This window comes from Leptolyngbya sp. DQ-M1 (genome assembly GCF_039962505.1).
GTDB lineage: Bacteria > Cyanobacteriota > Cyanobacteriia > Leptolyngbyales > Leptolyngbyaceae > Leptolyngbya.
In genome coordinates this window covers 1-42427 of sequence record NZ_JAMPLJ010000015.1, presented here as the reverse complement: position 1 = coordinate 42427, position 42427 = coordinate 1, and the positions used below count along the sequence as shown (strand labels likewise).

At 48.1% G+C, this 42427-nt stretch carries 40 protein-coding genes and 2 pseudogenes; 19 read left to right on the top strand and 23 right to left on the bottom strand.

The window, feature by feature from the left end; all coding sequences use genetic code 11:
* The first annotated feature begins 46 nt into the window (after nucleotides 1-46).
* From NC981_RS23540 to NC981_RS23530, 3 genes are all read left to right on the top strand, one after another.
* Nucleotides 47-4384 carry a PAS domain S-box protein gene (locus NC981_RS23540; protein WP_348245245.1) on the top strand — a complete coding sequence of 1446 codons (4338 nt, stop codon included), beginning with the start codon at nucleotides 47-49 and terminating at the stop codon, nucleotides 4382-4384.
* A gap of 440 nt (nucleotides 4385-4824) precedes the next feature.
* Nucleotides 4825-5112 (top strand): helix-turn-helix transcriptional regulator, encoded by a 288-nt coding sequence (locus NC981_RS23535; RefSeq protein WP_348245243.1) that lies wholly within the window; start codon nucleotides 4825-4827, stop codon nucleotides 5110-5112.
* A 25-nt stretch (nucleotides 5113-5137) separates the two neighbouring features.
* Nucleotides 5138-9799: an ATP-binding protein gene (locus NC981_RS23530; protein WP_348245253.1), complete on the top strand. Its 4662-nt coding sequence runs from the start codon at nucleotides 5138-5140 to the stop codon at nucleotides 9797-9799.
* 240 nt (nucleotides 9800-10039) lie between these two features.
* On the opposite strand, the gene NC981_RS23525 is transcribed toward NC981_RS23530, so the two are convergent.
* Nucleotides 10040-10522, bottom strand: a complete 483-nt coding sequence (locus NC981_RS23525) for a response regulator (RefSeq protein ID WP_348245241.1) — start codon at nucleotides 10520-10522, stop codon at nucleotides 10040-10042.
* A 508-nt stretch (nucleotides 10523-11030) separates the two neighbouring features.
* Between NC981_RS23525 and NC981_RS23520 the strand changes: the two genes are divergently transcribed.
* The 6 genes from NC981_RS23520 to NC981_RS23495 all read left to right on the top strand — a co-directional run bounded on the left by NC981_RS23520 (nucleotide 11031) and on the right by NC981_RS23495 (nucleotide 16376).
* Nucleotides 11031-11579: a methanogen output domain 1-containing protein gene (locus NC981_RS23520; protein ID WP_348245239.1), complete on the top strand. Its 549-nt coding sequence runs from the start codon at nucleotides 11031-11033 to the stop codon at nucleotides 11577-11579.
* Nucleotides 11576-13231, top strand: a complete 1656-nt coding sequence (locus tag NC981_RS23515) for an ATP-binding protein (RefSeq protein WP_348245237.1) — start codon at nucleotides 11576-11578, stop codon at nucleotides 13229-13231. Before NC981_RS23520 ends, NC981_RS23515 begins: the two co-directional genes overlap by 4 nt.
* Nucleotides 13232-13350: 119 nt before the next feature.
* Complete coding sequence (locus NC981_RS23510) at nucleotides 13351-13659, top strand: hypothetical protein (protein ID WP_348245235.1); 309 nt, start codon at nucleotides 13351-13353, stop codon at nucleotides 13657-13659.
* A gap of 104 nt (nucleotides 13660-13763) precedes the next feature.
* Nucleotides 13764-14909, top strand: a complete 1146-nt coding sequence (locus NC981_RS23505; protein WP_348245251.1) for an IS701 family transposase — start codon at nucleotides 13764-13766, stop codon at nucleotides 14907-14909.
* Nucleotides 14910-15080: 171 nt separating this feature from the next.
* On the top strand, nucleotides 15081-15848 hold the full coding sequence (locus NC981_RS23500; protein ID WP_348245249.1) for a reverse transcriptase domain-containing protein: 768 nt from the start codon (nucleotides 15081-15083) through the stop codon (nucleotides 15846-15848).
* 33 nt (nucleotides 15849-15881) lie between these two features.
* Nucleotides 15882-16376 carry an IS6 family transposase gene (locus NC981_RS23495; protein WP_348245233.1) on the top strand — a complete coding sequence of 165 codons (495 nt, stop codon included), beginning with the start codon at nucleotides 15882-15884 and terminating at the stop codon, nucleotides 16374-16376.
* A 92-nt stretch (nucleotides 16377-16468) separates the two neighbouring features.
* Here the strand turns inward: NC981_RS23495 and NC981_RS23490 are convergent, their stop codons facing one another.
* The 5 genes from NC981_RS23490 to NC981_RS23470 all read right to left on the bottom strand — a co-directional run bounded on the left by NC981_RS23490 (nucleotide 16469) and on the right by NC981_RS23470 (nucleotide 20305).
* Nucleotides 16469-17257, bottom strand: coding sequence for a poly-gamma-glutamate hydrolase family protein (locus tag NC981_RS23490; protein ID WP_348245231.1), 789 nt, complete (start codon nucleotides 17255-17257; stop codon nucleotides 16469-16471).
* A gap of 8 nt (nucleotides 17258-17265) precedes the next feature.
* The gene (locus NC981_RS23485) at nucleotides 17266-17919 is read right to left on the bottom strand and encodes a hypothetical protein (RefSeq protein ID WP_348245229.1); all 654 of its coding nucleotides are present in this window, start codon (nucleotides 17917-17919) and stop codon (nucleotides 17266-17268) included.
* Nucleotides 17920-18099: 180 nt separating this feature from the next.
* On the bottom strand, nucleotides 18100-18789 hold the full coding sequence (locus tag NC981_RS23480) for a hypothetical protein (protein WP_348245227.1): 690 nt from the start codon (nucleotides 18787-18789) through the stop codon (nucleotides 18100-18102).
* A gap of 95 nt (nucleotides 18790-18884) precedes the next feature.
* Nucleotides 18885-19673 (bottom strand): peptidoglycan recognition family protein, encoded by a 789-nt coding sequence (locus NC981_RS23475; RefSeq protein ID WP_348245225.1) that lies wholly within the window; start codon nucleotides 19671-19673, stop codon nucleotides 18885-18887.
* A gap of 119 nt (nucleotides 19674-19792) precedes the next feature.
* Complete coding sequence (locus NC981_RS23470) at nucleotides 19793-20305, bottom strand: hypothetical protein (protein WP_348245223.1); 513 nt, start codon at nucleotides 20303-20305, stop codon at nucleotides 19793-19795.
* A 212-nt stretch (nucleotides 20306-20517) separates the two neighbouring features.
* On the opposite strand from NC981_RS23470, the gene NC981_RS23465 reads away from it, so the two are divergent.
* Nucleotides 20518-21324 (top strand): IS5 family transposase, encoded by an 807-nt coding sequence (locus NC981_RS23465; RefSeq protein ID WP_348245221.1) that lies wholly within the window; start codon nucleotides 20518-20520, stop codon nucleotides 21322-21324.
* Nucleotides 21325-21435: 111 nt separating this feature from the next.
* On the opposite strand, the gene NC981_RS23460 is transcribed toward NC981_RS23465, so the two are convergent.
* Both NC981_RS23460 and NC981_RS23455 read right to left on the bottom strand, forming a co-directional pair.
* Nucleotides 21436-21762, bottom strand: coding sequence for a hypothetical protein (locus NC981_RS23460; RefSeq protein ID WP_348245219.1), 327 nt, complete (start codon nucleotides 21760-21762; stop codon nucleotides 21436-21438).
* A 47-nt stretch (nucleotides 21763-21809) separates the two neighbouring features.
* Nucleotides 21810-21998: a hypothetical protein gene (locus NC981_RS23455; RefSeq protein ID WP_348245217.1), complete on the bottom strand. Its 189-nt coding sequence runs from the start codon at nucleotides 21996-21998 to the stop codon at nucleotides 21810-21812.
* A gap of 268 nt (nucleotides 21999-22266) precedes the next feature.
* Between NC981_RS23455 and NC981_RS23450 the strand changes: the two genes are divergently transcribed.
* A complete protein-coding gene (locus NC981_RS23450; RefSeq protein ID WP_348245215.1) occupies nucleotides 22267-22407 on the top strand; it encodes a hypothetical protein in 141 nt (46 codons plus the stop codon).
* 279 nt (nucleotides 22408-22686) lie between these two features.
* Nucleotides 22687-23103, top strand: a complete 417-nt coding sequence (locus NC981_RS23445; protein ID WP_348245247.1) for a transposase DNA-binding-containing protein — start codon at nucleotides 22687-22689, stop codon at nucleotides 23101-23103.
* Here the strand turns inward: NC981_RS23445 and NC981_RS23440 are convergent.
* From NC981_RS23440 to NC981_RS23415, 6 genes and pseudogenes are all read right to left on the bottom strand, one after another.
* Nucleotides 23084-24409 (bottom strand): annotated as a pseudogene (locus tag NC981_RS23440) (IS701 family transposase). The gene NC981_RS23445 and the pseudogene NC981_RS23440 overlap by 20 nt on opposite strands.
* Before the next feature lie 105 nt (nucleotides 24410-24514).
* Nucleotides 24515-25324, bottom strand: a complete 810-nt coding sequence (locus tag NC981_RS23435) for a hypothetical protein (RefSeq protein ID WP_348245213.1) — start codon at nucleotides 25322-25324, stop codon at nucleotides 24515-24517.
* Nucleotides 25325-25566: 242 nt separating this feature from the next.
* Nucleotides 25567-25845, bottom strand: a complete 279-nt coding sequence (locus tag NC981_RS23430; protein ID WP_348245211.1) for a hypothetical protein — start codon at nucleotides 25843-25845, stop codon at nucleotides 25567-25569.
* 318 nt (nucleotides 25846-26163) lie between these two features.
* Nucleotides 26164-26967, bottom strand: coding sequence for a hypothetical protein (locus NC981_RS23425; protein ID WP_348245209.1), 804 nt, complete (start codon nucleotides 26965-26967; stop codon nucleotides 26164-26166).
* The gene (locus NC981_RS23420) at nucleotides 26928-27464 is read right to left on the bottom strand and encodes a hypothetical protein (protein WP_348245207.1); all 537 of its coding nucleotides are present in this window, start codon (nucleotides 27462-27464) and stop codon (nucleotides 26928-26930) included. Before NC981_RS23420 ends, NC981_RS23425 begins: the two co-directional genes overlap by 40 nt.
* A gap of 22 nt (nucleotides 27465-27486) precedes the next feature.
* The gene (locus NC981_RS23415; protein WP_348245205.1) at nucleotides 27487-28080 is read right to left on the bottom strand and encodes a Uma2 family endonuclease; all 594 of its coding nucleotides are present in this window, start codon (nucleotides 28078-28080) and stop codon (nucleotides 27487-27489) included.
* Nucleotides 28081-28409: 329 nt separating this feature from the next.
* On the opposite strand from NC981_RS23415, the gene NC981_RS23410 reads away from it, so the two are divergent.
* The 3 genes from NC981_RS23410 to NC981_RS23400 all read left to right on the top strand — a co-directional run bounded on the left by NC981_RS23410 (nucleotide 28410) and on the right by NC981_RS23400 (nucleotide 30826).
* On the top strand, nucleotides 28410-29027 hold the full coding sequence (locus tag NC981_RS23410) for a hypothetical protein (protein ID WP_348245203.1): 618 nt from the start codon (nucleotides 28410-28412) through the stop codon (nucleotides 29025-29027).
* 24 nt (nucleotides 29028-29051) lie between these two features.
* Nucleotides 29052-29732: a DUF4058 family protein gene (locus NC981_RS23405; protein ID WP_348245201.1), complete on the top strand. Its 681-nt coding sequence runs from the start codon at nucleotides 29052-29054 to the stop codon at nucleotides 29730-29732.
* Between the two features lie 128 nt (nucleotides 29733-29860).
* On the top strand, nucleotides 29861-30826 hold the full coding sequence (locus NC981_RS23400) for a tyrosine-type recombinase/integrase (RefSeq protein ID WP_348245199.1): 966 nt from the start codon (nucleotides 29861-29863) through the stop codon (nucleotides 30824-30826).
* Between the two features lie 101 nt (nucleotides 30827-30927).
* Here the strand turns inward: NC981_RS23400 and NC981_RS23395 are convergent, their stop codons facing one another.
* On the bottom strand, nucleotides 30928-32268 hold the full coding sequence (locus tag NC981_RS23395; protein WP_348245197.1) for an IS200/IS605 family accessory protein TnpB-related protein: 1341 nt from the start codon (nucleotides 32266-32268) through the stop codon (nucleotides 30928-30930).
* Nucleotides 32269-32300: 32 nt separating this feature from the next.
* On the opposite strand from NC981_RS23395, the gene tnpA reads away from it, so the two are divergent.
* Nucleotides 32301-32720 (top strand): IS200/IS605 family transposase, encoded by a 420-nt coding sequence (gene tnpA, locus NC981_RS23390; RefSeq protein WP_348245195.1) that lies wholly within the window; start codon nucleotides 32301-32303, stop codon nucleotides 32718-32720.
* 373 nt (nucleotides 32721-33093) lie between these two features.
* On the opposite strand, the gene NC981_RS23385 is transcribed toward tnpA, so the two are convergent.
* Together NC981_RS23385 and NC981_RS23380 are read right to left on the bottom strand one after the other, a co-directional pair.
* Nucleotides 33094-33357: a helix-turn-helix transcriptional regulator gene (locus NC981_RS23385; RefSeq protein WP_348245193.1), complete on the bottom strand. Its 264-nt coding sequence runs from the start codon at nucleotides 33355-33357 to the stop codon at nucleotides 33094-33096.
* 335 nt (nucleotides 33358-33692) lie between these two features.
* Nucleotides 33693-33845: pseudogene (locus NC981_RS23380) on the bottom strand (IS982 family transposase); the annotation flags it as partial.
* A 69-nt stretch (nucleotides 33846-33914) separates the two neighbouring features.
* Here NC981_RS23380 and NC981_RS23375 point away from each other — a divergent pair.
* Together NC981_RS23375 and NC981_RS23370 are read left to right on the top strand one after the other, a co-directional pair.
* Nucleotides 33915-34274 carry a transposase gene (locus NC981_RS23375; RefSeq protein WP_348245191.1) on the top strand — a complete coding sequence of 120 codons (360 nt, stop codon included), beginning with the start codon at nucleotides 33915-33917 and terminating at the stop codon, nucleotides 34272-34274.
* A 25-nt stretch (nucleotides 34275-34299) separates the two neighbouring features.
* The gene (locus tag NC981_RS23370) at nucleotides 34300-34866 is read left to right on the top strand and encodes an IS630 family transposase (RefSeq protein WP_348245189.1); all 567 of its coding nucleotides are present in this window, start codon (nucleotides 34300-34302) and stop codon (nucleotides 34864-34866) included.
* Nucleotides 34867-35073: 207 nt separating this feature from the next.
* Here NC981_RS23370 and NC981_RS23365 read toward each other — a convergent pair whose 3' ends face one another.
* Nucleotides 35074-35229, bottom strand: a complete 156-nt coding sequence (locus NC981_RS23365) for a hypothetical protein (RefSeq protein ID WP_348245187.1) — start codon at nucleotides 35227-35229, stop codon at nucleotides 35074-35076.
* A 22-nt stretch (nucleotides 35230-35251) separates the two neighbouring features.
* On the opposite strand from NC981_RS23365, the gene NC981_RS23360 reads away from it, so the two are divergent.
* Nucleotides 35252-35422, top strand: coding sequence for a hypothetical protein (locus tag NC981_RS23360; protein WP_348245185.1), 171 nt, complete (start codon nucleotides 35252-35254; stop codon nucleotides 35420-35422).
* A 148-nt stretch (nucleotides 35423-35570) separates the two neighbouring features.
* On the opposite strand, the gene NC981_RS23355 is transcribed toward NC981_RS23360, so the two are convergent.
* From NC981_RS23355 to NC981_RS23335, 5 genes are all read right to left on the bottom strand, one after another.
* The gene (locus NC981_RS23355; protein WP_348245183.1) at nucleotides 35571-36734 is read right to left on the bottom strand and encodes a ParB N-terminal domain-containing protein; all 1164 of its coding nucleotides are present in this window, start codon (nucleotides 36732-36734) and stop codon (nucleotides 35571-35573) included.
* Between the two features lie 4 nt (nucleotides 36735-36738).
* On the bottom strand, nucleotides 36739-37596 hold the full coding sequence (locus tag NC981_RS23350) for a ParA family protein (RefSeq protein WP_348245181.1): 858 nt from the start codon (nucleotides 37594-37596) through the stop codon (nucleotides 36739-36741).
* A 153-nt stretch (nucleotides 37597-37749) separates the two neighbouring features.
* Nucleotides 37750-38967: a PDDEXK nuclease domain-containing protein gene (locus tag NC981_RS23345; RefSeq protein WP_348245179.1), complete on the bottom strand. Its 1218-nt coding sequence runs from the start codon at nucleotides 38965-38967 to the stop codon at nucleotides 37750-37752.
* 259 nt (nucleotides 38968-39226) lie between these two features.
* A complete protein-coding gene (locus NC981_RS23340) occupies nucleotides 39227-40177 on the bottom strand; it encodes a hypothetical protein (protein ID WP_348245177.1) in 951 nt (316 codons plus the stop codon).
* A 1578-nt stretch (nucleotides 40178-41755) separates the two neighbouring features.
* Nucleotides 41756-42427: helix-turn-helix transcriptional regulator (locus tag NC981_RS23335; RefSeq protein ID WP_348245175.1), on the bottom strand; the 672-nt coding region annotated here is incomplete at its 5' end.

Genomic DNA, 42427 nt, shown 5'->3' with positions numbered 1-42427 from the left:
GTTTTTTACCTATTTGTATCACCCACAGTTCCCGGTCGTGGAAGGATTGCTGATTCCTCTATGCATCAACGATCAAGCCCTGGGCACGCTTTGGATTGTGTCGCATCGCGAGGGGCGGCGTTTTGATCCCGAGGATCAGCGGCTGATGATGAGCCTGGGAGGCTTTGCGGCTTCTGCCCTGCATAGTATGCAACAGATGAGCCAGACGGCAGCAACCGTGTTGCGCCACGAGCAGTTCAATCAGCAGATCCTCGATAGTAGCGATGACTGCATCAAGGTGTTGGACTTAGAGGGGCGGCTTTTGTTCATGAGCCAGCCAGGGCAAGCATTGCTGGGCATTGAGAATATCACGTCCTTTCTCAACACGTCTTGGGCGGAGTTTTGGCAGGGAGCCGATCAACAAGCGGCAATCGAGGCGATCGCCAAGGCCAGAACAGGCGAAGTTTGCACCTTTCAAGGCTATCGTCCGACGCTGAGCGGTGAACCTAGATGGTGGGATAGCAAGGTAAGCCCCATTCGAGGAGCAGCGGGGCAAGTTGAACGGCTGCTGTGTGTTTCACGGGACATCACCGCCCGCAGGCAGAGCGAAGACAAACGCAAACAGGCGGAGGAGCGCTTGCGGAAGAGTGAGGAGCAGCTATTTGTGATCTTTTCACAAGCAGCGGTGGGGCTTTCTGAGATCTCGCTAGATGGATATTTTCAGCGGGTTAACGATGAGCTATGCCGGATCTTGGGGCGAACGCGAGAGGAAACATTAGCAGTAAGCATATCCAATGTCACGCATCCTGAAGATGTGCTCAAAAGCTTAAGAGCTTTCCAACAAGTGGTTAAGACGGGTAAACCAGTCTCGTTCGATAAGCGCTATCTGCGCTCGGATGGAACAACTATCTGGGCTAACAGCAATCTCACCCGCCTCGACGATGAGCAGGGATATCCGCGCACCGTGCTGGCGGTCACCGTTGATCTGAGCGATCGCAAACAGGCAGAAGAGAACTTACGGGAATCGGAAGAACGGTATCGAGCGATTGTCAACCAGGCAGTGACAGGTGTAGCGTACAGCGAGATTGGTGGCAACCTGACGCTCGTGAATCAGAAATATTGTGATATCACGGGTTATTCTGCCGTCGAACTAAGTCAGTTGCGAATGCATGACATTACCCATCCAGATGATTTGCCAGGTAATGCCGAACTCTACAAGCGCATGGTGACTGAAGGAACACCGTTTGAGATCGAAAAGCGTTACATTCGCAAGGATGGCTCGATCGTCTGGGTCAACACCCATGTCTCCCTGATCTGCGATGGCGAAGGAAAACCCCGATCGGTCGTGGCAGTCGTGCTAGATATCACTGAGCGCAAACAAGCAGAAGCAGCCCTACGCGAGTCTGAGCGAGAGAGCCGACGGCTGGAGGAGGAGCGTAACAAGCAGCTTGAGGTCTTCGACACGGTGCTCGCACGCGTTCAGGAATTTGTGTATCTCTTCGACTTGGAAGGGCGTTTCCGGTATGTGAACCAACCTCTCTTAGATCTGTGGGGGCTGACCCTAGATCAGGCGGTTGGCAAGAACTTCTTTGATCTGGGCTACCCAGACGAGCTTGTCAGGTTGCACGAGGCGCAGATCCGTCAAGTGATCGAGACGGCGCAGGTGGTAGAGGGCGAGTCTACTTACACCAACCCAGCAGGACAGATAGGACAGTACGAGTACACTTTCGTCCCCCTACTTGCTGCTGATGGCTCGGTTGAGGCAGTGGGTGGTCGAACGCAGGTTGTCACAGAGCGTAGGCAGGCTGAGGCGGCTCTGCGCGAATCGGAAGCAAAATATCGATCACTGTTCGAGTCGATGGACGAGGGCTTTTGCATCTTGCAGTTAATCTTCGATGAAGAGCAAAAGCCCATTGACTACCACTTTATTGAGGTTAACCCCGCTTTCGAGCAGCAAGCTGGGGTAAAGAACGCTCTTGGGAAAACCGTTCGCGAGCTTGCACCCAATATTGAGTCATTCTGGATTGACCTCTACGGCACTGTTGCCTTGACGGGTGAGCCGAGGCGCTTCACCGATTATTCTCAGGTCGTAGGTCGATGGTTTGACGTGAATGCCTTCTGCGTTGGCGAACCGCATGAGCACAAGGTCGCGCTTCTTTTCAATGACATTACAGAGCGAAAACAAGCAGAAGAAAGGTTGCGCCGTGCTGCCAAATTGGATGCTTTTCGCATCTCTCTTGCCGATGAGCTCCGCCCCCTTGCCGACCCGGTAGAGATTCAAGCAACTGCCACTCGTGTTCTGGGTGAATACCTCAATGCAAACCGTGTCGCATACTTTGAGGTTCGCGGTGCTGATTACGTGGTTGAACGCGATTATGTCAATGATGCCGTAGCACTCATTGGTGGCTACCCGATTGATTCGTTCGGCTCTAAACTGCTCGCGGAGTTCTGTGCGGGTCGTACCGTGTGTGTGTCGGATGTGTCAACAGATCCCTACCTGTCTCCGGATCAGCGATCGGCTTACACCGCCATTCAAATTGGTGCCCACATCAGCATCCCGCTAGTCAAGAACGGCGAGTTCGTCGCGGGTCTGGCAGTCCACACGTCTGAACCGCGCGCTTGGACAGAGGATGAAGTGGCTCTAGCCGAAGAAGTTGCCGAACGGACTTGGGCAGCAGTTGATCGCGCCCGTGCCGAAGCAATTGTCGCAGCAGACCTCCAAGATACGCAGCGACTCCGCGAACTGGGGGCAAGATTGGTGATTGAAGGCGATATTCAAACCCTGTACCAAGAGATTTTGTCTACGGCGATCGCGCTCATGCAGTCAGATGCTGGCACAGTGCAAATCTTCGACGTAGCGACGCAAGATCTGGCGCTGCTTGCCACGCACGGCTTTGAGCAAACGATGCACGAGGCCTTCTGCCGAGTGAATGCAAGTTCTAATACATCCTGCGGTATTGCCCTTAGAACGGGGATTCGGAGCTTCGTTGATTTCGATGTGCCAGAGAGTGAAGACCCCAGCGGTTCAATGCGACGGCATGTGGAGGCTGGGTTGCTCTCCGCGCAGTCCACTCCGTTAATCACCCGTGCAGGCAGACTGATCGGCATGGTTTCAACCCATTGGCGTAAACACTACCGACCTAGCGATCACCAGTTGCGTTTTCTGGATCTACTGGCTCGCCAAGCCGCTGACCTGATTGAACAGCGACAGACCGTTGCCGAACGGGAACAACTCCTAGCCCGTGAACAAGCCGCCCGCGTTGAAGCCGATCGTGCCAATCGGATCAAAGATGAGTTCCTAGCTGTACTCTCCCATGAATTGAGATCGCCGCTTAATCCGATTTTGGGCTGGGCAAAACTCTTGCAGAACGGCAATCTAGACGCAGCCAAGACCCAGCAGGCATTGCAGACAATCGAGCGCAATGCCAAATTGCAATCGGAATTGATTGAAGATCTGCTGGATGTCTCCCGGATTCTCCAAGGCAAGCTCAACCTGAACGTCAGTTCGATCAATCCGTCCTCCATCATTAGAGCCGCAATGGAAACAGTACGGCTAGCGGCAGAAGCCAAATCAATCCACATGGAAGCAAGCTTTGAACCAGATCCACCTCTGATTCAAGGCGACTCTACCCGGTTGCAGCAAGTCATTTGGAATCTGCTCTCTAATGCCGTCAAGTTCACGCCAGCAGGAGGACAGGTCAGCATTCGATTAGAGCGATTAGACTGTTTTGCCCAGATCACCGTTAGCGATACCGGACAAGGAATTGAGCCTGACTTTCTCCCCTATGTGTTTGACTACTTCCGTCAAGCCAATGCAACCACGACCCGAAAGTTTGGTGGACTGGGATTAGGACTGGCGATCGTGCGGCATTTAGTCGAACTGCATGGAGGGACGGTCGCCGTCGAAAGCGCCGGCGTAGGCAGGGGTGCAACCTTTACAGTTAGACTGCCACTCATGCCCATCCAGGCGATCGACGAGCACGATCAACGATCTTCAGAGTTATCTTCTGACTTGAATGGGATTCAAGTCTTGGTCGTAGATGATGAACCGGATTCACGAGAGTTCGTCGCGTTTGTGTTGGAGGAGGCGGGTGCAACCGTACTCACCGCGACGACCGCTAATGAAGCATTAACCATGCTCATTCGATCACAGCCAGATGTGCTGCTGAGTGACATCGGCATGCCAGATATGGATGGCTATATGCTGATGCAACAGGTAAGAGCACTGCCACCAGAGCAAGGTGGACAAGTTCAGGCGATCGCACTCACTGCCTACGCCGGAGACTTTAACCAGCAACAAGCCTTGCAAGCAGGATTTCAACAGCATCTCTCAAAACCAATCGAACCAGGGAGATTGATCCAAGTGATTTCTCACCTAACTAATTCTGCTGAGCGATCGCCTTGAAGCCCAGCGAGGTTCTACCTTCAACGTTTCCTTTGGTTACTGCTAAAACCTTGCTCTGAATTGGAGTGTCTTCTCATTCTTAAGATAAGGTTATTCAACAGTGCGACCTGATACAAAGAATCGAGTACTAGTCAAGCCCCGATACAACTCCTTAATGCGAAAGTCTGTAAGTCTGTAACTCTGTAAGTTACAGACTTACAGAGTGAGCAATAGCTAATCTGCTAGAAATTCTAAAGTCAAGTCCCCTGTAGAAGCCTAGCAAATTACCATTTTGCGAACCTTTTCTTTCATCTCTTCTATTGCGTAACACGGCATTTAGACTTGTATGCTCTCTTCTGCAAAGTCCTTTAATCGGGAGATGGTTTCTCACTTTCGACAGATTTGCAAAAGAGCCAGTTCTGCCGAGAGTAGTATATAGGACTATATAGCTGCTGGTTGAAATGCTCTCTAAATCGAAACAGCTTTGGATGCAGCAACCTGAGATTGGTCACTTGGTGCGGGACCTGCGCTGCTCCCTGCACCTCTCTCAGGAAAAGTTTGCTGACGAGTTAGGCATGACCTTTGCCACGATTAACCGTTGGGAAAATGGACATGCTACACCTTCGCCCTTAGCGCTTAAGCAAATTCATACGCTCCTAAATCAGTTAGGAGACGGGGGTGAGGTTCTACGGGTGAAGTATTCTCTAAGGGCAACAGAGGGAAGGAGATCCAATAGTGGCACCCCCTGAAGAGATTTTTGTCGGCGGTGGTGAGATGGGGGCACTCATGAGATCGCTTGACTGGTCGCAAACCCCCTTGGGTGCTGTGGAAACTTGGTCGCAAAGCTTGAGATCGACACTCAGTATTTGCCTCAACTCTCGATTTCCCATTGCCATTTACTGGGGAGCAGACTTTTTGCTGCTCTATAACGACGCTTGGCGACCGATTGTCGGAGACAAACACCCTTGGGCGATCGGTCGTCCAGCTCGCGAGGTTTGGTCAGAGATTTGGGATGACATTGGACCGGAGCTAGCAGGCGTTTTAGCGACGGGTGAGGGCACCTTCCATAACGACGAACTCTTATCAATGCATCGATTTGGTTACACCGAAGAGTGCTTTTTCGAGTACACCTTCAATCCCATTCAAGGACAGGGGGGTGTCGTTGATGGTGTATTTAACGTCGTTAGTGAAACGACTTACCGGGTGTTGAACGAGCGCCGCGCTCGACTCCTACGAGAAACAGCCGCAAAAACCGGAGTTGCAAAAACGACTGAAGAGGCATGTGCCCTGTTGGTAGAAGCGTTGAAATCTGATCCGCTTGATATTCCCTTTGCACTGCTTTACTTAGTTGACTCGAATGAAGGACAGGCTCGGTTGTGTGGCAGCACTGAGTTGCTTCAGGATAGTCGCATTAGCCCTGAGATTGTGAATTTAACTGCGGAAGTTCGCGACTTCTGGGAGATCGCCCGTGTCGTTTCTACTGCCCAACCCCAAGAGATTGATGACTTGGTTGATCGCTTCGGGAAAATTCCGGGTAGTCCCTGGTCAGAACCACCGCAGGAAGCAATGGTATTGCCGATCATTACCGCTGGTCAGGATAAAGTGACTGGGGTACTGGTGGCGGTCGCGAGTCCGCGCCGGAGGCTAGACGATAACTATCGCGACTTCTTTTATCAGATCGCAACGCAGATTGCAACCGCAATTATTAACGCCCAAGCATACGAGGCAGAACGTCAACGCGCTGAAGCGTTAGCAGAACTCGATCGCGCCAAAACCCTCTTCTTCAGCAACGTCTCTCATGAATTTCGCACCCCGTTAACCCTGATGTTGAGTCCATTAGAAGAACTCTCTAACAGTCTCAATGGACAATTACAACCGGAGCAGTGGGAACAACTACAACTAATTCAGCGCAACGGTTTGCGCCTGCAAAAGTTAGTCAATACCCTATTAGACTTCTCCCGAATTGAAGCCGGACGAGTCCAGGCATCCTATGAACCGACCGACTTAGCTGCCTACACCGCAGAATTGGCAAGTGTGTTTCGATCCCTGATTGAGCAAGCTGGGATGGCCCTTGTCATCGATTGCGCTGCTTTACCAGAACCCGTGTACGTCGATCGCGATATGTGGGAGAAGATTGTTCTAAATCTCATCTCGAATGCGTTTAAGTTTACGTTTACGGGAAGTATCACCGTTCGATTACACCCTGCTGGCAATTCCGTTGAGTTAAGCGTTACAGATACGGGAGTTGGCATCCCTGAAGCAGAATTACCCCGCTTGTTTGAACGCTTTCATCGCGTGAGTGGAACGCGATCTCGCACTTACGAAGGCTCAGGGATTGGACTGGCGCTCGTTCAAGAACTGGTTAAGCTGCATGGAGGAACGATTCATGTCACCAGTCAGGTGGATTGTGGCACAACCTTTACGATTTCCCTTCCTCTTGGCACACAGCATCTACCCCAAGATCGGATTGAAGCCCCACGCACCCTAACATCAACCGTATCAGGAATTGATCCTTACATTGAAGAGGCATCACGCTGGATTACAGAGCGTTCTCAGTCCTCAGTTTTGAGTTCTGAGTTAAGTCCTGAACTCAAACTTCAAACCTCGAAGTTCAAACCTCAAAGTTCTCAAACTGCCCATATTCTCCTGGCTGACGACAATGCCGATATGCGGAATTATGTGAAACGATTATTGAGTCAGGGTTACGAGGTGGAAACTGTCAGCGATGGTTTCGCAGCTCTAGAAGCCATGACCCAGCGGCTTCCTGATCTGGTACTCAGCGATGTCATGATGCCAAGGCTGGATGGATTTGGTCTACTGCGGGAACTGAGAGCAGATCCTCGCACAAAAGGAATTCCGATCATTCTGCTGTCGGCGCGAGCTGGAGAAGAGTCTCGCATTGAAGGACTGGAAGCGGGAGCCGATGATTACTTGGTCAAGCCCTTTTCCGCGCGTGAACTACTGGCGCGAGTAGAATCAACGCTGAAATTAGCCCAGATTCGCAAGCAAGCAGAAACCGCCATCCGCGAACGAGAAGAGCGACTAAAACTGGCAGTGGAAGCGGGCAGAATGATTGCCTGGGAGTGGAACCCGTTCACGGAGACGATCATCTCTACCAATCTCTCTGAAATTTATGGAATAGAGATGATTGACTCATCCCAACAAGGATTTACATTTGTCCACCCAGACGATCAAACACGGCATCAGACGATCGTTGAAAATGCAGTTGCGGCTGGCAGCCATTACCAATCTGAATTTCGCTTTATTCGCCCCGATAATGGCGCGCTCATATGGATGGAGGAACGAGGCAGACCGGTTTTGAACGATGATGGTATTCTGCAAAAGTTGGTTGGAGTAACCATCGATATCACCAATCGCAAACAGGCAGAAAACGCCATTCGTGAGGGAGAAGAGCGGCTGAAACTGGCGATGGAAGCCGGAAGAATGGTGGCCTGGGAGTGGAATCCATTCGACGATAGCTTGATTCTCTCTGCCAATTTTCCTGAGATTTACGGTACCACTGACATTCCCACGGTTGAACAGGAGATTACCCTACTGCACCCGGAGGATCAATCTCAGCATCGAGCAATCATTGAACAAGCAGTGGAAACTAGAAGCGAATATCGTTGTGAGTTTCGCGTCATTCGACCCGATACCGGAGCGATCATCTGGCTAGAAGAACGGGGTCAGCCAATTCTCAACGAGGATGGCACCCTGCAAAAGTTGATTGGCGTTTCGATCGACATCACTGATCGAAAACAAGCCGAAGCTTTGATACAAGGAACAAATGATCGGCTAAAACTACTCTCTGAGATGACCAGCGAGTTGTTGTTGAATGAGAATCCTCAATCGTTTCTCAACACCTTATTCCAAAAGCTATCTGCTCACCTGAACTTGGAGATTTACGTCAACTACCTGCTACAGGAAGATAGACAACGCTTACGGCTCGTCGCGTATAGTGGTATCTCTACTGAAGTTGCAGCAGCGGCTGAATTTTTAGAACTTGGGCAAGCGTTTTGCGGCTATGTGGTTCAACACCAAGAGGCTGCTGTCATTCAAAATGCGATGGAGTCAACAAGTTTCCTGGCTGTTCCATTGCAGGCACTTGGGATCAGGGCTTACGCGAGTTATCCATTAATGGTAAACAATCAAGCGATCGGGACACTCGGTTTTGGCACTCGCAATCGCGATTGCTTCTTGCCAGAGGAACTGGAACTGATGCAGACTGTATGCGATCAGGTGTCAACGGCTTTGCAGCGATCACAACTTGTCAAGGCACTCCAGCAAAGAGCGGAAGAACTTGCCCAAGCTAACCGCATTAAAGATGAATTTTTAGCAGTGTTATCTCACGAACTGAGATCGCCCCTGAATCCAATTCTTGGCTGGTCCAAGCTCCTCCAGAATGGCAAACTGGATGAGTCAAAAACGAAGCAAGCCTTAGCAACGATTGAACGGAACGCAAAACTGCAATCCGAATTAATTGAAGATTTGCTCGATGTCTCTCGGATTCTACAAGGTAAATTGAGTCTCACCATTAACCCGGTTAATTTAGCCTCAACGATTCAAGCCGCGATCGAAACGGTACGACTGGCAGCAGAAGCCAAGTCAATTGCGATAGAGACAAGCTTAGATCCCGAAATAGGACTGGTTTTAGGGGATTCAACTCGATTACAGCAAATCGTGTGGAACTTATTGTCGAATGCCGTTAAATTTACGCCGACCGGTGGACAGGTGACGGTGCAATTAGAGCAAGTTGAGGATCAAGCTCAAATCACCGTTTGTGATACTGGGAAAGGCATTTCTCCTGATTTCCTTCCTTATGTATTTGACCATTTCCGTCAAGCCGATAGCGCAACCACTCGTAAATTTGGTGGATTAGGGTTGGGGCTTGCAATCGTGCGGCATTTAGTAGAACTGCATGGTGGAACCATTCAAGCCGATAGTGCTGGAGAGGGGCTAGGAGCGACGTTCATCGTTAATCTTCCACTCATGCCGATTCAACCCACGATTGAGCAAAATTCTCAGGTATTGCAACAATCCCTTGATTTAACCGGTGTTCAAATTTTAGTTGTGGATGATGAAACGGATACACGGGATTTTGTGGCGTTTGCATTGGAACAAGCAGGGGCAACAGTCATCGCTGTAAGTTCTGCAATTGAAGCCATCGCAGTGTTAACAGATTTCAAACCAAATGTACTTGTGAGTGACATTGGTATGCCTGATATGGATGGCTATATGTTGATGCGCCAAATTAGAGCCTTACCACCGGAGCAGGGAGGGCAAGTCAAGGCAATCGCCCTCACTGCCTATGCTGGAGAGCTTGATCAGCGACGTGCCCTGTCAGTTGGCTTTCAGCAACATGTTTCTAAACCTGTAGAACCAGAAGCACTGATACGAACAATCGTAATTCTCTTAGATCAGGCTGCTCTAACCTAACTTGAGTCAAATGTCGCGTTCCCCGCTGTACAGTGACTTTTTATTTGTCGTGGAGACCCATTAGTGTCGTTCAAGAAACAGAGCTAGCCCTGGCTCACTTTTCTGCCTAAAGCCAACTTGGCACTCCTGGTGATCTAAGGCTAGGTCGTTGAACGAACATGTTCTGAAATCCTTTCGCCCATCTGGAAATCTAATGATGTACTTCCAGTCCTCAACTTCAGCGGTAGTTGAACGCAGCTCTTAAGCATTGCAGAATAGTCGGGTTATCGATGAGAAGGTTACCCAACATCGAGTTTGGATCAAGCGCTGAAGCTTGTGGTATGAATGCCGCACACGATTGTGTGTGGTGAAACGGACAACTTGGGTCATCAGATCGTCAAGATAGATCGGTTTCATCAACCAAGCATCAAATCCTCCTATCAGCGTAGAGTTTGAGCCGCTGTCACCGATCCACGCCGTTACAGCAATGACTCGCGTTCGTTGCTGAAAGAGCATGTCATGCGTGCGAATGTGCTGCAAGAGCGTATAGCCATTAATTTGAGGGAGAGCAATGTCACAGATCACAATATCTGGGGAGTGCAGAGCAAATTGTTGGATCGCGTCGGGTCCAGTTGCAGCACACTGCACCCTTGCTCCCTCGCTCTCAAACAAAGTTTCCAATAGTAGCCGTGTATCTTCGTGAGCATCGACGATTAAGAGACAGCAGTTCGATAATCGATTCATAGCTTCCCCGTGGTTGTAAAGGCCCAGAAGTTGTCACCTTGTAAAGGCGCAAGCCAAGCTTGGCGGCGAAAAGTATACCTTTCAGCAGATGAAGTTTTACTGACATTATCTAAGAAAGCGCAAGAATTTCTTGAAATTTCATATATAACTTTTCATTGAGTGCTGCGACTGCTCACACTGAGCAAATATTTCTTCATCATCAAAAGCAGCCATCACAATCCCACCCATTACTGAGGCTTTTCCGTAGGGATGCGATCATGAGCTCCATGAACTAACCATTCGTAGGATGTAGGCAGCCTTTATAACTGCCTTCGTTTTGGTCTTTCAGTGCTCCTTAAACCACTTTGCTGGCTCGAAAGGAACGCATTATCTGACTAACGTCAATGCTCAGCCTTAGCTATAATGTGTCCCTATACCTGAATGTGTCTCTATACCTAGCCGCACTCTGGAGATTGAGCAAGGGCGGCTCAACTTTATTGATCATTCAATCTATTGAAAAAATATTGTCATGAGTAGTTCTCTTAAACCCCAACCACCTATCCAGGATTTCAGCATTCCTTTAGAGCGGGATGTATTTCTGCGTACTTTAATCCGAGAGCTAGCGGGTACGTTACAAGATGTAGTCGGTTTAGAGGAAGCCTCAGGATTTATTAGTGTGGTTGGTCAAAATATGGGTCGGCAAATCGACCAGGACTATAAAGCAGCACTCCAGGTCTCCCATCTCACCCAAGAGCAGGTGGCTGCTGTGTTTGTGGATTTGAAACGACGCATTCAGGGAGACTTTTACATTCTCGAACAAACAGAGGAGAAGATTGTGCTCGGAAACCGAGCTTGCCCGTTTGCCGAAAAAGTTCTGGGTCGTCCCGCCATGTGTATGATGACCTCAAATGTCTTTGGATCCATTGCGGCTGATAACCTCGGATATGCCAAAGTCGAACTGCAAGAGACGATCGCGCTAGGTGCTCCCGGATGTCGAGTCGTCGTTTACCTAAAGCCCACACCAGAGGCAGAAGCAAGTCACGGACGAGAATACTTTAAGGGAGAGAACGAGGGGTGACACCCGAACAGTTTTTAGAATTTGCCAGACCACTACCCGAACCCATGCTCCTGGTGACCGGACAGGGACAGATTCTTGCTGCCAATCCAGCCTTCACCCGCCTGTTTGGGCTCGATCAGCAACCCCTGCAAGCAAAGACACTCTTTGAGATCGCCACTGACTCTGCTGAGAAGATTAAACAGTATCTCCGTGCCTGCTCTGGCAGCCGAGATCTAGTGCTGGGCTCACTAACCTTTAGCTTCCATCCTGAAAAGACTTGTGTTTATCGCTGTGAAGGAGCTGTGATTCGACCCTGGTCGCCCGAATCGCCGGCACTCATTTCCTTGCGTTTGAAACCCCAGGAGTCTGCCAGTCGCCGCTTCACCCTACTAAACCAGAAGATCAATGAATTGGCAAAAGAGATCCGGCAGCGGAAACGGGCGGAAGAAGAGCGAGCGCAACTTCTGATCCAGGAGCAGCAAGCCCGCGCAGAAGCCGAACGGCTCAATCGCTTGAAGGATGAATTTCTCTCGACCATTTCCCATGAATTGCGGACTCCGCTCAATGCCATTCTCGGTTGGGCACAGATCCTGCGGACGAGCAAGGTTGACGAAGTCAGGATGCATCGAGTCCTCGAGACGATCGAGCGGAATGCTCGGTCTCAAGCTCAATTAGTGGAGGACTTGCTCGATATTTCCCGGATTATTGCCGGAAAAATTCGTCTCAATGTGCAAACAATTGTGCCCGTGTCGATGATTGAGGCAGCGATAGAGACGGTACAACCCGCTGCCGATGCCAAGCACATCCGCTTGCAATCGGTGCTCGATCCAGCCGCTGGTCCTGTTTTAGGGGATTCAGAACGGTTACAGCAAATTGTCTGGAACTTGCTGAGTAATGCGATCAAGTTCACACCAAAAGGGGGACGAGTGCAGGTTTGCCTGCAACGCATTAACTCTCACATTGAGATTATTGTGTCTGATACCGGTCAAGGCATCAGCCCTGATTTTCTCCCCTACGTCTTTGATCGCTTTCGTCAGGCAGATGGTTCCATTACCCGTTCGTTTGGTGGACTTGGGTTAGGCTTAGCGATCGTTCGCCAACTGGTCGAACTGCATGGTGGAACTGTACATGCGGAAAGCCCTGGCGAGGGACAAGGCGCAACGTTTACGGTCAAGCTTCCTGTGATAGCGGTTGGAGCAACCAGCAGTGGAAGTGACTCCGATCGGGTGCATCCAGCAGTGGGCGGTACAGTGGAGTTTGGCAGCTCCCCACGGCTCGATGGTTTGCGGCTCCTGATTGTAGATGACGACGCGGATATGCGGGAGTTACTCGCCTACACACTCGAAGCTTGTGGCGCAGAAGTGATTGCGGCAGCGTCAGCCGCCGAGGCAATAGCAATTCTGACTGCATCTGCAGCCTCGATCCACCTATTAATCAGCGATATCGGAATGCCCGATGAAGACGGATATAGGTTATTGCGCCGCATCAGAGCCTTACCCACAGAGCAAGGCGGACGAATTCCTGCGGTTGCCCTGACCGCATATGCCAGAACTCAAGATCGGACTGCTGCGCTGTTAGCTGGCTTTCAGTCTCATCTTGCCAAACCAGTTGAACCGGCTGAATTAGTTGCCGTAGTTGCCAATTTGGCTGGACGAATTGAAGGGGCTTCCTAACCAATCTGACGCGAAAGCCATTAGCTAGAGTGTTTGAGTGGTTCCATTTAGTCAAGTGGTAACGACAGTCCCAGAGTGGATTCCATTGCTGTCTTAACGTCAGTTCGGCAGATTAAAAGATGGCAGAAGGGAGAGCAGGGAAGGGTATTGTGCAAATTACAGGCCGGAGAAACTATACCGACTGGACAAATAGATTGAGTATCGACTTGGTGAAGCATCCAGAGCAGACAACGATACCCAGGATTGCTGCCAAAATTCTAGTCATTGGTATGCAAAAAGGCACGTTTACTGGAGCAAGGCTAGGACAGTACATCGCAGGAGACAAGCAGGACTTTGAGGGTGCCCGCAATATCGTTAATCCAGGTGATAGACGTAAACCCATTGCAGAGATTGCGCGAATTTACTATAGTACGACAGTTGTAGATTAGAATTCGCTAAAATAGAGGCAGAACAAGCATTTCAAGATAACTTTCAGTTGAACTCGACAACTCATTCTTCCTATTTAGACTCACTACATCCCGCTGCTCAACATCTGGAAAACCTGACTCGACAAATTGCGCCTCGCTTCTTCAGAGTTGAGATCAAGCAACGGGCAACGGAGTATCTCAAAGCCCTGATTGCTCCTGTCGAGCGCAAGAACAGTTGGCAAATTGCTGAATCAGCGGGAGCCAGCGACCCCGTTGGATTTCAACATCTGCTTCATCGCGCTCGTTGGAATGCGGATGGGGTGCGCGATGACCTGAGGCAGTATGTGGTGAACAACTTAGGTCGTCCAGACGGTGTTCTCGTACTTGACGAAACGGGGTTTATCAAGAAAGGCGACAAATCGGCAGGGGTGCAACGGCAGTATTCGGGAACCGCGGGACGAGTCGAAAACTGCCAAGTGGGAGTATTTCTCGTCTATGCCAGTCCGATTGGAGCCACCTTCATTGACCAAGAACTGTATCTGCCGAAACGGTGGAGCGAGAACCGAGACCGTTGCCGCACAGCAAGCATTCCAGAGACGGTCGCATTTGCCACCAAACTCCAGCTTGCCCGACAGATGCTCAAACGAGCAATCGATGCTAAAGTACCCGCGGAATGGGTAACAGCAGATGCGCTGTATGGAGGTGACCATCACTTGCGACAGTTCATTCAATCCCAGGGGCTACACTATGTTTTAGCGGTCAGCAAAGACCAGTCATTCTGGATTGGCAAACAGGTGCATCGAGTGGATGCGTTGGTCTCACGGCAATTGAATGAGGACTGGCAAACGCTGAGGGCGGGTGCAGGATCGAAAGGGCAGCGATTGTACCAGTGGAGCTACTGTCGCTTTCAGCATCCAGAGCGTCCAGACCTTGAACGTGGGGTGTTCGCAAGAAGATCGCTACAAGACCCCTCTGACTTGGCATACTACCTAGTGAGTGCTCCGATGAATACCCCGCTTGAACAGCTGGTTCACGTTGCAGGAGTGCGCTGGACAATCGAAACCTGCTTCCACAGTGCAAAGGCGGAGGTTGGGTTAGATCACTACGAAGTTCGGTCTTGGCATGGGTGGTATCGCCATATTACGCTATGTCTGTTAGCTCATGCCTTTCTGACGGTGATGACAACCTTAGAGAGTGAGGTAAAAAAAGGGGAACTCAACACAGGCAGTTTGTTCGAGTTCAAGCGCAAACGCGGCCTCTACTACCTGTAAGTGTGCGAGAAATGCGCCGTTCTTTGGGACAATGGGTGTTCCAGATCAAGCAGAGTTTTGAACACTTTCTGCACTGGCAACAGTGGCGCAGGATTCATCGAAGCATCGCCCAGTACTATCACTACAAGCGGCGTGCAGTAAGACTTTCAGACGCTCTATAACTGTAGTACTATAGAGCGTTGGTTGAAGGCACCTCGACAAGAACCGGATGGTAGGCTAATAGAACGTAACCAAGGAACGCCTCAGGGCGGTGTTGTCAGTCCGATACTGGCAAATCTATTTCTGCACTACGCCTTTGATGCGTGGGTCAGACGGGAAATGCCACGAATTCCGTTTTGTCGTTATGCGGATGATGGATTACTGCATTGTCGCAGTCGTCATCAAGCCGAATACATGATGGCACGACTGATAGAGCGATTTCGAACGTGTGGTTTGGAGATCAATTCAGACAAGTCAAGAATCGTGTATTGCAAAGACAGGAATCGACGGGAAGAGCATGAAATTGTCAGCTTTGACTTTCTCGGCTTTACGTTTCGACCTCGACGCTGTGTAGACCGAGGTGACAACATCCATCCCAACTTTCTGCCTGCAATCAGTCAAGCCGCCAAGAAGGAAGTCAACCGGACGATCCGAAGTTGGCATCTCCAACTTCAGAATGACAAAACCCTGAAGGACCTTGCCAGAATGGTCAATCCTGTTCTGCAAGGTTGGCTCAACTACTATGGGCGCTTCTACCCCTCTGCGCTCCGTCAGATTTGGCGCAATGTAAATCAGTATCTTGTTCAGTGGGTGCGGAGAAAGTTCAAACGATTCTCCAGACATCAGCGACGGGCGAAGCAGTATTTAGACCGCCTAGCACGAGCGAATGCCCACCTTCTTATACCCTGGAGATTGGGAGTATTTCCGAGTGGTTTGAGTGATAGGAGCCGGATGAGCTGAGAGATTCACGTCCGGTTCTCAGAGGGACTGGGGGTGCAACTCCCCCGGTCTACTCAACCGTACATCAAAGTGAAAGGAGAGTGGAGATACCTTTACCGAGCGGTGGATTCGGAGGACAACACCTTGGACTTCATGCTCAGTGCGAAGCGGGATGGCAAGGCGGCAGCCCGCTTTTTTCGCAAAGTGTTAGGAGCCAAGCATACTCAAACTCCACGGGTGATTACCGTGGATAAAAATGCAGCGTATCCCGTGGCGATGAATGAATTGAAGCAAGAGAAACCATTGAAAGCCGAGACCGAATTGCGGCAGCGCAAATATTTGAATAACATTATTGAGCAAGACCACCGGAACATCAAACGAATTGTAAAACCGATGATGGGATTTCAATCCTTCAACACAGCAAGAAGAACATTGCGAGGGATAGAGGCAATGGCGATGCTTCGCAAAGGACAAGTGAAGGGAATCAATCGAGGGGACAGTGTATCTCAAGCAGTGTTCATCAACGAACTCTTTGGCGTAAGTGCTTAAAGCAATACGAATGAGACCAATTCGTTTGTTACTTTAAAGTCTTTGCGACACAACCTAACAGTTCGCTTGAAGCAAACCAAAGGCGCTTGGTGCTATTCATCATTGCTCATGGCAGTAGCAACGGCCCCGTAGACCACTTGTTGTAAAGCTTTCGCATCAGAAGTCTCTTTCACAAGATCCTCTCTCATCGTCTTGCTGAGTTCAAGCTGTAGACCTGCATGATTCGTGTTGCGATTAACGATATTACGGGGGGATGTTCCTTTAAGTGTTGCGGCACATTTTTCAGAGTCCTCACCTGGAACATTGATTGCTTCTATCGGATAAGGTGCTTTGTCACTATTACGCTTGACAAATTCGATAAAGGCGTTGATTTGCGCCTTGTTACGCCCACCCAAACAGATAGTTCCTTGTGGTAAACCTTTCGCTCCGTGAATCGCGATCGCTTTTGCATGACGATTGACCAAAGTAAGGGCATCAGGATCATCAAATTGTGTAGCTGTAATATGAAGGGTGTCAAAGTTACTGCGATTTTCTAAGCACTTCTTTGTTCCATGAGCTTTGAAATCATAGCGGCTCCACTTAAACTTGTCTGCAAGGCTCCAGCTAATTTCACTAGTTCGGGGTTCGATCGCGCCTCCGTGAATCGAAAGCACAACTACTTCAGCATCGCGGAGCTTTCTGTCAATTGAGTAGTCTCTGTTTCTTAAGCAGGTAGATGAACCTGAAAGAGACAGGCTGCATTCATTCGCATCAAAACAAGCAAAGTGATCATCGCCCCAAGCAAAATTAGGCGTGAAGCTGAAACTGATCAGAGTCAATGCGAGTGCGACTAGCCCGACTCTGATCAGGTGTTGAGCAATCTGGCTTTGATATAGCATCATCGTTAGCCTCAGAATAAACGTTTGACTGTTCTTTGAGCTTTTTCTTTGACACGGGGGTTGCTATCTTTCTCTGAAAGGTCTAGAAGTTCTCTCCTAAAGTGTTGGGCGAGTTTAGGGTTTTCCTCTAAAACCGTGAGGTAGCGATACCGCACATAAGAAATCGGATCACGAAGATTATAAGTGATGATTTCGATCAAGCGATCGTACTCTTGCTCTACTAGCGCTGGAGATGCGGCAAGCAATCCAGCAATTGCAGTACCCGCACTCGCCCGATGTCCCCAACGCCGGGATTCACGCGAATAAGGCTGGATATCATTTAGCGTGAGAGATTTAGCAACCTGTCGAATGACTCGATCTGCTTTGATTCGCTCTTCTTTGTTTGGTAATCGATCGAATTCGTCAGCAAGCTTGGTGAAATCGATTAATGCACGGCGTTGAGCATTAAAATCTTGTGCTTTTAGATCGTTCGGTGTTGTTTTAGCAACAGTAGCATCCTGTGTTTTTAGATCGCTCGGTGTCGCTTTAGAAGCTGCTTCAGGAGAATGGTTGCTAAACTGCTTCCAGAAAACCTCATTTGCGACTAATGAGGTTCCTATCGTACCGATAATACCGATCGTCGCGATCGCGATTTTTACCCAGGGTTTCTCTTCGTTTGCACTCATGGTTTACTTTTCCTTGCTGGTTTAGAGTGATTGACAATTGCTGTTATGCTCTTGTTTGAGGCGGTGACATTGTTTGTTAATTCTATCAAACAAGCAATGTCACCGAGTTCGAGTCTGAGAATGACTGAGATAACTTGACTTTGAGCAATTAGCCCAACTCTAAACGCTCCCAACGGGTATCTATAGCGAACCTAATCCCCAATCTACGATCGCAAGATGCGGAGCTAGAGTTCGGTCTTTAAACCAACTCGTAAATTTTCTCAGACTCTTCAGGCCTGCATCATTCACGATGCCAATACAGCCATCTGTGCCAGGGGCAAACGATGAATTATTATCTACGTGAATTCCAATGAATCGCCGCGCTGTCCAGGAGTGGCAATACAGACTGACCCAAACCGGGCCTAACCCATCTCCATTAGCAGGCCAATCTCGTGAGAAATCATCGAGTGTACTACTCGCAAATTCAATTAACTGAACTGGAACACCCGATCTTCTGCGGGGTCTGGGTTCAGGCTCACCTAAATCCCAGTAACCCTCTGGCAATGGCTCTCCTGATCCGGCTAGACTGTCCGCAGGTAAGCGAAATGCCTGACTTCCGGGCGCACCTGAAACAGCATTAACGCGATCGAGGACTTTGCTACCCTCCATTAATCGAACTTCCAGCAGAAATAAGCCACCTGCCCGTCTTGTACCCGTATTCACAATCCGGAGATGACGACGATCGAGAGATGGCGAAGCCGATGCTCTCTTCTTGATATCGTCTGTGGACTTTAAGGCAATGATCATCTGACCTGGACTCTCAGAACTGTTCAACCATTCCACAGGCAAATCCAGTTTGTATTGCGGAGGAGTTGCACGTTGTAGTTTCAAGTCTATCTTCTCCAGGTATTCACCTCCCTCCATAAGATGAAGTGCTTTTTGAGTTAGCTTAATGTAGCTCATTGCTGGTTTACTCCTAAATTCAACTACTGTGCAAGTCGTTGAGCAACTCGATCGCGTAATCGTGGTAGCTGCTGATAAAGCCAGTCACCCGGACAAGTCGTTGACACAAAATCTCTGTGTCCTTTGATGTTGGCAGGATCAATGTCGCAGGATGCACACAGGGCAGCACAAAGATCAACTAAGCTCTCCCACTGTTCGTTCGGCATGGTTTTGTTGACCGAGAAGTTACCTTCATTTGCCACACCCGGAGAACGATTGCCATTGTCTGTAGCTGCATGAGCGCCTCGAACTGAGTTACCTTTGATAGCCTCGGCTAAAGAGTCAGAGCGACCTTCCAGCAGAGTGCCTCCTATGGTATTGAGGAAGTTATAGCCAATGTCGCTCCATCTGCGCTCAGATCCCATGTGAAAGCCTTGAATACCTTTAGTGATGGTTTTTGCACCCTCTAGCGTTCCATTCGATGAATTGTTGGCATCATCGGTATGATGAATCACAATAAAATTAGGTCGATCGACAATCTCAAATCTGCTAGTCGGTGCTGCTGCTTGCCAATCTGCTCGCTTCACAACCTTTGAGAACACTGCTGCTGAATCAAAAGCTGTGTCAATGATTTTTTCAGGTTTTTCCGTAGAACCGACATCGATCACCATTGTTTTGGGAATGTCGCCGCGCTGGAACCACTTTCGAGGCACATCTAGAATCAGTTCTTCCTGTTCTGAGTTGTGGTCTCTCAGGTCAACCTTGTCGATGAAAAGATTGGTTCCGCCCTTCATCAGATAAAGGGCTTCTGAGGTGAGTTTGAGCCAAGCCATGTTACTGTCTCCACTTCAATGATGACAAAAACGAATCGTTACTTTCATGCTTTAGATAACGCATTGGAAGTATGGCTGGGATTAACCTCTAGAGGTTAATCCCAGCTTTCAGGAAAGCTCTAGAGCTTTCCTATAATGATGCGAACAAGATCACGACCAGAGACACAGACCTTACCACCGCCAACTTGTGGGGCTAGATTGAAACACAAACGAGAACCATCAAGCGTTTGATCGGGTTTTAGGGGATCAAACGTTGCCTCGATCGTATTGGTCACACTGTATACGGTCGTAGAACCACCCCAAGGTCTTCTCCAAACATGATGATGTCTGACCTTTGCTCGCAAGTACAGTCTCGTGCCGCGAGCCGCGAGTGCTTCAACCTCGGCATCTCTGCGGTTCCCACGAGCATAGTTATTTTTGAGAAACTCAGCGATCTCACGAGAAAGCGCATCTTTGACTCCTGGTAGTTTCCGCGCCCAGTCTGGTCCAACACTGATAAGCTGCTGTGACGAGAAGGCTGGATTGGTCAACGGTGCTGAAGATGTTGGCTCTGTATTGGACACGAATGCACGGGCGGGTGCAATGGTCATACTCAAAACGATCAAAGCAGTTGGAAGCAAAAATGTTTTCATCACATAAACTCCAGTAAAAGGGTGTGAGCAGAGTGAGGGAAATGCCTCGCTCTATGTCTTATGCAACCCTGGCATTACCTGAGTACAGAACCGAAAACGACTGAGTAACGACTGAGTTTCGTTTGAGTTTGAATTCAGTTCCTAGTATCGAATCTGATTCTGTGTACAGGATTAATCTAGAGGGTGTTATGCACTTTTGTTAGACTGGAGGCATGAGTAGAAAGCCTTATCCTACAGATATGAGCGACGAAGAATGGGCATTTGTCGCCCCGTACTTAACCTTGATGAGCGAGGATGCGCCGCAACGCGAACATAATCTGCGAGAAGTGTTTAACGGTTTACGATACGTTGCGAGAAGCGGGGGAGCGTGGCGACTGATGCCGCACGACTTGCCACCCTGGGCGGCAGTGTATCAACAAACGCAGCGGTGGATGAAGGCTGGCGTGTTTGAAGTGATGGTGCATGACCTGCGCGAGTTGTTACGGCTTCTCACTGGACGCAACGAGCAACCGAGCGCAGTCATTCTAGATAGTCGGACGTTGCAGTCTACGATTGAGAGTGGTCATCGTGCAGGTTATGACGGCGGGAAACGCAAAAAGGGCAGCAAAGTTCACATAGCAGTAGACACGCTAGGACAACTGTTAGCGCTTCACGTTACACCTGCAAACGAGCAAGACCGTCATCAAGTTGAAGTCTTGGTCAAGCAGGTGCAACAAGTCACCGGAGAAACGGTCGAAGTGGCGTTTGTAGACCAAGCCTATACCGGAGAATCGGCGGCAATTGCGGCAGCAGAACAGGGTGTTCAATTAGAAGTCGTGAAACTACCCGAAGCGAAGAAAGGCTTCGTGCTGCTGCCTCGGCGTTGGGTTGTAGAACGAAGTTTTGGTTGGATGTCGCGATTTCGCCGCCTGGTGAGAGATTACGAGCGCTTAGCTGAAACATTAGCGGGCTTTCACTTGGTTGCGTTTGCAATGCTGATGGTCAAACAGTTTGTCGAACTCCGCTTTCAAAGTGCATAACACCTTCTAGCCAGAGGCGCTTAAACTTCACAAGCAATGCTTGCGTATGAATAGGGTGTTGAGAAGAAACGATTACCTAACACAGTTGTTTCTTCTCAGCGTTCAATTACGTTAGAATTTGAACTTTCCTACGTCGAAAACACTAATCGGAACTGTGAACCGACCTAATGCAATGTGCTGGTCGCTCTCTGGTTTGTAATGCACCCAGAACGAAAGCGCGAACTTCGGTGGGAAAGGTCGAACGAGAATCACGCCAAAGCCTTCAAATCGATAATCAGGATTACCCACAATGCCGATCGCTGAAGTATCGCTCTCTTTGAGTGCAGGCGGTAGTTCTTTGGCAGTGCAGACGGCGTTGATTTCGTCGATCGTTTGGCGCGAGTTGGCTAATACGCTTAATAAGCTGTCTACGAGAGCGGTAGCGGTTGTAACGGTCATAAAGTTAGCTCCTGTAATTGGAAAGGGAATGAACGGTCACTTCGAGGTTAAGGAATCGGCCTTGATGGGCGCGGTGGATTGACGATGATGCTGTCTTGAGAAGATTCGTACTGAACGGGGCGAACTTCATTGCGTTGTGGAGGGGAGAGAGACAGAGCATAAACCGGAACGAGTGAAACGGCAGATGCCATCAAGGTTGTTACAAGAATGAAGTTGCGGGTAGATGTTGCGTTCATGCTCATTCTCCTGATTAGGTGGCTTGCCCTGGCATCGGGCTTGATACTTCCATCAAACCGATCGCGTCACTGAGTTCGTGCCTGAGAATGACTGACTTTTGTTCTGACTTTACTTCCGGTACAATTTGACTATTGCATGAGTTGAACAATGGCAAGATCACTCAGGGTTCATCCAAATTAAATTGAGCGGGTAAAGCTATCGGTGAGGCGGAATGGATATCTTACTCAACGATAGCTCTCTGAAACGTTAGGGTTAGCGCTCTCAACAGTGAGTAACTTTTTGACTGGAAAACCTGTCGATCGTGCCGTTTTTGTCGATCTTTGTGACCATCTCTCACTGGAATGGCAAGACATTGCTGAAATTGAAGCGTTTTCTGAGCCTGTCTATTCTTTAGTCGCGTTTTCTTAACAAATTTCAGAGCTTTAGCCACCATCTAGAAGTATTGCTGTACCGAGCTTACAGCCATTGCCCAATCTTTCACTTCTTGAGTTAACTAAAATTCGGAGAATTGTGAGTAGTTACGGTGCTGCAAGATTGGAAGCGGTATGAGCGTTGATCGTGAGAAATTGAGAATGAATAATTTTCAGATTAAAGAACGCTATGGAATCTAAAGAGATCCAGATTGAACATCAAATTCACGCTGCTGCCATTGCAAACTCAGGAGACGAAATCGGCAGGATAATGACTATGAGTTGGGTGACGGAAGAAGTGGGGGACGCGGATTTGGGCGATGCGCGGCGGAATCGGCGGTTGATCCAAATTGTGGAAGACTTAGCCGGAAGTCCAGAATCGAGCGTCCCGTTTGCGAGCCGAGACCGTGCAGCCCTACAAGGAATGTATGATTTTTGGAGTAATCCGCGCATTGCCGCATCAGATATTCTCGCTGCCCATGTTGCCAGTACCGCCCATTGGAGTGAATGCCATCAGTTAGTGCTTGCCATTCAAGACACGACCAAACTTGACTACAGCCACCATCCACACAAGCGGGGACTGGGATATTTGCGCGGAGCCAACACACGCGGTTTGCTGTTGCATAGTGTATTAGCCGTCATACCATTTCAATTAATAGCCCTTTTTCATCACTCTAGGCAGAAGAAAAGATAGAATTCATGCTTAGAGGAATACGATGCTGCCAACCAGAGAACTGATTGAGTATGCGAATCAAGTAGGTAAAACCTCGCTCCAATGCTGAAACCGCAAACACTGATAGCCAAGGCTTGAGTCAGCAGAAATATACATAGGGCTGAATGATCAGTCGTAAGTTGTGAAATCGACTCGTCCAACTGCTCGATGATTGCCAACAGGCATGAGTGCAAAATTTCTCAAGTAAGGGGTCTTCAGGGCAATCAGGTTGCGAATTCAGTCCACCAAACTGTAAGCTCACCATCAGATAAGCACTACTAACAATTTCCCACCATCGCTCAATCTGGGCATAGTGCGTCACGCGATAATCCGCCCATCCCAGCTTATCTTTGCATTGTTTGAAGCCATACTCTACCCAGGTTCTTAAGCCGTACAGATTGCCAATTTGGTCGAAGTGGTCTCGCTGCTCATTGAGGTGACTCATCACTGACCAAGTGCTATTGTCCGGCAGTGTTGCTGGATCATTGGTCAAAGTCCAATAGCGATGCTCAAACCTGCACCCAAAGATCACCTCATGGATATAGCGTTCCTCAGTCGTGCCATTCGAGAAGACGCGCTCAAAGCGGTGCCACTCGCTGGTGGTGACTTCAACCTCATTCGGCATCCACACGCCGTGATCCGAGCGAATTGCCAGAATCCAAGGTAGATTCAATCGGTCAAGATGACTGACGAATGCACTACTCTCGCCATAGAAGCTATCTGCTAGTACTAGCTCAATCTTGAAACCAAAGCTGACTAGCTCAGCAATGATACTTTGCGCCAACTGGAGCTTGGTTTGGTACACATCATCGGGCTTCAGTCGCTGTTTGGGCTTGAAGACTTTGAACAATAGGGGGAAGGTCAACTGCTCGACAATGCCATACGCATTCACGGACACAATGCCGTTCTCAATCTTGCCGATATTACCGATGTACTGTTGTGCCACATAGTCAGTCGTATTGCCTTTTTTACGGTCTCCGGTTTCATCAATCACAAGCGTTATCGCTCGTCCGTTTAACTGCTGCAAGATTAGTTCTAACCGCCGTTTTTGCAATGCAGCGACTGACCAAGGCGATTCAGTGAGACAATGATGCAGCACTTGATCACTCGACAATCCAACCGCACGAGCAATGGCAGGCAGTGACTTACGCGGCAAATCGCTAATCATGCCGAGATGCAGATATTTGAAGGCTTCAAAACCTCGCACGTCTATGAATAGGTCACGGTAGACTGCGCAATAGTTGTCGATGAAGCTGACGGTGTTGACGGGTGCGCGTGGCTCAACCATCGATTTGACAAGGAGTTCAAGAACTTGCTCTTACTTTATCCTGCCTAGAGTGATGAAAAAGGGATACGCTCGGTTTCTGCAATCCTGCACGGAGCGATCGCTGCTTCAGCAGGTGGGTGGCAAGTTTCGATTCATCCACAAGCAATTGCAGGAATATTTTGCTGAGCTTCGAGTCCCATAGCTTAGAGTTTTGTTCAATCTCATGCTCCAGCGTTTGGGCAACAAAATGATGGCGAACCTGTGGCATGAGCGAAGCGATCTTTTTGTCCTCTTTCCGATTTTGACGTTGCAATAAGTTCTTCTCTGTATTCTGGGAATGCTGAGAGGCTGCATAGTCATTCTTAAACGTTTGGGTTCTAAGATTCCGGCGATGAACGCGATCGCCATAGCCAATCCAAAAATAAATGAGAAGAATAATTGCGAGAACTCTATCCTAAAAGCAGTATCTCCGAAAATAATGTGATTTTGAGTAATACAAACCTGATGCAGCGATTGTTCCCCAACCAGGGGATGCTGTCCTCCTACAACAAGTTCCCATCGGCGTAAGTTGGGTTGCTCCGTGCTGAAGTCATAACAGACTAAGTCGGTAAACCCGCTGATTCGATTGCGCCATGTTCTTCCAGCATTTTGATAAAGCTTTCGGCTTAAGGAGTTCATAAGACGATCGAACGGCTTCCGGAACTTCCCTTTATAGGCGACGGAGTAGTTCAAGGAAAAGACTTGATCGATCGGATCTATCCCTTGTTGAGCCGGAATTTCACACACCGGATGAGCTGGGCTAGAAACCACAGGAAATATCGTTTTTTCCATTAACTCGGGAAAAATACTCAGCCATTCCTGTTTCCTACCCATCGGTGTTAGCAATTCCATGCTGTCTGGATCAATTTCCCAGGGGCGACCTGCATCAAACGTCACGAGAAGACGATCGTCCGGTGTTTTGAGAAAAGCGGTATTCAACTGATTCCGATTACCCAACTTAGCGCTAATCCGACTGGGTCCATTGTTACGGAAAGCATAGTCTCTGACAGGATAGGTTTGGGGGTCGTTCTCCACAATGAAGTCTGCATAGTAGCAGGGCGTTTTAGCAATTCGAGTTCGTATTTTGGCTTTTCCCTAGTGAAAGGTTAGGCGATAGATCATCCCATCCCCGTTGATGATTAATTGCCTTGTGCTCTTGATACCCGTTGATTGTGAATAGGCGTTTCACCAAAGGGCTGATAAGGAATCGCTCTGGGGGGAAGGGCTGCTGCAAAAAAATAGGCTCCTGTTACATCGATTGGTAGCTTGTCAGGCATCTGAGCATTTCGGTGAATTCTCTCAAGCCTTTTATCTTTTACCGTCCATGCTTGTACGACCAACCAGTCATCGCCAATTTCATCACGACGGGCTTCGACAACCGATGTAGGGATCTGAGGTTTTTGAAGAGGAAGAGACATGTTATGAAGCGGAACCCTTTAATATGAAGCGGAACCCTTTAATTGGACAAGTGGAGAGGAAAGTTAGTTCTGTCGCAAGGATTTTGAAGTGACAAATGAACTGGTCTCGTTTGTGTTGCTTTAAGCCATCACCCCGAAGAGTTCATTGATGAATCTTACTTGAGATACACTGTCCCCTTGATTGATACCTTTCACTTGAAGCAAGGCGAGGGAAGATTGAGCTTCCACACCTCACCGTTTTTGCGACACAATCAAGCAGCTTGATTCGAAGTAACCCAAGAACGATCGTTTCTCAAACAGGATAATTCCAGTCTTTCTTCAGACAACCTTAATGCCAACCATGCTATAAAAATCATGCGCTATACGGCAAAGATGATAAGAATGTTTACCTAGCAGAAAAGCCAGCCACAGGTCGATCAAACAGTCTTTGCGCTTTGACCGAGTTCGAGATGATTCTAAAGTGCAAACAAGGTCAAGCAATGAAATCGACTTGCGCTTACGGGTTTGCAGTTTCTCGATCGCTTCTACAAGTTCAGCGCTCCAATGGTCAAGCTCCTCGCCATGCGCTAAGTGTTTAACTGCATCAAGATCCATGGGTTGAGACGCTGCATTCCGGTCAGGCAATCCCTCTAGCAGCACCGCCGCATCGTCAATCATCGCCTCCTGAATCGCCTGCATCATCTCTGGTTCTGAAACACAACCCAAATCCAAAGCAGATGCAATTGCCCAGTCTCCCTCTAACTGAACGGGTAGTGGCAGTAAAGGAATTGGCTCGATATATTGGTCAAGGTTTACTAGCATTGACTGCCGCACATAGCGATCGAAGAAATCAATTGGCACGATTGGATCTCTCGATTGACTCGCTTGGACTTCTGCCTGGACTCCTTCGATTACACCCACATATTTTGCTTCGACGATCATAGCCAGTCGCAGAATCGCCTCGGACGCCACTTCTAAGACATGACGATCGTCGAGATTGGCAATCGCCGCATCAAATTCTCGCAACAGGTCGAGCAGTTGCGCGTCTTGAGGCGACGCGATCGCATCTTGGAGCGAGTCAAACAGGGGAATTTCGAGTTGGATCACGCGACCCCCACTAAATAGCACGGGCGAATCGGGCAACACTGCGGGTCTCGTCGAAGCTGGGCAGCGAACTTACGGATGCCATACTCTTTGTGCAAAACGCGCAGCATGGACGCAACGTAGGCATCGACGAGCGAAGGAGTCATGCCTTCACAATGAATTGGGGTAATCTCCACAATTTGTGCATTGCCCTTCCACACGGAGCCAGCGATCGCATGAACCGGAGAATCGTATCCAGCTTCGCGATAGACAATCAAAATCGCGTAAGCCAGGTCAGCGTAAGGAGAGTCAATGTTGAAGCGCTCAAGCAGTCGTTCCTGACGCTCGATAACCTGCTTCTGACGGTTGATTTCAGCATTTCGCAGACGTGACCGCTTCGGTGGGCAGACCTTGGGGTTATAGCAGCCGTCCGATGGAATATTGGGATCACGCACAAAATTCTGTGGGTCCGTCTTTGGAGAACCGTGAATTTGGTGCATTTGATCGATGTGGAGTGCTGCACATCGAAGACATTTTGGAGAAGCTTTTCTAGGCATCGCTCTAATTTCGTTGAAGTGCTTAATTAGATTGACCTGCACGTAAGACTTCCGCAGCGGTCAGCTGCAAATTCGGAAACTGTGGCGACAGAATCGGATCATCTCCCACAAAGGGATAGGATTGATACGCTCCGTTCACCAGTTCCAGCACGTTCACTACAGCACGACTCGGATCGATCTGCCAGAGTTCAGGAATCCCTCGCGCTGCATATTCACGAGGCTTTTGTACATAATCGCGCTGATAGTTCTTACTGCTTGGAGATCCGGGTGAAACGACTTCCACAACGAGTCGGGGAGCAGGCATCGAGAGCCGGATAATTTTTTCACCCGACATCAGCGCTCGAATTGATTCTGCGGTATGCACAATAAAGTCTGGTTGTCGTGCACTCACCTCAGAGGATTCCACTTCAATCTGATGTCCAATCACCAATCGAGAGTAAGGAACACCGAGACTTAAAAAAGTGGCAAACAACAGCGATGCAATCATCGGATTGATCGGATCTTCACTTGGCAATTCGACTAACTCCCCATTTACCAATTCGTAGCGCGTCTCCGTTCCGTCGTCGTAGTCGAGATACTCCTCGATCGTCTTAAAGCGTGGCTGGATCTGCGTCATACTGCCCTCCAAATGACGATCATGCGGTAATTCTATCGAATTTTGCCTTTTCGAGCAATCAAAATTTATGTGAAACTGAGTTAAGACTAGACTGATAGAGTTTAGATATCATCGAACTTTTAGCGTTCCTATTTTTATAAATTTTTGATTTCTGTTAAAAAACGCTTTATATAACAGAATAATAACGTAACTACAGATAATGGTTATTATCTGTAGTCTAAGGCGGTGATCGCTGGAATTTTGCTCAAATCCACAGGGTCAAAGGGCAAAAATGGCTAAAATGCTTGTATAGAAAGGGTTGTAGGTAAAAATGATTCAAAATACAGAAGATGAATAAGCCAAAAATTCTCACTGAGCCGTCCTACACCTTCAGCCAGTACGCGACTCTGCCTTACCGAACTGCAGACATTCTGGCTGATTTGGGTTATACGTTTGAGCGATCACGGCAACCGCTTCAAATTCCCCGAAGTTCAACGCCTCATGCAATTGATGAACTAAAGCGCATTCTTGACCGCAATTTGAGACGGATTTCAGCCGTGACCGAAACATCTAAACGAGAAGCGATTATTGCCCCGATTCTGGTGGAAGTTTGTGAAGCAGTGGATAGCTCGCTCGACATTGAATATCCCATTAACGCCGGTCCACTTCTGAAGGGAACACTTGACTATTTGATTGATAAGAACCGTCAGTTACTGGTCACTGAAGCGAAACAGGCTGATCTCGATAAAGGATTCACACAGCTTGCTGTTGAACTAATTGCACTGGACTTATGGCGTGAACCGGAAGGTGAATCGTTGTTTGGAGCTGTTACAACTGGCGAAAGCTGGCGATTTGGGAGATACGATCGCGCACTCAAGCGAGTGGTGCAAGATTCTGTCCTCTATCGGGTTCCAGAAGGATTGGAAACGCTTGTACAACTGTTAGTTGGAATTCTAGAAGCTGCATAAAAGACGTTCAAAGGATAATCAAAAATGCCACTCCTTGATCATTTCCGCCCACCCCTCAGCACCAGACGGCATTGGCATAGCTTCCATAACGCCTGGTCATCCACAATCAAGACCGAGTTAAATCGAATTCTGCCAGAGGGCTATTTTGCGGAAGCAAACGTCCAGTTTGGGATAGAAATTGATGTCGCAGTCCAGGAACAAATTCCTGCCGTGCGCTCGAATGGGACAGGGTCATGGATGCCGAAGGCTCCAACGCTCACCGTTCCATTTCAGCCTACAACTGACACGATCGAAGTTCTAGTCTTTAGCACTCGCGAAGGTCCGATTCTCGTGGGCGCGATCGAACTTGTCTCTCCTGCCAATAAAGATCGCTCAGCTTCAAAAGATGCGTTTGTAGCGAAGTGTGAAACCTATCTCAATCAAGGTATAGGGCTGGTGATTGTCGATGTGGTGACGACACTGAACGCGAATCTGCATGGGGAACTGATGCAGCGCATCGGAATGAAGACAACCCTCTCGTCACTTTATGCCACAGCCTATCGAGCCGTTGACCAAGACGGGAATTCGGTCTTAGAAATCTGGCAGGAAGAACTCTGCGTTGACGCTGACCTTCCCACCCTTCCACTCTGGTTAAAGGACGGCATATGTCTTCCCATTGAATTGGAAAAGACATATGAACAAACTCGAATTGAAAGTCGGTTATGAGAACGAAGATGGAATAGTCTTCGGATGAAATACTGAAAACGTCTTCGAGAAGTCAAATCAAGACGATCGTCAAACGGTACACTAAATTTGTGTTTACGAGAAACTCAAGTTAGATACAACCGAGAGCGATGTCGCAACCGATTCCTGATCCGATTTTTGTGGTTCGTAGTGCTACTGCTCACTCCCCAGTGCCGGCGGTTACACCAACTGCGGATTTGAGAGAGTTTCGCATTGATGAATTTTTGATCGCTCGATCGCTCTCAGAAAACAGCAAGCGAGCCTATCGCCAGGACTTGAAAGCCTTTACCGATTGGACAAACGCACCTTGGGCAATGGTCAGCCCGCGTCTGGTCGCTCAGTTCAAAGAACATCTGCTGCGCGAGAAGAGCGGTCAGCGAGTCCTGTCAGATGCAAGTGTAAGACGAATCTTGGGCACGCTGAAGAACTTCTTCGGCTGGATGACGCGATCTCGCTACCTCGACTTTGACCCCACCCTAGAAATCGAGTTACCTAAGCTGCCAGAGCCAGAAGCAAGAAGTCTGCCAGACCAAGCCGTTGAGGAAATTCTGGCAGCCGCCCTCTCAGAAACCACATTGCCAGAACGCAATCTTGCAATTCTGTTGCTCTTGTTGCATGGACTGCGAGCGAGCGAGGTGTGCAATCTCAACCAGGAAGACTACGACGGAACCAGATTACGAATTCGCAAAGCAAAAGCCGACAGCAAAGGAACCGTTCCGCTCAACCGGGAGGCGAGAGAAGTAATCGATCGCTACCTCGAATGGTGCAGAGGGCAGGGACAAGCGATGAGTCCTGAAAGTCCGATGTTCGTCTCCTATTCTCCGCAAAATGCAGGAGCGCGGCTGACGTATGGCGGCATTCGTACCCTTGTGGACAAGTTGCGTGAACGAACCGGAATCAATTTCACGTCGCATCAAGGAAGGCATACCTTTGCGACGAATCACGTCTTGATGGGCATGAACCCGCACCACATCATGACGATTATGCGGCAGAAGAACCCGATCAACTTCCGCAGGTACACAAAAGCAGCTGAACAAGCAGCGGCAGAGAGCGAGTTTTACAAGTTTGAGAAGTAATTTATCAACTATGGTTCAGGGCGGCATTTTGTTGAAATCTGACGATCTCATATATATGAAGCTCACCTCACCTTTTGAGAGGTGAGGGTGTCTATGCTAAGTTAGAGCTCAGCCCACAAATCACAGAGACAAGCCCAGCTTCTAGGCAAGCGTCCAGAATTTCCACTGGAACGCTTCTCGTAGTCCTTTCGGCTATCGAGCTTAAGCCAACCTCTAGCGGCGATATTGTATGACCCGTTCAGGTCGCAGTTGTAACGCTTCCCGCTAGAAAAAGTTGCTAAAGCGTAATTTTTACCGTCGCGCTTTACCTGTCCTGAACCGTCGTAAGCAAGCTTTGAAGTATAAGCAGCAATCACAGTGATTGTCTTGCCGCCTAACTCAGCCCATTTACGCTCTGTCAGTTCGACAATCAAGCTTTTGAGCCAACCGTGGAACCGTTGTTTCAGGTTAGACCGCTTCTTTCCGCCTTTTGGCTTCCATCCTTTCAGATCCTCAAACACAACCGCATCTGCGCTGTAGCTTTGAGCAATCCGAGTGATGCGTTTAGAAACGATGTGCCCAATCTGCTGATTGATGTTGCGACACCTGCGATAGGTGTGTTTGCAGAATCCTTTACCAAGTTTTCCGCCTTTACCCATCGTTTTCTTTGCTCTTTGAGAAACTGATTTCAGACGCTTATCGCGACGGTCTATGTCTCTTCCAGGGTGAATGAATTCACGATGGATTACAGTACCGTCACGGCTCACCACTGAAACAGTAGCAGTTGTGTTGAGTCCCAAATCAACCGCCACAACTACACCCGCACCTTTCACCCGTTCAGGATGGCACTCAAACGGAACCGACAAATGGCAGGACTTATCGTTCACGATGAGAGACGGGGATTTGATTTGATTCGTCGAAACGGTGTGACGCTCACGCAACGAAACGATTGGCATGGTGATCCAAATCCAATCAGTTCCAGTGAACACCTTGATCTCGACTTGCTCAAATCCATGCAGTTTGAAACACTGCCCTTTGTACAAGGCAGGGTAACAGCCCGCGTCAGAGTTCAGAGTTGGCGGTTTCGCGTCTCTACGATTCCGACTCTGCCCAGATTGCCAATCTCGGTATCGAGTCATGTAGCTACTGACTTGCCCTGCCGCAAACATAATCGCAGCGCGACGTAAGTAGCTTGGGAGTTTGTGAAACGCTCGGTTGATTTGGGGATATTTCGGAGTCGGATTCTTTGCCGTTCCATGCACCAATCTTTCGACGGCAGGAACAAGCTTATCGCTGTTCAGGCTCCCTAAATCAACCCAATGAGTACAGACAACCGTGACCAAGAACCGACACAATCGGCGGTATTCCTGCACAGTGTTGAGCAAATATTGTCTCTGCTCATTGGTCGGTGCAATGCGCCACTTGTCGGTTCTGATGGTTTTGGGCGCTGCTTTTTGTGCCATAGTGCCCTACACTGTGGGCACAGAGTAGAGCCATGACAAGAGCCTTAAGAGCGTTCGCTCATAGTTTTTGCAGCATTCAGATTCATATGGTGTTTGTGACAAAGTATCGCCATCCTGTAATCACTGAGCAGATAGAATCTGACATCATCCAACTAAGTCGAAGTATTTGTGAGAAGAATCGTTCTTATTTGGTAGAAGCAAAGGCAGATTTAGAGATGAAAGATCATATCCATCTGCTTATCGATTTTGCTCCTGATGTTTCAGTCTCAAAGCTTGCAAACACGATGAAAACCGTTACCAGCCGAGAGATTAGAAGGCGCTACACTACAGAATTGAAGCCTTACTATTGGAAACCTGTTTTCTGGAAGCGTGGTTATTGTGCTGTTTCTGGCGGTGGCGCTTCGCTGGATGTTATTAAGTCCTATATCCAGGCTCAGGGCAAAGGTGATTAATCTGGGTGTTCGGCTAACCCCCACTTGTCCCGAGGTGGGGGAGTGCGCCTCACTTGAGGTTCAAACCGTACTTTAAAGTCGCTGTCAGCAGAGCCACTGTTGTCAAGTCCCAAGTATTGCTAGCAGTGCCTACGGCTCACGCGAGTTGTGTTCGCGCCTTGATTGTTATCGAAGTTGCTCCTATTGCTTGAAAAATTTCCATACAGAGCCAAAATCTAAATTTCTTCCTCATGTAGCTCGGTCTGTATGACGTACTGCGATAAAGTTGCTCTAGAGTTTTTATCGCGAAGACAATTACTTTTCTTCAATTTAACATCACAGCTTAATGAGGTTCAACGAAAGCCTAGCTCCTAGCTGCTATCAAATTTAAACTCTACGCTGCATTCGTGATCTTAACTGGCAACTCTTCAAAAGGCACGTTCACCGCAGAGGCGAACTTCACCCATTGTTGAATTGGTAAGGATGGCTCTACTTGCCCTCTCTCCCACTTCCTTAACGTCGATACACAAACACCGATTGCGACTGCCAACTTTTCTTGGGTTAGTCCTGCATCCTCTCGCATTTTGCGTACCCAATGAATTTCGGATTGAGTTGCGATCGTCATGGTTCCACAGATCTCAGCAGGTGTGAACAACACTTAAAAAGTGCCTACACAGATTATCTGTGCATTTCTATTTATATGGCAACTTTTTAAATCTTTTTTGTGATCCACGAGGCTATCCTTACGATATACAGGGACTCTCTGATAGTGGATCATACCGCTACAAAATAACGGTAATTCTTTAAAGTGTACCGGAGCATCTAAGACAAAACCTTAAGATAAGGAAATCTCAGGGCTACTTTTTAGGAGCATACGATTGTTTGAGCAATATGTAACTTGTGAGATATTAGACTCCAACGCTTATAAAGTTGTTGCTTGACAAGTAATAAAAAATTAAAGACTAAGGCGATGTGCAACTTATGAATCAGCATTTAGTCCGCGACTAATCCCTCAAACTGGAGCAATGAGTGGCCCAGCTGCTGATTCAACCAGCAGCAGAGGGTATGCGCCAGAATTTTGCGATTGACGCGACTGGTGAAATGCCAAAGGTCACGAGCGCGAATTCGCTCAAAGTGGAAGCGTTCTGTTACAGCGGTTTCAGATTGAGTGTGCCACAGCAGGGGCATCCTAGCAGCAGTCACAAGGAATGAGCCATGCCTGCTGCTTACTCAGTCGATTTACGTCAACGGATTGTCGAAGCTTACGAAGCCAAAGAAGGCAGTCAACGCCAACTGGCAAAGCGCTTCAAAGTCAGCTTGTCGTTTGTATGCGACTTGATGCGCTACTACCGAGAACAGAAAACGGTGCAGCCTAAACCGCATGGCGGTGGAGCCGTGGCTAAAATCGGCGAGAAGGAGCAAGCGCTGATTGCTGAGTGGTTGAAACAGCAACCCGATTTGGTGTTGTGGGAATTGTGTGAGCGCTTGGAAAAAGACTGCTCTATCCAAGTCGGCATCTCGACGATGTGGCGAGCGTTGGAGCAGATGAACCTGAGCGTCAAAAAAAACATTTAGCGCCACCGAAGCCGAAACGGAGCGTGTGCAAGATTTGCGGTTTGCCTTTCGGCATTGGACATTCAGTATCGACCTTCGCAATCTAGTATTTGTCGATGAAGCTGGGGTTCACTTGGGCATGACCCGCCTTAACGGTCGCGCTGCTAGGGGCGAACGGGTTCATGATGTACGTCCGCGCAATGTTGGACAAAATATCTCATTGATTGGAGCAATCGGGCTAGAAGGGCTAATTGCAACGATGACGATTCTGGGCAGCGTGAATACTGATGTCTTTGTGACCTATCTGCTTGAGGTGTTGATTCCGCAACTCTGGGTTGGAGCCATTGTGGTCATGGATAATTTGCCTGTGCATCATGCTGAGCGAGTTCAACAGGCGATTGAATCTGCTGGAGCCAAACTCGTCTTCCTGCCACCCTATTCTCCAGACTTATCTTCCATTGAACTTTGCTGGTCAAAACTGAAGCAACTGCTTCGCTCGGCTAAGCCACGATCGTTGGAAGCGCTCAACCAAGCTTTGACTGAAATTGTGGCTAAGAAAATCTCGGAAGACGATGCGATCTCTTGGTTTGCACACTGTGGCTTATTCATTTAGAAACCGCTGTAATTGGGCATTGACCGTTTCAATCAATCAACTCACGGTTTGCAATTGCCGGACAACAGCAAAAGACCGAGTTTCGGTCATGTTATGGCGCAGTAGCGTTTGCAAATCCAGGTCAACCTGGGCAAGTGCGGTTTGCAAGGGTTGGCTGAGATAGCCTTTGTCCCCAATCAGTAAGACGTGAATCGCTTGGGTTGTCTCCTACAATGCTTCACGCTCGTCGCTATTGGCAGGGGTAATCGTAAAGTCAGTAATCACGCCATTCAGGCTGATACTTAAGTGCCCCCGAAAGCCATAGAACGATTCGTCTTTTGCCGCACAGTAGCCAAATGCAGCAATCCCTTGAAAGTATCGCACGTCACTTCGAGGCAAGCCCAGTTTGTCGAGAGTGGGCAATGCGCGATTACGCAAAGCGCTGTTTCTCCCGGCGATGGCAGCGAAGCGCTTCAACCCGCTTGGCGCAGCGATGCGGAAGTTGTTACATCCGGCGTATGGGGTGCTGAAGTCCGGTCGCCTGTTTGACCCTAATTTTGCCGCTCCGACCGCTTGACTTCCAACACAGTATTTACGCAGCAATAGACCGCGATGATGAATTCCTCGATAGAATACATGCGTCTCACCTGCTTTTGTTGTTTTTGTATCAAAAGCTTAAGGGTGAGGCTTTCTTTTTCTCATCTAAAAGTTGCACATCGCCTAGACTAACGCAGTAATCCCTCTAGTTCATTGAGCAATTTCTCTAGCTTTTGTCGCTTCTTGGCATCTTCCCAGACTTTAGCTCGCTTGATTTGTTTAGGAATGCTCAAAAGCCTTTGAGGGAGGTCAAGCGGTTTTTGCTCATGTTGTGTATCTTTTTGAGATTGCAGCGTTGACTTTACTTTAGAGCGAATTTTGTCTAGCGATAATCCTTGCTCGACAACCTCTTGTGTTAGCCGCATTCGCAATTCTCTTGCTGCACCTTCTTCTAGATCTAGAGTTTTGCCAGAAATTCTTTTCAACTCAAGTACTTTACTTCCTGCTAGCCCTTCAGTCCGAATTACAGATTGCAAATCTTCTGGCAGGTTCAGCAATGGAAACACATTGCTGTTGATAGAAACTGGATTAAGCTGTTTACTTAGAATGACTTCTAGAATGAGCCGCTCTGACTCTAAGTTGCAAACTCTTTGAATCCAGTCCTGCTGAGTGCTTCGATCTGCGATCGCAATGTCTTCCAGTTCTGCAATCTCGCCGGATCGTCGTAACCGCTGAATAATCCCATTCAGAAGGCTCGGAATTGAGTCGATTTGTTCCTTCAATTGCGGTTGACGCATGACCATGAGCTTGACCAAACCGTTAGCAAGATCAAAAGGATGGAGTTTCTCAGATTGCAGACTGGTTGTAAGTTGACGATCGAAGATTGCAGCCTTATCTAAATTGTCTAGAGCGTCTTGCGTTAAGAAAACGGCTCGCAGTGTCGTCAGATTTGCTTTTGGTGCAGAACGCCAGCGCAGTTCACCGTCGAACAACTTGTACCAACCCTCAGCTTGAGGAATCAGAATAATTGGAGAATGCTGTCCTTCCTCACATAAGCTCTTAGCACGAGCCTGAATGACAGTCGGCGGGAAAACAGTCCTAGGCTGATCTGGGTCAGGCTGAATTTGATCAAGTGCAATAAGATGTTCTCCGCCCTGTTGAGCGAGTTGCTGACCTAATTCCTGAATCTGAGCTTCTAATGCCGTTTTTACGTCTAAATTGAGTTCTTGCGCTCTGAGTCTTCGCAACTCATCTTCTAACTCCTCTACCTTATCTTGAAGTTGTAGCACTTCCTGATTTTGAGACGCAGATGCAAACATTTGAGAAATTGAAGCGGGTTTCTTAGCAGGCATAAATCTACTCCGTAATTAATTTTTCTACAGCATCGATAACAGGACGAAAGTCTTCGATAAAAGGGCAACTAGGGCGATATAGATGCAGCGGTAGCCCCGCACCTGAGGCCCAGAGATAATAGCTAGATTCACGAATGAGCGGGAAACACCGAATACCCATTTGTTCAATTTGAAAAGGCAAGGTTTCTTCAGGAGGAATTTTCTTATTTGGCTTGCCCTGTTTCGTTAAGCCTAAAAGATTGCGATGAATCGCCTCTTCTCCAATATCGACTCGTGACGGTACGAATCCCAGAATTTCTGGGCGGGGTTTTAGACGCAGTTCTCGAATCTTCTCGTTGTACCAATTGAGCAAGTCAACAAATGAGCCAGTGTCTTTGTATTCGGGCTTAATGGGAGCAAGTAAATGGGTACAGGCAGCTAAAGCGAGTAAGCCCATTGTGTCGAGTGAAGCAGGAGTATCTAAGATAATCAAATCGCTGTCTAAGGGGTGGTCTTCCAGGCGATCTGCCAGAGTTTGGGATTTACGCTCGGAATTATTAATCTCCGTAACGCTTTCTCGTAATGGAGCACCCCCTTGAATTGCCCAAACATTTGGAACATGTTCTGACCATAACGGCACAAAGGGATATTCGCCATTGAAGTCTTTTTTCAAGACTGCTGAGAGCGATCGCTCAGGTGTCGATCGAGGAAGTCTCGCAAACGTCTGAATTGAGCCATTACTGTCTAGCTCCATCAGTGTCACCTTGTAGCCTTTTGCCCCAATCCCGTAGGCAAGATGTACTGCCGTTGTGGTCTTTCCGCTCCCGCCTGCGTTGCTGAGGATAGCAAGGCGGATTTGTCGCTTCGCTGCCTTTTTCTTCATTCCAATACAAGCCTTTCTGAATTGCACTTGCGACACTAACGTTAGTGTCGCTTGATAATGTTTAAGCCTGACACTAACGTTAGTGTCGCTTAGAATTTTACTGGTAGTTTGTTGATTTGAGTTGCAAGGTTGAAATCTTTTTAACGCTTCAACCTATTTTTTCATCTGCTCTAAGCGCTCCTGTTCTTCGCGTAGCCACTGCTTGAGTGTGGCTTCTGACGGGAGGGCAATGAGATAACGAGAGACAAATAGTTGATTGTCGAGTCCCGTAGTTGCGTATCGAACCGTTTCTGCATCGCGATCGGCACACAGAATTAGCCCAACTGGAGGATTTTCGTTTGGGTAAGCAACATTTTCTTTAAGGTAATTGAGGTAGAAGTTCATTTGTCCAGCATAGTCATGTCTGAATTTGCCAAGCTTAAGATCGATTGCGATTAGGCACTGGAGCGCACGGTGGTAAAACAGAAGATCCAAAAAATGATGCTCACTTTCAACTGTCATACGAAACTGCCGCTCAACAAAGCAAAAGTCTCGTCCTAATTCCTGCATAAATTCCTGAAGATGATCGATTAGGGCTTGCTCTAAATCAGTTTCGGTATAGGTAGGACGTTCTGCTAACCCTAAAAATTCCAGAATGTATGGGTCTCGAATCAGGGTTCGGGGTGTGTCAATCAGTTGCCCTTGTTGGGAGAGGGTGAGAACTGCGGCTTTGTCTTTGGATAATCCAACTCGCTCATAAAGCATATTATTCATCTGCCGCTTCATTTCGCGAAGTGACCAATTACTTTTTACAGTTTCCAATTCGTAGAAAGCTCGTTTGAGGCGATCGCTAATTCGAGACAGTTCCAAGAGATGCGACCAAGATAGAGTAGTGAAAAGTTTTTGATAATACTCTGCGTTCTGCCAGGGTAAGGGCGGCTCCGTTTGAGCACGATCGCACAATGACGAAAACAATAAAAGCTCTGCTAGCGGAATTTCGATGGAGGCAGATTCTGCCTCAGTACTGTCTGCTCTCAATTCACCAGACACCGTCTGGTGAATCTCAGTTGGTGTGAGTCTAGCAAAGGACATTAGTGTAGGTAAAATCGCTTCCTCTGCGAGATGAGGATAGGCAAGGGCGAACTGTCGAAAATTTCTTAGATTGCTGACAGCAAGACCTGAAATGCTGCGTTTCTTCAGATCTTTCGCTAATGTTTCGATTAATTGGGTACCATAGGCGGCACGATCGACCCCATTTTGTTCGTACTCGATAATGTAAGCGCCAATCAACCAGTTCCGAAGGGTGAGCGTCTGGTTAATTGCGCGAGCGACGGCAATTTGGCTGAAGCGATTAATGTAATTAATTCCAGCTAAAAGGCGATCGTACTCCACACCTGAAATCCTTCAATATGCTAGATTCAATCAATCCAGACGATATTACCATGCCGCTTTCTTGTGCTTCTGATTCGCTTCCGACCCAGAGTAACACAGCATGGTGGAGGCACAAAAACGGCAGTCTGAAGACTGCTTGATTGAGTTAACGACAGACTGGATTGAAATAATATTAGGGCAATCAAAATTCTAAGAATTGTCTACTCTGTTTGCCATCGCCCATCTTGGGCAAAAGCGAACGTGCATGTGTCTCAATAGCTTAATCGGATCGTATGGAGCTATCAAAGCCTTTCAAATTCAGTTCTGCCCATGTGATTGCTTCTACTATCAGAATTGGGTCGCCTGAATTGAGAAATCCTTGCATTTTGGCAATGAGTTTAGAACTGTAAGGCTTACACTCGCTTTGTGATTGAGCAGCTTGAAAAGCCTCCTGTCCTGCCTCTGCTTGTGTCTGCAAGATTGCGAGTGCTTGCTGGATTCCTTGCAGCCGATTCATGGGGTCAGAATCGTCCTGTTTAGGGGAATTACCATCTAAACGAGCTAGATTTGGACTTCCTGAATCGCTAAGATTATTACTAGAAGCGTGATTACTATCTAGAGCAGGTAATAAGCTTGTAGCATTTTCTTCAATTTTTAGAGCGGGTTCTGCTCTGGATTGAGTATCTTTTTCCTCAAATTCTTTGGAAGTTTCATCAATTTGAATGAGATAGTTTGGATGCCAAAGATCTCGATGACGATAAAGTGAGCCTCCACCAATTTGATAATTCAACAAGGCTTTAAACCGAGCAGTGGCATTAGAAGGTAATGTTCCAGAGTCTAAAAGATCAGCGATCGCACTTCTAATCCGATCGCGTGTTGCCTCCAATCGCTGTTGGTTCCAAGTCGGAGCCTTCTCGATTGCAGCATCTAGTGATTGAGAAGAAGCTTTGAACTTTCCGCTTTGATCGCCGTAGCGAAAATAGTGACTGTTCTCGATACACCTTGCCCATTCTTCTGCACGGTGTTCGATCTCATGTTGATGGTTACACCAGTCTTGGTATCCGGGTAGTGAGCGCGCAGTTTCAACAATGTTTTCGACTAGAGCGGCTCCTCTCAAGGGTTGTCCGCCCCATAAGACGTGATGAAAAATGTACGATCGCATTGTGATTCTTCCGAGTAATCGATTAGTTTGCCCGGCTCCTGTCCAGCCGAGTTCAATCTCAGCATTCAAATCATTGAGAAACTTATCTGCTTTCCCAGAAATACGAAAGCATTTACGCCTCGCTTGTTTGAGGATTTGCTTCAGGAGTTTTGTGTTCAGATCATTTCGGTGTTGAGCACACTGCCACTGTTGAACGAAATTCTGTTCAGTACTCCAGACTGGTTCAAACTGCTCGTTTAATAAATATGAGCCAGTTTGTAGAGGAAGGCGATGAGCGTTGAAAAGACTCGGCTTACTCTCTACTAAATAGGGTTTAGGGTTTGGAAACGCTTCAAGTTGTCCAGGGCATAGCTTAAATCCAGCGTTTTCAAGCAGAGTAGAGATTGCGATCGCAAGTTGCCAGGAACTCTGTCCAGTTGAAAATGGGAAATACAGATGTAACCCACCGCTGTAGCTCGAAGTACAAGCGAGATAACTTACAAGCCCAAGTGGTTCTAGTGCTGCAACAATTCGACTGATTGCAAATGGATCATGATTTGGATGGTAGGTACTTTCGGCATCAATATCTAGTAGGCAGTATCGAGTTTCTGCACCAAACCGAACACCATAGAGATAACTTCCCTGACAAATAATGCGATCGCTTAAAGAATGACGTGTTTCTGTTTTCCACTCAACTGCCTCGGTGGGATGAGAATGTTCAGCCCAGATATAGTCATAGCGATGCGGAAATAACTTGAGAAACGAGTTATTCCATTCTCTAACGGACTGAAACGGTTGAGTAATAGTTACGCTGACGATAGTACATTCCTCCGATTTTGATGCCCTAAACTAGCAATCACGATTTCAAAGGGCTGTAACCTTCACTTGATCCTGATCATTTAAATGATCAGATTTGTAACTAAAGGCTGTATCTCTTACTGGAGAGGGCTTTGAAGAATCTCAATGTAACTTTTGAGATCTTCGAGTCGTATTTTTGGACTGAGCCTGGGGTATTTCTGGAACGAGCCGAGGGTGTTTCTTTGTAACCATCAGAATGGTTTGAGCGTGGGTAGACGTTCGCAAGAACAGTTTGCAGGGTTACGAAATCGCGCTACTGATCGTTGTTCTAATGAAGGTGTAATGCAATCGTCTCAATGGTTTTATGCACTTGGTGATGTAACTTTCGGAGCCAACCCGCAGAACTTTTAATTCAGGTTGTAACCTTTAGGACACACCAGGGGTATTGAATGCAATTGATTCAAAGGGTGTAACCATATAGCTCAACCTAGGGCATTTGTGAGAAGCCAAGAAGATTGCCTGTAACTATTTGGCTTAACTTGGGGCGTTTTCGAGTGGTTAAATGTAACTATTGGGATGAAGTTAGGGAATTTATCTCAATGCGATCGTAACTGTAACCATTGGAGTGAACCAGGGGCATTGATCAATAGTTGCTCTGTAACCTTTGAGCTTAACCTGGGGAATTCTAAGGGTTTCAACGATATTTGGATCACCCCAATTTGTAACTATTGGGATGAACGCTAGGTATTTGAACCATCATGTTTCCAATTGGATCGAAAAGAAGTTACAAGGTTGAGCGGAAAGCTTGTATGTTGAGAAGTAGACTGGAAACAGTTGAGGCAATCCGGTGAATCTGAGTCGAAGGCAACGTCAAATCGCAGACTGCAAGATTTCCTGTAACCGTTGCTGATCATCAGGCGTGATGTTGCGCCGCCCGGTTTCGACAAGTTTGACCCAACTGGTGCTTTTTCCTAGTTTGGTTGCCAAAACGCTCTGCGTCATTCCTCTCGTTAGCCGAAGTGATTTCAACTGTTCGCCGGATTCGATCTTGGCAGCAGAATTGCTGGTGTCGGACAGCGTTTTAGAAGCTTTTGAAAGAAGCTTGCGCTCGGATTTGCGGGGCTTCGAGGGTGTGGATGCGGGCGTTAGAGCGAAGGGAGGAGCTAAGGGGGAGTTTGTGTCTTTCAGTTCTTCAAATTTCCGCGAAATAACTTCTGGAGGTTGCACAAGCACCCGTGCGGTCAGAAGCTGCTCGAAGCCACCGTAAGGACGTTTGACTAAATCGGTTAAGCGATCGCCCTCCGATCGCATCGCGTCGTTTAACCAGAATTCCGCTGCCTGCTCTGGATCATCTGGAATTTCAGCCAAAGGCAGCAAATTGGGCAACTCAGGCAGATACTGAGGTGGATAGGTTGCAAGGTCGAACACACAACTGGTTGCGGGTTTTGTTTGAAAGCTGATGTGAAATCTTGAACAACGAGGACAGATCGAGCTTTCAAAGGAAAAGCACGATCGTTTTTGGTCGTTTCTTTGCTGCTTTTG

What these genes read in the sequence shown, in the direction of transcription:
- NC981_RS23535 (WP_348245243.1), top strand. Translation starts at nt 4,825, where the DNA reads ATGCTCTCTAAATCGAAACAGCTTTGGATGCAGCAACCTGAGATTGGT.
- NC981_RS23530 (WP_348245253.1), top strand. Translation starts at nt 5,138, where the DNA reads ATGGGGGCACTCATGAGATCGCTTGACTGGTCGCAAACCCCCTTGGGT.
- NC981_RS23525 (WP_348245241.1), bottom strand. Translation starts at nt 10,522, where the DNA reads ATGAATCGATTATCGAACTGCTGTCTCTTAATCGTCGATGCTCACGAA.
- NC981_RS23520 (WP_348245239.1), top strand. Translation starts at nt 11,031, where the DNA reads ATGAGTAGTTCTCTTAAACCCCAACCACCTATCCAGGATTTCAGCATT.
- NC981_RS23510 (WP_348245235.1), top strand. Translation starts at nt 13,351, where the DNA reads ATGGCAGAAGGGAGAGCAGGGAAGGGTATTGTGCAAATTACAGGCCGG.
- NC981_RS23490 (WP_348245231.1), bottom strand. Translation starts at nt 17,257, where the DNA reads ATGATGCTATATCAAAGCCAGATTGCTCAACACCTGATCAGAGTCGGG.
- NC981_RS23485 (WP_348245229.1), bottom strand. Translation starts at nt 17,919, where the DNA reads ATGAGTGCAAACGAAGAGAAACCCTGGGTAAAAATCGCGATCGCGACG.
- NC981_RS23475 (WP_348245225.1), bottom strand. Translation starts at nt 19,673, where the DNA reads ATGGCTTGGCTCAAACTCACCTCAGAAGCCCTTTATCTGATGAAGGGC.
- NC981_RS23470 (WP_348245223.1), bottom strand. Translation starts at nt 20,305, where the DNA reads ATGAAAACATTTTTGCTTCCAACTGCTTTGATCGTTTTGAGTATGACC.
- NC981_RS23465 (WP_348245221.1), top strand. Translation starts at nt 20,518, where the DNA reads ATGAGTAGAAAGCCTTATCCTACAGATATGAGCGACGAAGAATGGGCA.
- NC981_RS23460 (WP_348245219.1), bottom strand. Translation starts at nt 21,762, where the DNA reads ATGACCGTTACAACCGCTACCGCTCTCGTAGACAGCTTATTAAGCGTA.
- NC981_RS23455 (WP_348245217.1), bottom strand. Translation starts at nt 21,998, where the DNA reads ATGAACGCAACATCTACCCGCAACTTCATTCTTGTAACAACCTTGATG.
- NC981_RS23445 (WP_348245247.1), top strand. Translation starts at nt 22,687, where the DNA reads ATGAGTTGGGTGACGGAAGAAGTGGGGGACGCGGATTTGGGCGATGCG.
- NC981_RS23430 (WP_348245211.1), bottom strand. Translation starts at nt 25,845, where the DNA reads ATGTCTCTTCCTCTTCAAAAACCTCAGATCCCTACATCGGTTGTCGAA.
- NC981_RS23420 (WP_348245207.1), bottom strand. Translation starts at nt 27,464, where the DNA reads ATGCCTAGAAAAGCTTCTCCAAAATGTCTTCGATGTGCAGCACTCCAC.
- NC981_RS23415 (WP_348245205.1), bottom strand. Translation starts at nt 28,080, where the DNA reads ATGACGCAGATCCAGCCACGCTTTAAGACGATCGAGGAGTATCTCGAC.
- NC981_RS23410 (WP_348245203.1), top strand. Translation starts at nt 28,410, where the DNA reads ATGAATAAGCCAAAAATTCTCACTGAGCCGTCCTACACCTTCAGCCAG.
- NC981_RS23405 (WP_348245201.1), top strand. Translation starts at nt 29,052, where the DNA reads ATGCCACTCCTTGATCATTTCCGCCCACCCCTCAGCACCAGACGGCAT.
- NC981_RS23400 (WP_348245199.1), top strand. Translation starts at nt 29,861, where the DNA reads ATGTCGCAACCGATTCCTGATCCGATTTTTGTGGTTCGTAGTGCTACT.
- NC981_RS23395 (WP_348245197.1), bottom strand. Translation starts at nt 32,268, where the DNA reads ATGGCACAAAAAGCAGCGCCCAAAACCATCAGAACCGACAAGTGGCGC.
- tnpA (WP_348245195.1), top strand. Translation starts at nt 32,301, where the DNA reads ATGACAAGAGCCTTAAGAGCGTTCGCTCATAGTTTTTGCAGCATTCAG.
- NC981_RS23375 (WP_348245191.1), top strand. Translation starts at nt 33,915, where the DNA reads ATGCCTGCTGCTTACTCAGTCGATTTACGTCAACGGATTGTCGAAGCT.
- NC981_RS23355 (WP_348245183.1), bottom strand. Translation starts at nt 36,734, where the DNA reads ATGCCTGCTAAGAAACCCGCTTCAATTTCTCAAATGTTTGCATCTGCG.
- NC981_RS23350 (WP_348245181.1), bottom strand. Translation starts at nt 37,596, where the DNA reads ATGAAGAAAAAGGCAGCGAAGCGACAAATCCGCCTTGCTATCCTCAGC.